We start from the raw sequence: 53,772 nt of genomic DNA, 5'->3' as shown, positions 1-53,772 counted from the left end.
CGAAGCTCGTATTGCTGTTCTTGGCTCAGTCGAACCGCGTTAGTCTTAAGTTCATTTTCCATGACTATATTATACCACAAATCAATTCAAAACGCGATGTTTATTTGGTATATCAATATCTATAGCAGACGGATGGCTATAGTGAACATGTATCGCTTTTGTGAGCGAAACCCCAGCGAAGAGGAAATTAGACAATATATTAATTCGTTTTTCAGGTTGAGCACGACAGACAATGCACGCATCAACAGCATACTTTCTGTGTCTACTGATATAGAGGCGTGGCTTTCCATATTTTACAATTATGAAACCAATGAGGAGCGAACATATAGTCAAAAAAAACTACGCTCGCAAGATGAAATAGTCGCCCTCTCAGCATTGATCGACCGATATCGCGAATCTTATCGAGGGAATATAGGACTGGAAGTAATAAATTATCTTGCAAAGCAATTCGATGGTGAACGATATCTTGACTACAGGGGAGAACTCAGCAGAATTTTTGAGATGGACCCTACATATTTTAATGAACATAATCAAAATCTATTGATTTCTTATTCATTGCCAATTTTACAAACTGCTCCAGAAGGCGCAAAAGACTTCTTTGCAAAAGAAGCGATGAACATTCTTCCCAATCGGTTAATGGAAATTCATCGGATGTTAAAGGATAATGAAACAATGCTCATCATTGCTGAATTGGCTTTAACAAGGCTTACCAAGTCTATAAGACCAAAATAGATATAATCCATCAAGAATTGTGGATATACAAGGAGGAGACCCGCATGGGTAAAAATGATAATCAGCCGTCGACGGGCGAGAGATTGGCAACGGTGACAGAAGAACTTGAAAAATCTGAGCGACTTATTGTTGGCAGTATCCAAACATGGGTAAAAGAATCACAGCTAGCTAGCGAAAAATATGCTAATGCAGTAGAAAAACTCATACAGAGAATTTACTCTGAGAGTCAGTCTACTTCCGAGAAAATGGACAAGCTGATAGCAGATATAGTTCTGGCAAATCATACTGCCGAAAAATTGAGGAATGATGCACAAAATACAGCAGCCATATTATCAGCTTCCTGTACAACGGTGTCAAATTTTGTTGAGGTTGTTAAGGACGTCCAGTCTCAAAATCGGAATTCGATTAGACAGCAAGACGAAAACATCAAATTGCTGTTGCAGTTGGTCAAAGATAATCATAAAGCAATAATAAATGGTGTGACAACTATTACCTCGGATATAGATAATATAGGTTTACAGCAAAATGAAATCGCTGAAAAACAGGACAAAGCTTGGAATACAATTGTTGTCGATTTTCCGAAAGTTTATCATGCGGATATGAGGAAATTAAAAACTAAATATGCAGTCATGCTGGTATTAGTGGTAGTTAATTTGTTCATATCTATTTTAGTTGCTTTCATGTATATCAAAGGAGTCTTATTATGAGTCACGGACAAGGTAAAATTACAATAAATTTGGAAAGAATAGCCGAAGAAGCAGAACGCCAAAGATTACTTGCAGAAGAGAGAGCTCGTCAAAAAAAAGAGCGAGAAGAAAAACGAACAGAAGAAAGAAAGAAAGCTCAAATGGAATCAGCTCTGCGAAAGAAAGAGCTAGAGATTTATCTGAGACTAGTAAAATCGAAATCAGAAGAGATTATTACTTTCACGGAAGTCAATCAAGAGAATATTGAAAAAAAAGATGTTCAATTGAAAAAAGCCTTTATTGATGTTTATTCAGAATACCAAATATGTTGCAAATCCCTTGGTGAAAGCCCGGATAAGTACTCTTGTTCGGCAGAATCTATAGCAATTATAAAAGAAATAGCGCAAGAACAATACAGACGTATTGCTGGGAATGATTTTCTTAATACGGTCGTGGAAAATGCAGTTGCTGAGACATTCCAAGAATTGGGCTACGAAGCGTTTGCGACCAAAAATATCGTCAAGAAATCCGGGAAAAAATCAAAAAGCACCTTAATTGATTATGGGGATACGACAGCAATAAATGTCGTGCAAAAAAGTGATGGCAGTATTATAATGAGCATCGTTGGGAAAGGAGAAGATAATACCATTCCAACCAAAACTGAGGCCATGGACATTACGTCTAAGTCTAAGACTTTTTGTGGAATGGAAGGAAAAATAATTGAACGGCTTGCTGAAAAAGGCGTTATTGTAACTGAATATACTGCCACCCCCCCATCAGTAGAAAATGTTGCTAAAGTCAATTTACAGGAATATCGGAGAACAAAAGAGAACTATGATAAAGCGGGTACGAAAAAAAAGGCGATCACTCAAGGAAAAACAAATGGCTAAGACAAAAACTTGCCCGCAATGCGGACTACAAAATCTGGCTAATATCTTCACCTGCAAAGGATGCGGATATGATTTGACAGGCGTGTCAATTGACAAACCGGCCCCTTCTGAGTTTCCATCTGTCCCGACCGAACCAAAAATCTCTGAAACCCAAATCAGGATTTGTGAGGAATGTCAACACAAGAATCCCGCTAATCTCCTTAAATGCGAAGCCTGCGGTGAATCTTTGGAGGATGTGCCGATAACATCTATTGATAATATACCTGATAACTTTGAAGAAGATCCCCTCACGACGGAGTATTCTTTGATTTCTTTGGAAGATGGCGAAATACTGGAATTAGATTTAGCAAATCCTGTCGTTATAGGACGAGCAAACGTATGGGGTGGATATTTAGTCCGGAAAAATAAAGACGGCGTATCCAGGAAACATTGTAAATTCAGTCTGCAAAACGGGCAGCTGGTTGTTACTGACTTAAAAAGCAAAAATGGAACCATTGTCAATGGAAAGTCAATTCCTTCAGAAAAAGCGTATCCATTGCAAATCGGTTCCATTGTGATGATGGGAGGCGAGAGAAAACCCTCAAGAAGTCTGATCGTTAAGGTGGCGCTTGGTAAAGAAGGGGAAAAGAAAAAATCTAAATCATGAACCTGTGGTGATGATTATGACAAAACCAGAAGTCGCAAGACATATTTATATTGGCAATATTCTTTATCCAGTCCACAGTTTAGGTCCGGGAACCCGGATTGGCATATGGTTAACCGGATGCCATAGAAATTGCCATGGGTGTATTAGTCCGGAATTTAAAATTCAGCATCCAACAGAAAGAATCAATACAGAAGATTTACTGAAAACAATGAAGCGTGTCTTTAAGAACATAAATGTGGATGGCATTACTATTTCCGGAGGAGAACCGTTCCTGCAGCCTGGAGCTTTAGCAATTCTTGTCGAAGGGCTTCATAGATTATTTAGTCACAGATCCTCCAAAATTGATATATTAGTTTATACCGGATTTACTTTGCAGGAATTAAAAAATATGCGAAAGGAAAGTGTTCACTCTATTTTGTCTAATATTTCAGTTTTGATAGATGGACAATACCTTGAAAAAGAGAACAACAATAGTCCACTACGTGGATCTGACAATCAAATTATACATTATCTTGATCCGAAATGCAAAAAAAAATATAATGAATATATGAAAGAAGGAAATTCTCTGCAAGTGTTTTCTGAAGGCAACCATATCATTACAGTAGGAATTAAAGGAGACTGACATGGAAGAATTTATCTCAAAATGGCATAAGGAATTAAATATTTTTTGTCGATTAAATCCACAAATCGTTTTGGAGGGAAATGTTCTTGACTTGTATCAGTATCCAGAAATTTCAGAGAATCAGGAGTTGCCTGGTGGAAGTATAGTAAGGCTCTCTGAGTATCTACATTATTATTTGACAGATTTGGGTTATAAAGCCATTGCCTTTTTTGATGGTCTATCAGGTCTATCAAATGAAATGAATGCCGAAAGTCTATCTGCATTCATAAAAGTTGCAGGCATACAAAATTTTGGTAACAATTCCCGGCCATTGGATTTAATTGATCTCTCTGCTCGTGCAGTGACTGCCTTGGCTCAAGCGGAAGTTCCAACTGCGCTAATTTTAAATTTTGCTTCTCGATATATCATTTCTCCGGATAATTTGAGTCAAGAGGACATAGATATCTTTACGAATTTGACCATGGCCAGCCTTTCAGCCATGGATGTTGTCACAATGGGAAATGTGCTGAAAAATGTGATAATAGTGATTGCAAACAAAGTAAACGATCTACCAGCGTGGTTCTACTTAGAAAATCCTGGAAGTAAAACAATCAGAATTGACACGCCGCAAAAAGAGGAGCGAGAGCAATTTATAAAAGGAGAAAATTTCAGAAGCTTTTTTCAGGTAGACATATACAAAGAACAAATCGCTACTTACGAAAACTTACCTAGAGAATTAATAAAAATTCAAGATCGCTTTGTTGCGTTGACTGAAGGAATGAGCTTTACGGAACTGAATGATATTCGGAAACTTGCAAAATCAAGAAAAACAGAAATTTCGAAACTCTGTCAAGTCATTGATCTTTATAAATTTGGAATTCAAGAAAATCCATGGGCCAAGCTCAATTACGATAAGCTGATGCATGCGGAAAAAATGTTTCAAAACCGGATCAAAGGACAAAATTTAGCGATCAACCGAACTCTTGACATTATAAAAAGGGCTGTTGTCGGGTTAGCAGGTCTTCAGTCCTCTTCTCTTTCCAAACCTAAAGGCGTTTTGTTTCTCGCAGGTCCAACCGGGACTGGCAAAACGGAACTGGCAAAAACATTATCAGAATTTATTTTCGGAGATGAGCGTTCCTGCATTCGATTCGATATGAGTGAATACTCACAATCTCATTCTGACCAGAAACTCATGGGTGCACCGCCAGGTTACATAGGCTATGAGGCTGGTGGACAACTGACTAATGCAGTCAAGAAGAATCCTTTTTCGGTTCTTCTTTTCGATGAAATAGAAAAAGCAGATCCATCTATTCTGGACAAATTTCTACAGATCCTCGAAGATGGCCGTATGACCGACGGTCAGGGGAATACGATATATTTTTCTGAAACAATTATTATATTTACGAGTAATTTAGGAATATTTATTCCTGATGAAAGGGGAAACCGCATCGCTAATGTAACTTCAAGCATGCCATATGAGGAAATCCAAGTAAAGGTTCGAACTGCGATCGAGAATTATTTTAAATTGCAATTGGGCAGGCCGGAACTTTTGAACAGAATTGGCGAAAATATAATTGTATATGATTATATTAGAGAATCAGTAGCTTTGGATATTATGAAGGCACAGTTGACAAAAATATCCGTAAACCTCTTCGCTGAAAAAAACATACGGCTGGATTTTTCCAAAGAAGCGGTTAAAACGTTGTTTGAAAGAGTAAAATTAAATTTGGAGAACGGTGGACGAGGAATAGGCAATGTTGTAGAGAGCATGGTTATAAATCCATTGTCACGGTATATTTTTGATCAAGGGGTATCAGGGGGAGTCAGCATTACGATAGAGGAGATTGAAACTGTTCAGGATAAGCACTCGCTTATAGCAACAAAGTCGAAATTTTAGCACATATCTTACGCTCACTTAGCTAGGCCAGAGTTGGCCCAAAAACTTTTTCAGCCACAACCGAAAAACTTCTGGATTTTCAGAACTTTTTCAGTTACAACCGAAAAACTTCTTGCTTTTTCCAACTTTTTCAGTTATACTTGAAAAAGAGGTGAGCATATGAAAAATCGTCCCGTCTATCTCAAAAAACTTTCCCCCTTTGTGAACAAGCACATGATCAAAGTCGTCACAGGCATTAGACGTTCAGGCAAATCCATGCTGCTTGACCTTTTCAGGGCGCATTTGCTGGAAAGCGGCGTAAAAGAAGGTCAGATCATAAAACACAACTTTGAGGAATTCCGCTATGACGGCATGGACCACAAGACCCTGTACGCCCTGATTGAGGAGCAGACTGCGGAAAAAGGAGAAAAATATTATCTCCTGCTCGATGAAATTCAGCGGATCCCCGATTGGGAAATCACCGTTAACGCCCTTTTCCTGAGTCCGGACCTGGATATTTACCTGACCGGTTCCAACGCGAAACTGCTGTCCTCAGAAATCTCGACATACCTGACAGGACGTTACGTCGAAATCAAAATGCTTCCCCTCTCCTTCAAGGAATATCTCGATTTTATCGACTTCGCCGCCGGCGGCGATACCGCGCGCGCTTTTGCCGATTATCTGGAATATGGCGGTTTCCCGGGCAGGATTGACATTGTAGAGACGCCTCGCGCCAATATGGATTTCCTTTCCGGCGTCTACAACACGATCCTCATGAAGGACGTCATCACTCGCAACATCATCAAAGACCCGCCTTTGCTGGAAAACCTGATGAAATATCTCGCGGACAACATCGGCAATCCCGTTTCGGCAAAAAAAATCAGCGATTACCTCTCGAGCGCCGGACAGAAGACGTCCAGCGAGACTGTCGAAAACTATTTGCACCACCTTGAAGAGGCCTTTATCATTTACAAGGCGTCCCGCTATGACCTCAAGGGCAAGCTGCTTTTGAAGACCCAGGCCAAGTATTACCTGACGGATTCGGGGATCCGGACGCTGCTCTTGTCGGACGGCAGCCGCGATTACGGCAGACTTTTGGAAAATGTTGTGTATTTCGAGTTGCTGCGTCGCGGATATCGGGTCAATGTCGGAAAGTCCGACGACCTTGAGATTGATTTTGTGGCAAAGAATCTCGATGAATTGATTTATTGCCAGGTGGTCGCGTCCGTCATGGACCCCGCAACACTGGAGCGGGAAGTGAGACCGCTGGAAAAACTGAATGACAACCACGAAAAAGTGGTCCTGACCATGGACCGCCTGCCCTTCAAAGATTATCGCGGGATCAAAATCCGGAATATCTTGGATTTCCTGTTGGAAGAACAGGCCTGACCGAAGAAAAAATACACGCCGCCTCCTTTTGGACCCGCGCGTGTTTTTTATTGCCAAAAAGCCACAAACATGCTAAAATATTCCTATACACAATTTTCGCGCAAAAACCCTTTTGAAGCGGAGGTATCACGATGAAACGATCCGGATTGATCACGAAAACGGCAATCGGTCTCATTCTGCTGTCCATGCTCATGACAGGTTGCTCCACAGGCATAGGCGTCGGCGTGGGCATCCCCATTTTCCCCCATGTAGGCGTCGGCGTAGGCGTGGGAGGCTCGAAGGAGCTCAAGAAGGACAAGGCTGAGGAAAAGGGCAAAGTCAAGGAAGAAGCGAACGAAAAAGACAAAAAAGGCAAAAAATAATTTTTTCCCCTATTGACTATTTGCCGTTTATTGAGTATATAAAGTATTGGCGGTCAAAATTTCAGCGGCCGTAGTTTTTACAATCGAAAACCAAACGTAAGGGGGCAACATTTTATGAAAAGCTACGATACAAACAAAATCAGGAACATTTCTCTTGTCGGACACAGGGGGAGCGGCAAAACCACCTTGATCGAAGCGATGCTGAAAATCTCCAAAGTCATTGACAAAATGGGCACGGTCGAAGACGGGACGACACAGTCGGACTTTGACAAAGAGGAAGTCAAACGGCTGTTTTCGATCAACACGTCGATCATTCCCATCGAGTATGAAGACTGCAAATACAATTTCTTTGATACCCCCGGGTATTTCGACTTTATCGGCGAAGTATACTCGTCCCTGCGCGTGGCGGGAAGCGCGGTCATGGTCCTTGACGCGACTTCGGGCATAGAAGTGGGCGCGGAAAAGGCCTGGCGCATTCTTGAGGAAAAGAAACTGCCGCGGATCATCTTCATCAACAAAATGGACAAGGGCTTCGTCAATTACGACAAGCTGCTGAAGGAATTGAAAGATAAATTCGGCAAGAAAATCGCCCCCTTCTGCATCCCCTTGGGAGAAAAAGAAGAATTCAAGGGCTTTGTGGACGTCGTCGGGCTCAAGAGCCGGATCTACAACGGCAAAGACTGTCTGGACGGCCCCATTCCCGAAAGCGTCGACATCGAAGAAGTGCGCAACCTCTTGATTGAGGCCGTGGCCGAGACCGACGAGCAGTTGATGGAAAAATACTTCGGCGGAGAGGAATTCACCCTCGAGGAAATCAAGACCGGTCTCCACAAAGGAGCCGTTTCCGGCGACGTCGTACCGGTTATTGTGGGCTCGGCCACCCAGGAGATCGGGATTCATACGCTGCTCAAAATGATCTATGACTATATGCCCGTACCGACGGAAGTCAACGAGGGCGAATGGAAGGGAATTGATCCCAACACCAAGGCGGAGATCACGAGAAAGACCAGCCGCGACGAACCCTTCTCGGCCATTGTGTTCAAGACCTTTGTCGATCCCTTTATCGGCAAAGTATCCCTGTTCCGGGTACTTTCGGGTTCCATCAAAAAAGACACGGAAATCCTGAATTCCACCAAGGGCAAGAAGGAAAGGATCTCGACGACGGTCTTTATGCGCGGGAACAAGCAGGAAGAGGCGCCGGAAATTATCGCGGGCGACATCGGCGCTACGACAAAGCTCCAGGCGACCCAGACCGGAGACACGCTCTGTGACAAGGACAAGCCGATCCTCTATCCGGCCATTGATTTCCCCGAAGCCACCTTCTACTCGGGCGTAAAACCGGCGGAAAAAAACGACGACGAAAAACTGAGCACGAGCTTGCAGCGGATGCTCGAGGAGGATCCGACGTTTGTCGTCACGAGAAACTACGAAACCAAGCAGCTTTTGATCGGCGGACAGGGCGAAAAGCATCTTTACATCATCCTTTCCAAGATCAAGAATAAATTCGGCGTTCACGCCGAGCTCATCGACCAGATCGTGTCCTACCGCGAGACGATCCGGAAGAAGGTCGAACAGCAGGGCCGCCACAAGAAGCAGTCCGGCGGCGCGGGTCAGTTCGGCGACGTCTATATCCGCTTTGAGCCCAATCCCGACGAAGAATTCACCTTTGTGGACGATATTCACGGCGGCGTTGTGCCCAAATCCTTTATCCCCGCGGTGGAAAAGGGCCTGATCGAGGCCAAGACCACGGGCGTCCTGGCGGGTTATCCGATGATCAACTTCAAGGCGACGCTCTATTTCGGTTCCTACCACGCTGTGGACTCCAACGAGCTTTCCTTCAAGCTGGCGGCCATCCTCGCCTTCAAGCAGGGGATCCCCCAGGCTTCGCCGGTTCTGCTGGAGCCGGTCTGCAAGATGGAAATCGTGATTCCCGAGTCCTTTTTGGGCGACGTCATGGGCGACATGAACAAACGCCGCGGCCGGATTCTGAGCATGGATCACAACCACTACGGCGAGCAGATCCTTCATGTGGAAGTTCCTCAGAGCGAAATCCTCAAATACGCGCTGGATCTGAGGGCCATGACCCAGGGACGGGGCTCCTTCACCTATCACTTTGAACGCTATGAGGAAGCGCCCGAAATGATCGCGAAGAAGGTCATCGAGGCCCGGGCGGCGGAAAAAGAAGCGGCAAAATAATTTGTACCGAAACTGAACAGCAGGGCGGGAGAAAATCCCGTCCTTTTGTTTTTTGTTGAAAAGGACCGCCGACCTGTTGTATAATATGAAAGGAAATTTGAACCGAAAGGAAGAATCAATGATCAGACTGATCGTAAGCGATATGGACGGGACGCTTCTCGATGGCGAGGGCAAGATCCCGGAGGAATTCTGGGACCTGGTCCCGGAACTGAGAAAAAAGAACATCTTGTTCGCGGTGGCCTCGGGCAGGCAGTATTATACGCTCTTGGAGCAATTCGCGCCGATCCGCGACGACATCATCTTTATCGCGGAAAACGGGACTTACGTCGTCTGGCGCGGCGAGGAACTCTTCGCGAATCCGCTGCCTCTTTCCGACGCCCGGGACATCCTGCGACATGTGGCGGATCTGCCGGGGACCCAGGCCGTTCTCTGCGGGAAAAAATCCGCTTATATTCAAAAGGGCGGGATCCTCTTCGAGGAAGAGGTCCGGAAATACTATTTTCGTCTGCGGGCCGTGGAGGACCTCTGCGCCGTGGAGGACGAGATCTGCAAAATCGCCCTCTGCAATTTTGACGGCAGTGAAAAGAACATTTACCCGGCAGTCCGGCATTGGGCCGACCGTTACAAGATCGTCGTCTCGGGCAAGGTCTGGCTCGACGTCGAAAAGCTGGATGCCAGCAAGGGGACCGGCGTCGCCATGATTCAGAAAAAGCTGGGGATCGGGCCGGACGAGTCCATGGTCTTCGGGGATTTTCTCAATGATCTCGAGATGATGCCCCTTTGCAAATACAGCTTCGCCATGGAAAACGCCCATCCGGATCTCAAAAAAGCCGCTGCCTTTCTGGCGCCCGGCAATACGGAAAAAGGCGTTATCACCGTGATCCGGCAATATATTTGAAAACAATATCGTTGAAAAAATAAACCCCATATAGAGGAGAAACGATGCGAGAACTGGAAAACCAAGTCGAATACCGGATGGAGTATTATCCCAACGGGATCGTCAAGCGGAAAATGGGCGTCCTGAACGGGAAATTCCACGGGGAGCACGTGCTCTATTTCACCAGCGGACGCAAGGCCAGCGCGCTTCATTTCAATGAAGGCAAACTCGAGGGCGAGGCCACGGAATACAATGAAGCCGGCGTTTTGCTGAAGCGCTTTACCTACGCGAACGACCAGTTGAACGGTCCGGGCGAGATCTATTATTCCGACGGGACGCTGGAGGAGACGGTTTTCTTCAAGGACGGCAAGTCCGAAGGGAAGAACATCCGCTATTTCCCCAACGGCAGGATCGAGCGGGAAGCGGTCATGCGGGCGGGCATCCCCAACGGCCGCTGTTTCGAGTATTACCTGAGCGGTAAATTGAAGACCAAGTGTCTCTACAAAAATGGAAAGCTGAGCGGCCACGAGTACGGCTACTACCCCAACGAGATCCTTAAAATGAGCGCGAGTTATACGGCCGGCATTCTGAACGGCCGGGCCTATATCTATTTTCCCGACGGGAAGCTCGAAAAAAGTCTGATGTACAAGGACGGCAAGCTGAACGGCCGCTGCATTCTCTACGCCCCCAACGGCAAACTCGTCAACGTCTCGCTCTATGAGGACAACAAGCTCTCGGGCAAGAGCATTCTCTACGACAAACTGGGCCGGCGGGAAGTCATCGTGAATTACGTGGCCAACGAAATGACCGGCGAGTGCCGGATTCTCCACGCCACAGGCGAAATCAAGCAACGGGCCTGGCTAACGAAGGGCGTCCCCGACGGCATTGAGATAAAATACTACAAGAGCGGCTCCGTCCGCAAATATTCCATGTTTCGCGCGGGGGTTCGCCACGGCTTCGTGATGAATTATCAGCGGAACGGAAATCTCACAAGCCTCTGTACCTACCGACAGGGAGTGCCCTGCGGCTTTTTTCTGGAATTCGACCGGAACGGCAGCGTGTACAAGCGCTACAAGATCCTGGGCGACAAGAAGACCGTGCTGACCGAACGCCTGCCCGACGAGGTTCTCCTCGATATCTTTCTCTTTATCGCGGAAAAGACGCCCTACGAGCGCCGGGCCTTCCGCAGGGCCCGTATGGATACGGGAAACGCCACGGTTTTCCTCCGGATGATGAAACGTCAGAATCCGGAAAAATACCGGCGCGACATGTCCCTCTACGCCCTTCCGGCCCTGCGGGAAATCGGATTTTGATCGGAGATAAAGAGCCCCGCTGTCATATTGGGGACATCAAAAGCGGCTATAGTTAGAGTTACGAAACGGATCGGAGGTAAGAGAAAAATGGAAAATACGGCTGAAAGCAAACTCAGCGTCAAAGAACGAATTTTGGGATACGGCAGGCTGGTCAGGGCCGTCCGGGACGAGATCGGGAAGAAGGTCATCGGGCAGCAGGACATGATCGCAAAGATCCTGATCGGAATCTTTACGGGCAGTCATATTCTGCTGGAGGGACTGCCGGGACTGGCCAAATCCCTGACGGTCAGCACCATTGCCCGCACCCTGGGTCTCAAATTTGCGAGAATCCAATTTACGCCGGATCTGCTGCCTTCGGACATCATCGGAACCGAGATTTACAACGAAAAAAACGGGGAATTTTACACGAAAAAAGGCCCCGTGTTCGCCAACATCATCCTGGCCGACGAAATCAACCGCGCCCCTGCCAAGGTGCAGTCGGCTCTCCTTGAGGCCATGCAGGAAAAGCAGATCACGATCGCAAGCGAGACGTTTATTCTGGACCGGCCTTTTGTGGTCCTGGCGACCCAGAACCCCATCGAGCAGGACGGGACCTACCCGCTGCCCGAAGCCCAGCAGGACAGATTCTTGATGAAAGTCAGGGTCGAATATCCTGATAAGGCAGAAGAAAAGACGATCCTGCGCTTGCTGACGGGCGCCGGCGGATACGAGGATATGCCGATAGACGCGATCCTCGACAAGAATGAAATCAAGGCCATCGGCGACCTTATCCGGGAGATCCATCTCGATGAAAAATTGATGGATTATATCGTCGATATCGTTTTCCGGACCCGGGAAAAGAACAATTACATCCTCTGCGGCGCTTCGCCCAGAGCCTCCATCGCCATCGCGCTGGCGGGAAAAGGAAACGCCTTTCTTGAAGGGCGTGATTTCGTGACGCCCACGGATTTGAAGACCATCCTCTTTGACGTGCTGCGGCACCGGATTATTCCCACCTACGAGGCCGAAGCCGAGGGAAAGACTGTCGACGACATCATCACCGACATTCTGGAAACCGTAAAATTGCCGTAAAGGGTGGTTTCAATGAAGCGTGAAGAACTGCTGAAAAAGATTAAAAAAATAGAAATCGCCTCGTCTATTTTGGCCCGCGAGATCTTCTCGGGCAGGTACCGCTCCTATTTCAAGGGAAACGGCATGGAATTTTCCGATATCCGGCTCTATGCCCCCGGCGACGACGTGAAAAAAATCGACTGGAAGGTCTCGGCCCGCCAGCGGAAGACCTATGTCAAAGAATTTACGGAAGAAAGGGAAATCTGCATCTATATCCTCGTGGATATTTCGGGTTCCGAATATTTTCCCGAAAAGCTCGACTTGATTTATCAACTTGTGGGAAGTCTCGCCCTTTCCGCCCATAAAAACGGCGACAAAGTGGGCCTGATTTTATTCACCACGAAGATTGAAAAGCATATTCCCCCCAAAAAAGGTCGGAATCACGCGATGATCCTTTTGGACGCCTTGCTTAACGCCGAGCCCGCCGAGCGCGGGACCAGCATACGGACGGCCCTGGAGTTTTTGAACGGCGTCATGAAAAAACGCGGGATTGTCTTTCTGATTTCGGATTTTCTCGATACGGGCTACGAAAAAATGCTGGCGATTCTCGATTCCAAGCATGACCTGATTCCCATCGCGGTGGGCGACAAGAAATATGACAAACTGCCCTCGGGGACCATATTCACGCTGCGGGACGCCGAGAGCGGCGAACGCGTCGTCATGGAGAACAAAGCCGGCGATATTTCCCTGACCCGCCCCATGGGCAGGCGGATTTTGAAAATCGATACCGATGACAACTATATTGTGACGCTTTCCAATTATTTCGGCAAGCGACGGAGGATCAAACGATGAAGCGAATTTTGCCCTGTGGTTTGATGCTTTTTCTATTGTTGGCGATGACGGGACCGGCCGCCGAACGGGAGATCCTGGTGGGGGATCCGGTCCGCCTGCGGATGACGGGCGTCTCCCGGGAGGAGATCGCCCGGGCCTTTGACGGGGCGCCCGCGGCAAATGACGTCCGCCTTGAGGATATCCGGGATGACGCCAAAGACCCGCCGGGAAACGTCGTCACGTTCCGGAGCTTTCTGCCGGGAGAATTGAATTTGCGTCCGGGAAATCTTGATCTCACGATCCATGTGGCCAGCGCCCTGACCGAAGCCGACCGCGCCCGGAACGGGGAAATTTACCTCAATCAGGCCGACGGCGACGAGCGGAAACTGGACTGGGGGAAGCCTCCATACCGGCTGATCGCGGGTATCGCGCTCTTTCTTGCGGGGCTTTTTTTGCTGACGCCCAAGGGTCGGCGGCGGACCCGACCGGCGCGGAATCCTTTCCTGAGCTTTGAGCGGGATATGGCCGACCTTCCCGCCGACCAGTGGGAATACCGGGTCAGCGTGCTCCTGCGGGAACTCATTGATTATCGCTACGGCACGCGATTTTTGACCGGCGACTACGAAAAGACCGGCGTCATCGATGCAGACGACGTCAACTATATCAAAGACCTCGACGACTACAAGTTCTCGCGGAAGGAAGAAAAGGCCGATACGTACCAAAAACGCGTCTGCGCCCGGGCAATGGATATCTACGGGCGGCTTCGCGACCTGGCAGAGAAGGAAAAGCAAAAGGGGGCGGTAAGCGATGTTTAAACTGGCCGCGCCCTGGTTTCTGGCCTTTATCCCCCTTCTGGCCTGGCTGTTTTTCCGCAGGCAAAAAGAACCCGCGATCCGGGTCCCCAGCGTGGCCCTGGTCCGGCAATACAAGCTCAAAAGCAAAAAAACCCTGATCGGCAAATGGCTGATCTTTCTGTCGTCGATCACGGCGGCCTTCGCGCTGGCCCGACCGCAGTTGTGGCTCGAGGACAGGAGCGTCACGAAAAACGGGATTTCCATCGCCCTCGTGCTCGATCTCTCCCAGTCCATGTTGAAGGACGATTTCCGGCCCAGCCGACTCGAGACCGCCAAGGCGGTCCTCGGCCGATTTGTCGAAAAACGCCCCGATGACCTGATCTCCCTCGTGGTCTTCGGCGGCGACGCCTATACGAAGGTTCCCCTGACCTTTGACCACAATGTCATTACCGAGATCGTGCGTAAACTGACGGTCAATGACATCACAAGCAACACGTCGACGGCTATCGGCATGGGCCTGGGCGTCTCCCTGAACCGGATCAAGGAAGCGAAGACCCGGGAAAAAATCGCGATTTTGCTGACGGACGGCGAGAACAACTCGGGGGAAATGAGCCCCGAGGGGGCGGCAAAACTGGCCAAAGAGCTGGGCGTCAAGGTCTACACCGTGGGCATCGGGGCCCGGGAATTCGTCGTCCGTTCTTTTTTCGGGAGCCAGCGCGTCAAGAACACGGAACTGGATGAGACCTTGCTCGAATATATCGCGAAAGAGACCGGGGGTCAATACTTCAGAGCCGGAGACGAGAAAGAATTCGAGCGGATTTTTGATACGATCAACGAACTGGAAAAAACGGAAGTGGAAGGACGCAGTTATTACGAGCGGCAGGAGCTGTACGAGAATTTTCTCACGGGCGCGTTGATTCTGCTTTTGCTCGGGATATCGCTCCGCTACCTGATTTTTGTGCGGATTCCCTGAGGAGGATTCGATGGAATTTGGAAATATGCGATACGCGCCGTTTTTGCTGATTCCCCTGCTGATCCTGGCCATTATGCTGGCCGGATTCGGGAAAAAGCGAAGACTGCTGCGGCAATTGACGATAACGGGAACGCCGGGGCTGGAGCTCCTGCGGATCGTCCTGATGACGGCGGGGGCCTTCGCCCTCGTCCTTGCGCTGCTCTCCCCGCAACGTTTGCTCGACGAGGAAAAGCAGGACGTGAAGGGCGCCGATATTTACGCGCTGATCGACGTGTCCCGCTCCATGATGACCGAAGACGTCTATCCCAATCGATTGGAGGGAGCAAAGCGCCTGCTGACGGTATTGCTGAAAAACCTCAAGGGAGACCGGATAGGCTTTATCCCCTTCTCGGACAGCGCCTACATCCAGATGCCGCTGACTGACGATTATGCCATCGGAAAAAATTACATCGACGCCATCGACGGCAACCTGATTTCGGGGGGCGGCACCGAGCTCTATCAGGGGCTGCAAATCGCGGACAACTCCTTTACGGAGACCGGCAGCGACAACAAGACCGTGTTAATTCTCTCCGACGGCGGGGATTTCGACGAAAAGACGCTGCGCTTCGCGAAGGAGCGCGGAATAAGAATTTACGCGGCCGGCATCGGAACGGCCCAGGGCGGCGTTGTCCCCGATTATGAGGGAGGCAAAAAACAGGGCTTTATCAAGGACGAGACGGGCTCCGCCGTGGTGAGTCGGCTCAACACCTCGTTTTTAAGGCAACTGGCCGAGGAAAACGGCGGCGCCTACTACGAGGTCAACAATCTGCAAGACGATTTTCCACGCTTTTTCACGGATATTCGAAGCCTCGACCGGAGCGCCGTCCGGGAGGAGCGCGTCAGACGCTATGAGAAGTATTTTCAGGTTCCGCTGCTGCTGGGGCTGCTTTTGATTACCGCGGCCTTTTTCCTGCGGGGGAGGACGAAAGATGAGACGTAAACTTTTGGCGCTGTTTCTTGTGATCGCCGGCGTCGCCCTCTTTTTTACGGGCTGGCGGCGGGAGCGGACATGGTTCCCCGAGACGCTGGCCGATGTCCTGCAAAAAACGGGGAAAACGGAAAAAGCCCTGGCGGCCTATCGGAAACTCCTTGAGACCGATCCCGGCAACGGGCGGATCCGGAGCAATCTTGTGAAGACGCTCTACGGGGCGGAAAAATACGCGGAAGTTCTCCAAGAGGAGTCGACGGTGTATTTTATCCGGGGCAATGCCCGGGTCAAGTTGGCGGAGACGCCGGCAGATCCGGCGGGGCAGGCGGAAAACGGGGAAAAAGGGCCGATGGAAGGATATACGGCAGCCCTCGAAGAATACAAAAACGCCATGCTGCGTTCCGGCGATATCCATATCAAAAAAAATTACGAGATGGTTCTCGAAAAGATAAAAAATCAGCAGGATCAACAAAAACAGCAAGATCAGCAGGATAAACAGGATAAGCAGGATCAACAGGATCAGCAAGACCAACAGAATCAGGATCAACAAGACAAGCAGAATCAGGATCAGCAAGATCAGCAGAATCAAGATCAGCAGCAAAATCAAGATCAACAGAATCAAGACCAGCAGCAACAAAATCAAGATCAGCAGCAAAATCAAGACCAACAAGATCAACAAAATCAACAGAATCAACAAAATCAGGATCAACAGCAAAATCAAGATCAACAGAATCAAGATCAGCAAGATAAGCAGAATCAAGATCAGCAAAACCAGCAAAACCAACAGCAGCAGCGGAATCAACAAAATCAAGACCAAAAAAATCAGCAAGAAGATCAAGCTAACGATCAAGATCAACAGCAGGACAGCCAAAAGGCGCAGGGACAGAGCGAAATCCAATACGCCGAAGACGTCCCCGACGAGCGCAAAGAAGAAATCCGGGCCGTCCTGAAAAAACTGGAGGGCAACGAAAAGCAGTCCTTCAAAAACAACGAGCGGGTAATGCCGGTCGGAAATACCCGCGGCAAGAACAGGTGGTAGCGTGAAGATCAAAAAAATTCTATGGATAATACTGTTTCTCCTGGGCGCGACGGCGGCCCTGGGCGAGATCCGGCTCGAAAGCGATACGCTGAATCCCGTCCTCAACGAAACCTTCCGGATTGCCGTGACCTTTGTGAACGAAGAGAAAGAGGACTACACGATAGCCGGTCTCGACAAAAACTTCCGGATCGTTTCCCGGGGTTCCAACTCCAATTTCACCATTATCAACGGCCGGCAGCAGAGCCAGGTGGCCGATATTTATGAGCTCCTGCCGCTGAAAGAGGGGGAAGTGAAGCTCAAAGCGGCCGGGAAAAAGGCCGCGTCCAACGAGCTGACGCTCAAGGTCGGCAAAGGGCGGGCCGCCGTTGCCGCAGGCGAGGAAATCGAATTTTTGACGAATCTCAAACAGGATGAGACCTTCTATTTCGGCGAAAAGATCCCCTATGTGGAAAAACTCCTGTTTTCGAGGCAACTCATGGGCCTGAACGTCGTGGCCGATTCTGATTTCGGAGAGCTTTCCTCGAAAAATGTCCCCGCCGTCCAGGCCGGCGGCGGTCCCCGGACAAAGCAGATCCGGACGCTGAAGGGGACCATGGCCGCAGAGGCGACGATCTATCAGTGGATTCTCGAGGCCAATTCCTCGGGGGACAAAAAAATGCACTCCAGTTCCCTGTCCGTGGAAACGGAGGAAAACATGCGGATCCGCAGAAACATTTTCCCCGAAAAAGACATTACGCTCCATATTCTGCCGCTGCCCCAGGGGAAACCGGCGGACTTTCAGAACGTCGTGGGGACCCCTGAAATCAACTGGAGCTGGAATCGGGACAGCGTTTCCTACGGCGATTCCCTTGTGCTTACGGTAAAAATCTCGGGGGCGGTCAATCTGGACGGCCTTGAGGAAATCGCGGCAAATTCGCTGCCCGCGACGGAATTCAACGTGTTCGAGAGCGTGAAATCCGCCGATGAGACCATAGAAAACGAAGGTTATTACGCCGAAAAGACCTTTGAAATCGCCGTAATCCCGAGAAATACCGGGGAAGTGACGATCCCGGACATGCGGATTTCCTATTTCAGCCCCAAAAGCAAGAAATATGAATATTTGGAGATTCCGGCGAAGAAAGTCTCGGTGACGCCCGGAAGCGGGCAAGTACAGCCTTCCGCGCCAACACAGCGCGTCGCGCCGCCTCAAGGGGCTTCGCCCGCGGTCACGACGACCCCGGCGACAAACGGACCGGTTGAGCTTGCCGCGAGCGAAAAAATCACGGTTTCGACGCTTCCGCCCGAGGGAGAATCGGGCCGCTTTTCGCATCCCTACGGAAAAATATTTTTATTTGTTTGTATCCCGGAGACTTTTGTGCTATTATATTTAGTAATGAAAAGGAAAAAGAAGGCCGGAAGGGGATCGGGACCTTCGTTGCAGGCGCTCAAAAGCGCGGGGGACGACGAAGGCTTCTATGAGGAATACTGCCGGCTTCTGCGGGAGCGTTACGGCTATACGCCCAAGGCCCATTTGGGGGAGCGGCTCGCCAAAAGCGGCGCGTCCGACGCCCTTGTGGAGCTTGACCGGGAGATCGCCGATTGCCGGGTTCAGGGGAAGGCTCTGGAGCGGAAGAAAATCATCCGGCGTTTGAAAAAAGAATTCAATTGACGACTTTTATGGACATACAGGGGGAGTAAAATGGTGAAACTGGTGATGACGCAGGCTTTTCCGCCCGAAGGGATGGTCCTTCTGGAGGGAAAGGCGGAAGTCTTTATCGCCGACGATCCCGATCCCGCCAACTATATGGCGGAGCTGAAAAAAGCTCAAGGGATCATTATCCGGCTCGGAAAAATGACCGGGGAAATTCTCGCGCAAACGCCTGATTTACGGGTAATTGCCCAAAACGGCGTCGGTTATGACAATATCGACGTCGCGGCGGCGACGGCCCGCGGCGTGCCCGTGGTCTATACGCCCGGGGCCAACGCCCGCTCAGTGGCCGAACACACCATGGGGATGATCCTTGCCCTCGATAAAAAAATGCTGGCCGGGCATTTGGGAACGCTGGCGGGAAAATTTATGGAAAGCCGGATCAGCGGCAATTCCTTTGAGCTCTACGGAAAAACCATCGGCGTTATCGGCCTGGGCAATATCGGAAAAATCGTGGCGGAACTGGCCGCGGGCTTCGGCATGAAGATCCTGGGCTATGATCCCTTCCTCCCGCCGGAAGCGTTTACGAAGCGCGGCTGGACCCGCTGCGCGGATCTGCCGGATCTTTTGCGGGCGGCCGATGTGGTTACGGTCCATACGCCCTTGAACGAGAGTACGAAAAATCTGATTGCCCTGCGGGAACTGAGTCTCATGAAGCCCGAGGCAATTCTTGTAAATTGCGCCAGAGGCGGCGTCGTAAGCGAAGCCGATCTCGCGGCGGCGCTGGAAAAAGATCTCATTGCGGGCGCGGCCCTCGATGTTTTTGAAATGGAACCGCCCGACGGGACGGCGCCGCTTTTGCGTGCGAAAAATCTTTTGGTGACGCCTCATTCGGCGGCCCAGACGAAGGAAGCGGCCCTCAACATGATGCGCATGTGCGTGGACGGATGCCTCGCGGTACTCCGGGGGGAGCGCTGGCCCTGCGTGGTCGACCCGGGGGTCTGGAATCATCCGAGGTGGCAATAACAACATTTTTATATCAATCAGGGGGGTAAAAAATGAAAAAAATCGCTTGCACCTACGCGATGCGGGACGAGGGGATGGATATCCTCAGGGAAAAAGCCGAAATTTTTATCGGAAACGACAGGGATCCGGCCAATTTTGCCGACAAGATCCAAGACGCCCAGGGGGTCCTGCTCTTTCGGGGCTTTATGAACGCCAATGCCTTTGACAAATTGCAACATCTGGATTTTGTGGCGACCATGAGCGTGGGCTATGACCACATCGATGTGGAATCGGCCACAAAGTACGGCATACTGGTATTGGCAAGCTTCGGGGCCAACGCCCGCTCCGTGGCGGAGCACACCATGGGACTGCTGCTGGCGCTGGACAGGAAGATCGTCAGCGGCCACTACGAGACCCTCGCGGGAGTCGGCTGGCAGGAACGCAATCCCGACCAGTCCTTTGAGCTGTCGGGGCGGACCATGGGCATTATCGGTCTGGGCAATATCGGAAAGACCGTCGCCAAGCTGGCCCGGGCCTTTGACATGAACGTCATCGGCTATGACCCCTTCCTTTCAAAGGAAGCGACGGAACAGGCGGGAATCGTCTATTGCGCCGGATATGACGACGTGCTGAAAAACGCCGACGTCGTGTCGGTCCATGTGCCGAGATCCCCCGAGACAATCAACCTCATCGGCAAACGGGAACTGGGACTCATGAAAAAGAGCGCCTTCATCCTCAATACGGCCCGGGGCAGGATCATCAACGAAGACGATCTCGCAGACGCCCTGGACAGCGGCATCATTGCCGGAGCGGCCATCGACGTATTCGCGACGGAGCCCGTTCCGCCCGACGCCAGGATCCTCAAGGCGAAAAATCTCGTCTGCACGCCGCATATTGCGGCCATGACAAAAGAAGCGATCCGGAACATGACCGTTATGTGCGCGAAGGGTTGTCTCGCGGTGCTGGACGGCGAGAGATGGCCCGCCGTGGCAAACCCGGAAGTTTATGAACAGCCCAAATGGCGCAAACGATTGGCGGAACGGGGAGGATCCAGATGAAGAAAATGATCGTATCGCGGCATATACGCGGGGAAGGTCTCGCGATATTGAAAGATAACGTCGACATGATCCTGGTGGAGGACAAGCAGCCCGAAACGTTCAAAAAGGACTGGGCCGATACCAACGGCATCATCCTCTGGGGCGGCAAATGCGACCGGAAGGACATAGAAACGGCGCCCTGTCTCGAGGTCATCGCGACTATCGGCGTGGGCTTTGAAAAGGTGGATGTGGAAGCGGCCACCGAACGCGGAATCCCCGTTGCCATCAGCGCCGGGGCCAACGCCATTTCCGTGGCGGAGCTGGCCATGGGACTCATTCTTTCGCTGATCCGGCGGACCCCCGAAGGCGACGCCGAGACCCGGGCCGGAAACGCGGTCTGGTTCGGAAAATACATCGAGTCTTCCTTCGAGGTCTACGGCAAGACACTGGGGCTCATCGGCCTCGGCAACATCGGGAAAAAGCTCGGGAAAATCGCCGAAGGCTTCGAGATGAAGGTCATCGGCTATGACCCCTTCGTAAAAAAAGAAGAAATTGAGGCCCTCGGTTGGGAATATTGCGCCGATTATACGGATGTTCTGAAAAAGGCCGACGTCGTCTCGATCCACGTGCCCCTTTCCCCGGCGACCCGGGATCTTATCACGATGAAGGACCTGAAGCTCATGAAGCCCACGGCCATCATCGTCAATACGGCGAGGGGAGGGATCATCAACGAAGACGACCTCGCGGACGCGTTAAACGACGGAATTATCGCGGGCGCCGCCCTCGACGTCTTTGTAAACGAGCCGCCCGCTCCCGACCGGAAGATCCTTCACGCGAAAAATCTTGTGGCCGCGCCTCACAACGGCGCGCAGACGACTCAGGCCATGGTGAAAATGGCGCAGATGTGTGCGACGGCCGTCCTTGCCATTCTGGGCGGGGAAAAATGGCCTTATGTGGCGAATCCCGAAGTCTACAACCATCCAAAATGGGCCGGTAAAGGGGGAAAATCATGAAACCCAAAGTATTGCTGACGTATCCCTTGGCGGGCGGGGCCACGGAGCTGCTGCGGGAGGAAACGGATTTATTCATCGTCCATGACGGCGATCTCTCCAAATACCCCGACGCCCTCAGGGAAGCCGAAGGCATCGTGCTTCTGTTGGGGAAGATCACCCGCGGAATCATTGAGATGGCGCCGAAACTCCGGGTCATCTCCAACGTAGGCGTCGGCTATGACCATATTGACGCGGCGGCGGCGACGGAACACGGCGTGAAGGTGGCCGTAAGCGTCGGGGCCAACGCCCGGGCCGTGGCCGAGCAGACTTTCGCGCTTCTGCTCGCGGTAAACCGGAACATCGTCAACTTCCACAACGAGACCGTAGCCGGGAAATTCACCTACCAGAAGGATTTCGCGCGCTCCTTTGAGCTCAAGGGAAAGACCATGGCCATCATCGGCCTGGGGCATATCGGCCGGGAGGTCGCGGAAATCGCCGCGGGGTTCGGCATGCGCGTTCTGGGCTACGATCCCTTCTTCCCCCGGGAAGAAGCCGAAAAAAAGGGCTGGACCTGGTACGCCGACTATCACGAAATGCTTCCGCTAGCCGACGTTTTGAGCCTGCACGTGCCGCTGGCGCCGGAAACCAGAGGCATGATTACCTTTGAGGATTTGAAGACCATGAAAAAAAGCGCAATTCTGATCAATTGCGCCCGGGGCGGCATCGTCCCCGAAAAAGACCTCGCGCGGGCCCTCAATGAAGGCGTCATCGGAGGCGCGGGCGTCGACGTCTATGAAGACGAACCGCCGAAACCCGACGCCGCCATCCTCCACGCGAAAAATATCGTCTGCACGCCGCACAGCGCCGCCGTAACAAACGAAGCCATGGTCAATATGACGACCATGGCCGCCAAAGCCTGCATCGCCATAGTAAAAGGCGAAGACTGGCCTTTTGTTGTGAATTAAATTACCTCACGCAATCAAATGAGATCAATTCGATATCCCTGGTAAGATACCCGTCTTTGACGGGTTCTTCTTTGGCGTAATCGGTCGAGAGATATTTCTTGCTGTCGTCGGCGAAGGTGGTGACCGCGTGTTTTACGCCGTGCTCCAGCTGGATCTTCAGCGCCGCGAGGAAATTTCCGCCCGAGGAGATCCCGACGCCGAGGCCGAATTTCTTCGCCAGCAGCTGCGCCATGATAATGGCGTCCCCGTCCTCCACGACGACGATATCGTCCAGTTTTTCCATCTTGAGGATCGGCGGGATGAAGTCGTCCGATATGCCTTGAATCCGGTGTCCGCCGGATTTTTTTTCGCCTGTGGCCGAGATCAGGGAATTGGCCGGTTCCATGGGGTAGACCTTGCAGCCGGTTTTGTCCTTGAGGTATTCCCCGATGCCCATGAGCGTCCCGCCTGTTCCGTAACCGGCTGTAAATCCGTCGGCAGCTACGCCGAAGGCCGCCATTTGCCGCTCGATTTCGGGACCCGTGGAGATGTAGTGGGCCACGCGGTTGCCGTCATTTTCAAACTGCTTCGGCAGAAATGTGCAGGCGCATTCCCCCGCCGCCTGGCAGCGCGCGATGCTGCCCTGAAAGCCGCCTTCCTCCCGGGACACGAGAATGACGTTTCCGCCCAAGCTCGAGATCAGGCGGATCCGTTCGACGCTCATCCAGTCGGGCATATAGATGTTGACCTTGTGCCCGAGGAAGCTCCCGATAGCGGTAAATGCGATTCCGGTGTTGCCGCTGGTCGCTTCGCAGATCTCGTCGCCGGGCTGGATTTTCCCGCTTTCATAAGCGTCTTTGAGGATATGGTAGGCCATCCTGTCCTTGATGCTGCCCGAGTAATTGTAGTATTCCACCTTGGCGTAAATCTCCATCGGGACGCCTTTGTAGCGGAAGTGGATTCTCACCATGGGCGTGTTGCCGATCAGGTTCCCCAAAGCCTTCAATTTGTTCCGGATTTCTTCGTTCATTGTTCCCCCCTCTGTAAAAAAATGATGTTCTGATTGTATTAGTGTATCACCAAATTCATCCATTGTCAAGCAGCTTAACTATCTTGACTGATCCGCTCAAGAACCCGCCAATACTGAGCGTCACAATCAGAAATGGCAAAAAAAGAACTTTACCCTTGCCTTTTTGTCAAAATCTGTGTATACTAATACCAGATTACAGAAACGAGAAAATTCCCAATGAAAACCAACCAGGGGGAAACCATGCAGGATATGGAAAAGAAATGCAAAGTTGCCGTGGTGCAGGCATCCACGGTCCCATTTGACAAAAACGGCGCCCTCGAAAAGACGCTTGCCCTGATCGACAAAGCCGCCGGGCAACACCCGGACTTGATCGTCTTCCCCGAGGCCTTCATTCCCGCCTATCCCCGGGGCTTTTCCTTCGGATATGTCGTCGGAAGCCGTACCATGGAGGGGCGCGAGGATTGGAAAATCTACTACGACAACGCGGTGATCGTTCCCTCCGCCGATACGGAAGCCATCGGCGCGGCCGCGAAAAGGGCCGGGGCTTATGTGGCCTTGGGCGTCACGGAACGGGATTCGCTCAATTGCACGCTCTATTGCACCTTGCTCTATTTCGGACCCGACGGCCGCCTTTTGGGAAAACACAGGAAATTGAAGCCCACCGGTTCCGAACGATTGATCTGGGGCGAGGGAACCGGGGACATTCTGACAACAATCCCCACAAAGTTCGGCGTCATCGGCGGGCTTATCTGCTGGGAAAACTATATGCCCCTTGCCCGGGTTGCCCTGTATCAGCAAGGCGTGGCCATCTACCTGGCGCCCACGGCGGACAACCGCGAGGAATGGCAGGCGACATTGCGCCACATAGCCCTGGAAGGGCGTTGTTTCGTAATTGGTTGTAACCAATATGAGACAAAAAGCATGATTCCACAAATATTCAAAAACCAGGAGGAGTTGGCCAAAGTCAAAGAAGACTTTTGCCCGGGCGGTTCCTGCGTCGTGGACCCCTTTGGAAAATATCTCGTGGAACCGATCTGGAATCGCGAAGAAATAGCCTTCGCGGAACTGAGCATGGATTTGGTTCCCCTGTCCCGGATGGACTTCGATCCCACGGGTCACTACGCCCGACCCGACGTCCTGGAATTGATCGTGCATAAGCATAATAAATAAATATGTTTCGGAGGTTATTTTTTTGAAACGCAACACAATGTTTTTGCTCTGGGTCGGCGCGGCCATCTCGGTTTCGGAGATTTTTACGGGCGGGCTCCTTGCCCCCCTGGGCGTGGTAAAGGGGAGCGCCGCCATTCTGGTCGGTCACCTGATCGGAACAGGCCTTCTCGCGCTGGGCGCTTACGTAGCCTGGGTCAGAGGCGTCAATTCCATGGAAAATGTCTCTTTTGCCTTCGGTGAAACGGGCGGCCGGATCGTGGCCGCCATCAATCTGCTGCAACTCCTGGGTTGGATCGTCATCTTGATCGTGCAGTCGGGAAGCGCCATCACCAGCGTATTTCCCGGGATTCCCTTCAAGGTTGTCACCTTCACGCTTTCGCTGCTGCAGATCATTTGGGCCATGTCCTTCGGTACTCCGGCAAGCCGGATCAATGATCTGGCCGTAGTTTTGCTGGCGCTGCTCTGTCTGCTGTTTTTCGGAGAAGCCTTCGCGGGCCGCCCGGCGGTCGCTCCGGCTTTTCCGGCTTCCGCCATGAATCTCGTTCTCGGGATTGAGCTTTCGATCGCCATGCCGGTCTCCTGGCTTCCGCTGGTCGGAGATTATTCCTCAAAAGCGGAGGACGGGGCCACGGCCTTTATCATGCCTTTTCTGGGCTATTTCGCCGGCAGCTGTTTCATGTATTTTCTGGGCTTTACGATCGCCCTCACGGGCGGGCGGGACATCTTCTCCTTTATCGCGGCCAGCCGCTTTCGTTATGTGGCCTGCTGCGTCGTGCTCCTTTCGACGATCACGACGAATTTTGTGGCCCTGTATTCGGCTGCCGTCTCCTCGACCCGCCTGATCTGCCTGTCGCGGTTCAGCCGGAATATCCTTCTTGTGGGGATAACGACGCTGCTGCTGGCGGTTCTCTTTCCGGTGGAGCGCTTCGCCGCCATATTGGAGCATTTTCTCGTCTCCATCGATACGGTGTTCGTCCCGATCTTCACCTTGGTCTTCCTGGACTTTTTCCGGCAAAAGAAGGCCCCTTCGGGGAAACTCAACGTCCGTTTTGTTGTGATATCCCTGATCGGTATGCTGGGAAACCTGTTTTTCGCGAAATACGTTCCCTTCATCCCGACGGTTTCCACCATAATCTTTGTAGCGCTGGTGTACTTGATCTCATGAAAAAAGTCCTGTTTATCTTCAATCCCTTTTCGGGCCGCCGCAAGGTTCAGGAAAATCTTCCGGAACTGTTGCGGGTCTTTTCCGAAGCCGCCTGGGACGTGCGGGTCTACCCGACGAAGGCCCCCCTTGACGGCAGGGATTTTGTGCTGCGCTGCGGCGGCGAATACGAGTGCATCGTCTGCGCCGGCGGCGACGGGACGCTCAATGAGATTTCCGGGGCCATGGTGGAGGCAAACCTGCCTCTTCCGCTGGGCTATATTCCCGCGGGTTCCACAAACGATTTCGGCCGCAGCGTCGATCTCCCCGCCGACATGCCCGCTTGCGCCCGGATCATCACCTCGGGCCGTGAAAGGCGCGTCGACACCGGGACCATCAACGGCCGACATTTTATTTATGTGGCGGCCTTCGGCCCCTTTACGGGGGTCACCTATACGACGCCGCAAAAGCTGAAAAATCTTCTCGGCCACGGGGCCTACGTACTCTGGGGCGTGCGCGACATTTTATCCCTGCGCTCCGTTCCCCTGCGGGCGGCCTGGGCTGAAGACGGCGGCGAAAAATCGGCGTCGGGGGAATTTTTGTTCGGCATGGTCTCCAATTCCCTTTCGGTAGGCGGTTTTCGCGGCATTACCGGAAAGGACGTGGATTTGGGCGACGGGCGCTTTGAGGCGACGCTGATCCGGAAACCCCGGGGCTTCGGAGATTGGAAGGACATCCTGTCCTTCGCCTTCGGGCGGGAGGTCGCCAGCCCCCAGCTCCTCAGATTCAAGACCGACAGGATCAGTCTCCGCTTTGAGTCGCCGGTTTCCTTTACCATAGACGGCGAGCGGGGCGGTAATTTTGAAAGCGCCGATATCCGGAACAAAGCGGGGACGCTCAGGCTCCTGGCCCGCCCCTGAATTGATTGAAAACGGAACAAAGCGACGCCATTTTGACCATACGGTCAAAAAAATAAAAAAAATATTGACTGATCAGTCAATATTTTGTTATAATAGGGCTTGCTAAACGCTGTGCGACAAAAATCTTGCGGGAGGCGGCGATGGAAAACAAGAGGGATTTGCTCGTCGAAGCCCTGAAAAACCTGATTCCCCAAAAGGGATACATGAATACGACCATAGATGATATCACGAAAACGGCCAATATCGCAAAGGGCAGCTTTTATACCTATTTCAGGAACAAAGACGAGGTGTTGGACGAAATCATCGCGGAGAAACTGGACCGTATCCGGCGGCGGCACGAGGAGATTCTGAACGCCCCCGGCTCCCTTGAGGACATCATCGGGCGGGTTTTGGACGCGCGGATCAAGAACAGCGGGGAGGAGATCAAAACGGAGATCGCCATGATGAATGTTCTCCAGAACATGGACGTCCTGTCGGTCAACACGCGGAAACTCCTCGTCAGACGGGATGAACTCAACATGAAATTTTTGCAGGATCTCATCGTCAAATTCAGCGACGCGGTCCGGATCGCCCTGCAGGACGTCGTCAAATACGCGCGGGTCATCGAGACGCTGATCGCCCAGCTCAAAATGCAAGACGTCTACATTACGAGAAAGGACGGCTTCAGCTTCGAACGGGATGTGGCCGTCATTAGTGAAAGAATCCGGAGCGCCGACATCGCTGGGCGCATGGATTTTTGCAAAAATGTAATTTTGAAAATTCTGCGGTAAATCAAGTCGCAAAAGACATTGACAAGACACAGCCGCGTGATATAATCACGAAACGCATTCCGAGGGGGATCTATGAAAAAAATAGTGGCGGCCCTGATTCTGGTCGCGACGGGGCTCATGGCCCGCGAACTGACATTGGAACAAGCGGTTGCCCTTGCGGTGGATAACAGCAAGGACATCAAGATTTCGGAGCTCAGCAAGGAAATCGCCCGACTCCGGGTATCGACGGCCTTCAAGACGGCTCTCCCTGTGGCCATGTATACGGGCGCCTTTACGACGAGCGAATACAACCGGCAGATCACGGAAAAAAGAGGCGTCACGGTGACCGACGAGCGAAACAGCTGGTCCCAGGCAATCCGGATCACCCAGCCTCTCTACCGGGGCGGGGCCATCAAATCGGGGATCCAGGGCGCCAAGGCCTATGAGAAGATCGCCGATCTGCAGTATTTGCAGACCAAGGTCAATGTCCGGATCGCGACCATAGAAAACTACGCGGCCATCGTCCGCAACGAGCGCAACCTCTACGGTCTCGAAAGCGCCTTGAAGGAGCTCAAAGCCCGCTACAGCGTGCAATCGGAACAGCTCAACCTCAATATGCTCACGAAGGCGGATCTGCTCAAAACGGAAAACGCCATTCTCGAAATCGAATCCCAGATCATCGGGGCCCAAAACAATATTTCGGTGCAGACCGAGATGCTCCGGATGAAAACGGGCCTCCCCAAGGGAACGTCCATCAAAGTCGTGCAATTCAAAGTCCCCAAATACCTGAGTCGGGGCATAGACCTGGAGTCGGACTTGAAGGTGGCCCGGACGGAGAGTATCGCGGCGCTTTTGGCCAAATACGCCGTCGAGTATTCCGACGCCGAGCGCAGGTACGCCATGTCGGAAATGCTCCCCAAGGTCAACGCCTTCGCGAGTTACGGGGCGGAACGGACGCGCTTCCGGCATTCTTACGACGACGCCAGCTGGCAGGCCGGCGTGGAAGTGACCTGGAACGTCTTTGATTTCGGCAAGGCCAAAGACAGCTACAACATCGCGAAACTGGAACTGGAACAGGAAAAACTCAGCGCGAAGCAGACCGATGACACGATCGATACCGGCGTCACCTCGGCTTATCTGGAGCTTCTGCGGCTGGAAAAACTGCGGGACAGCAAGGAAAGAGCCGTAGCGGCGGCCCGGGAAAATTATGAAATTGACCTGGAGCGCTACAACGCGGGCGTCATCTCCACGGCGGACTATCTGCAATCGGAGGAGGCGTACCGGAACGCCCAGGTGGATCACAACCAGACTATCGTAGACTATATGTGCGCTTATGAGCGATATCGCTCCCTGATCATCTGAGCGGGGAAGAACGGAGGAAGCATTTTATGAAAAAACTGATGGTATTGCTTGCGCTGGGGGCGCTCCTGCTTTCCTCCTGCATCAAGCGGGAAGAAGTCAAGGCGGCCGACGGAACCCAGACCGCCGCCAACAAGGCGGAAGCGCCGAAATCAGTGGAGCGGATAAAATATGTCAAGACGGGGGTCGTGGCGAAGCGGAAAATGAACCTCGTCTTTACGTCCGACGCCGTTCTGGAACCCCGGGGCAAGATTGATTTCAAGACCGAGCAGGGGGGAACCGTCGAGACGATTTACAAGAAAAACGGCGATCCGGTCAAAAAAGGCGAAGTGGTCATGGAACTGTCGGATCCCGCCACCGAAGGGGCCTACAAGACCGCCGAGACCGCCTGGAACATCGCCTCGGCCAATTTTGAGAAGTTCCAGACCTTATACCAGAAAAAATTGATCTCCTATTTGGAATACGCCCCCTATGAGACCGCTTATTCCTCCACCAGGGGAAATTACGAGACCGCCAGAAACAATTACGAGAAACTTCTCGGCAAAGCGCCCATTGACGGGATCGTCGGCAATCTCTTCGTCAAAGAGGGCAACAAGATTGAAAAGGAAAAAGTGCTCTTTACGGTAGTCGACGAAAGTCAAATGGAGGCATATGTGGGATTTCCCGCCGAATGGCTTTCGGAAATCGAGGTCGGCGAGGCCATCAGCCTCAAGATCAGCGCCCTCAATGAGGAAATCAGCGGAAAGATCCTCGAGATCAACCCCATCGCCGATTCGACCACGAAAAAATTTCGGGTCAAGATCGCCGTGGACAACCCCAAGGGCCGGATCAAGGACGGCATGTACGCCATCGTCACGGTGTCCGTAGGTTCCAAGGAGACGCTCTCCATCGAGGATTCGGGCGTATTCGTGCGGGATCTGATCAGCTATGTCTATCTCGTGCAGGACGGCGCCGTACACCGCTATCAGGTCGTGACGGGGACGACGAATCTGCCGTATACGGAAATTAACTATGAAGGGATCAAAGAAGGGGACCGCATCGTAATCGACGGGATTTACGGCCTCGAAGAGGGCGACAAAATAGAGGAGGCGGGGAAATGACATTAGCCGGCGTTTCCATCAAACGGCCAGTGGCGACGACCATGGTCATGGTCGCCATGATGTTTATCGGGATCATGGCCATGTTTTCCATGAAGTCGGAATTGCTCCCCAATATGAACATCCCCGTCGTGACGGTATCGACCCGTTGGACCGGCGCCGTGCCCGAAGACGTGGAGTCCCAGATCACAAAGCAGATCGAGGAGATTCTTCCCAACGTGGAGAGCATCGAAAAGATCACCTCCACCTCATCCTTCGGCCAGTCGCGGATTATCGTGAACTTCCAGTACGGCGTGGACGCCGGCATGAAGATGACCGAGATCCAGAGAGAAATATCCAAACTCACGAACCGCTTCCCCGATTCGGCCAACGAGCCCTTTATCCGGAAGATCGACGCCGGTACCGGCAATCTGACCATGGTCATCATCTTTTCCGCCAAGGACAAGATTGAGCTCCGGAGCTTTCTCGAGCAGTATTTCCAGCCGAAGCTGGAGCGCATCGCCGGGATCGGCGAGGTGAATATCTTCGGCTCGGGCGCGAAACAGGTGCAAATCCAGGTGGACAGCGACAAACTGGCCGCCTACAATCTGACGCCCATGGAGCTCTACAGCCTGATCAGCGCTTCTTCCCTCAACGTGGCTCTGGGCACCGTCAGCACAGGCGACAAGCAGTACGCCATGCGCTTTATGGGGGAAATGGATTATATCGACAATCTAGAGAACATGATCATCCACGCCAACGGCAACACCTTGCGACTGCGGGAAGTGGCCGACGTGGTCCTGACGACGGAGGATCTTTCCAATATGGGTCATCTGAACGACAAGGACTCCATCGTCTTGATCGTCACAAAAGCCGCCGACGGCAGCACCATTGACCTCAACAAAGGCGTGCTCAAGGCCTTTGAGAGCCTGAAACCCATTTTGCCGGCCGGTACGGAATACAAGATCACGCTGGATACGTCCATCGACATCAACAAATCCATCGAGGGCGTTACGCGAAACGCTGTGCAGGGCTTGATTTTAGCCACCGTGATCCTCTTTCTCTTTTTGAAAAATCTCCGGGCGACGATGATTTCCTCGGCGGCGCTGCCGGTGGCCATCACGTTCACCTTCGCCTTTTTGTATATGGCGGGATCGACGCTCAACATGGTTTCCCTGATGGGCCTTTCCATCGGCGTCGGCATGCTGACCGACAATTCCGTCGTCGTCATGGACAATATCTACCGGCATATGACGGAGCTCAAGTCGCCGGTCATGGAAGCGGCGGATAACGGCACGACGGAAGTGGCCATGTCCGTAATCGCCTCGGCTTTGACGACGATGATCGTATTTATTCCGGTACTCTTTATCAAGGGCATCACCCGGGAGTTGTTCCGAGATCTTTCCTACGCGATCATCTTTTCCAATATCGCGGCCCTGATCGTGTCCCTGACGCTGATCCCCATGCTCTCGAGCCGGATTTTGAGCGAGCGCATGAACGTGACGAAGGAGGGCTTCATCTTTACCTTCGTGAAAAAATCCTATATGCGTCTGATCCGCTTCGCGATCCGGCACAGGATCCTCGTTGTCGGCATCGCGCTTATCGCCTTTGTGGGGACCATGTTGGGCCCCCGGAAAATGCTCAAGGTCAGATTCTTCCCGCAGCAGGACCAGGGGAGATATTCCATAACGGCCGACCTCGGAAACGGCATCGACCTCGACAAGGCCGACCGGCTCCGGCGGCAGGTGACCGAGATTATCCGGAATGAGGAGCATACGCAGCAATATTTTTCCATGACGCAGAACACGACCTTTTCGGTCAACGTGGACGTCGGGAAAAAAGACACCCGCGATGTGCCCGTCTTCGATATCGTACAGAAAGTCCGGAAAGAAGTGGAGAAAATCCCGGGCATGAAGATCAATATGCGGGAAGACTACGCCATGGGCGGTCAGCGCCGGAGCGTGGAATTCCAGATTCTGGGATCCAACCTCACAGAGCTCAGGCAGCTGGGCGACGAGATTTTGGCCGAGGTCATCAAGGAACCGGGGCTCGTGGACGTAAAATCCTCGCTGGATCCGGGCAATACCGAAGCGCGGATCGTACTGAACCGCGAGAAAATCAGAAGTTACGGCATCAATCCCGCCACTGTGGGCGAGACCTTAAGTTATTATATCCTCGGCGGCAACCGGGACAAGACCGTTACGATCAAGACTGGAATCGAAGAAATCGACGTTCTCGTGCGACTGCCCAAGGCTAAACGCAACGACATCAACCAGATCAAAAATCTCAATATCCGCATCAGCCCCACGGAATTCGTGAAGCTTTCCGATATTGCCGACGTGGTCATCGCCGAGGGTACGTCCCAGATCCAGAAGACCGACCGGGTCTACAGCGTCTCCATCGCGGCAAATGACGGCGGCATCGGCAATCAGGCCATGCAGGAACGCTTCCTGGCCGCATTCCGGAAAGTCAACCCGCCTTCGACGATCACGTACAAATGGGGCGGCGACGCCGAAAACATGAATAAATCCATGTCCCAACTCTTTTTCGCCCTGGGCGTGTCGCTGTTTTTGATCTACGCGCTCCTGGCCTCCCAGTTTGAGAGCTTCATGCTGCCGATCGTTGTCATCGGCTCCATTCCGCTGGCCGTCGTGGGCGTCGTCTACGGGCTGATCCTCATGAAGCTCCCCATAGACGTGATGGCCCTGATCGGCGTCATTATGCTGGCGGGCGTCGTGGTCAACAACGCCATCGTGCTGGTGGATTTTATCAAAATGATGCGCGAACGGGGCTTGAGCAGGACCGAGGCGGTTCTGGAATCCTGTCGGACGAGACTGCGGCCCATTGTCATGACGACGGCGACGACGATCCTCGGCACCCTGCCCCTTTCCCTGGGCATCGGCGAAGGCTCGGAAATCTATCAGGGCATGGGCGTGACCGTCATGTTCGGCCTGACGTTCTCGACGCTTCTGACCCTTGTCGTGATCCCGATCCTCTATACGCTGGCGGAAGACATCAATCTGAAGATTTCGGGCGTCTTGAAAGCCATCTACGGCGTGACGTTCGGGCGGTTCCGGAAAGCTTAGGGTTTCCGGCAATCGAAGGAGGCGGCAATGAATTTTCGGCACAAAGATTACAAACTGGTTTTGATTTATATCAACGAGTCCCAGAAACGCTGGCTTGAGGAATTGCTGGACGCGGAAAAATATGTGATGTACAGCGTCCAGACGGGCCTTGAGGCGGCCTGGAGCGAACATGAGAAGCACATGAACAACAAAATCTGGCCCGGGAAGGAGTGCATCTTCCGGATTCTCGTCCGGGAGACGAAGCTTGAGGCCTTGCTGGGGAAATTGCGGGGTTTCCGCCTGACCCTGCCGCAGGGCGTCATTATGGCTGCGGGCGTTGTGGCTTTGGAAGGCCTCATTGTTGATTTTATCAATGAAGACATCGAATACGATCCCGCCCAGGTGGCGGAGTGGAAGGACAAACACAGAAGATAGGGGGAAACTATGGCAAGGCAACCTTTGACAGAAAAAGTGGCGGATGACATCATCCAGTTGATCCGACAGAGCAAAATGCGGCCGGGCGAACGGCTGGCCAACGAATATGAACTGGCGCAGAAACTGAACGTCGGCAGGGGAAGCCTGCGGGAGGCCATCAAGATCCTGATCTCCCGCAATATCCTGTTTGTGAAGCAGGGTTCGGGCACCTTCGTGTCGGCTGGTCAGGGCATCCCCACGGACCCCCTCGGTCTGACTTTTGTGGAGAACCGGGTCAAAATGGCCACGGATCTCATCGAGATCCGCCTGATGGTGGAGCCTGAGATCGCGGCCATGGCGGCGGCCAACGCCGGTCCCGTGGACAGCGAAAAGATCTACCGGGCCGCCGAGCTCGTCGAGCATCTGATCGGCGAAGGCGAAGAATACAGTCAGGCCGACGTGGATTTTCACCGGAAGGTCGCCGAAGCCAGCGGCAACATGGTGATCACCAGTCTGATTCCGATCATCCACACCGAAGAGGCTTTGGCGGAGGTCAACCAGTCGCCGGGTTTCGTGGAAAACGTCCGGAAATACCACAAGATCATCGCCGACTCCATCGCCTTCGGCGAGATCAAAGACGCCAAATACGCGATGTTTATGCACCTCAATCTCCTGCGGGAGGCGTTGCTGGATCGCTTTATCGGGGAAAGAGAGCAGAGAGTCCCGAATTTATAGACTTTTCACAAAGTATACGCGAAGAGTAAGCGCGCCGACCGCTGAAAAGGCGGGGCGGCGGGCAAAATGTGAACGACCGCTGACAGAGGGACAGCCCCTCTGTTTTTGTTTTTGGCGCTTCCCGGAACTTTCTACGGTCACAAAAGTTGTCCTACCGCAAAGAAGCGACAATAATCCCGTTTAAGTACATTTTTTGACACAAATGTTCCAAAAATTAACGATATTTAAAAATTTTATAAAATCTATTGACAAAATCATCGGACTTCTATATAATAAAAGAAAAAAATCAGTCGAAATCATCCGATGAATTTACAGATATCAAAAAACGATTGACATAAAAAAACACAAAGGAGATCCCGGAATTTTACAACAACAAATTGACAAGTCCTGACGGGATCAGAAGGAGGAAACAATCACATACGTCGTGCGAATCGAAAGGGAAAGGATAAAATATTTCGTGGGGATGAATGACTTTACCTTTTAACCAAAGCGGTCTGACGAATACTGAGGGAAGCTATGGGAGGCGCGATAAAAAATGAAGAAAAATAAGATTTTGACGATTGGCATTTTGTTCGGATTGCTGGTTTTCCTGAACGGATTCTCGAAAATCGGAACGAAAATAGATTTTGCCGTGAAAAATCCGCTGAAGGCCGTAAGTGCGGCGGCCCAAGCGGCGACGGCCGCGGAGGCCGGGGAGGAAACGCCCTTGGGCGCTTACGCCGGTCTGATCCGCCACCTGCAGGACGCGACGGATTTTCCGGAGGATGCGTCGGAAGATAAAGCAACGATCCTGACGGGACACAGCCATGTGGGCGTCTATGTGCCCGACGAAGCGGAAGGCGAATACGCTCTGAACCATGACCACAGTCTCAAAGCGGGCGACAAGCTCGCGAGGCTCCAGGGCTGGGTGTATTCCGGGATCGGTGAGGTGGCGGGAAACGGATTCGTCGCGACCGACCGGCTCGTAAAAGAATTAACGATCAAATAAAGTGCTATTTTATTCAGAGGGAGGTAATGAAATGAAAAAGATTCTTGTTGTGGATGACGAATGGAAAATCCGGAAACTGATCAAAGATTATCTGACCCGTGAAGAATACAGCGTAGACGAAGCCGAAGACGGTGAAAAAGGTTTGGAATTGTTTTATCAGAAAAAGTATGATCTCGTGATTCTGGACATCATGTTGCCCAAGGTGGACGGTTGGAGCGTCTGCAGAAAGATCAGGGATGAATCCACGATTCCGGTCATCATGCTTTCCGCCCGGACCGACGAGAGCGACCAGCTCTTCGGATTTGAGCTCAAGGCCGACGATTATATCGTCAAGCCTTTCAACCCGAAACTGCTCGTGGCCAAGGTCAAGGCGCTCCTGCGCAGGGACGGCAAGGTGGACAACGACATCAACGTGGATGTGGGAGATATCAAACTTTGCAGCTCCAAGCGCGAAGTAAGGCTCAAGGACAAGGTTCTGGAACTGACGCCGAAGGAATACGACCTCTTGTATTTCTTTATCGAAAACGACGGCATCGCCCTTTCCAGAGAAAAAATCCTGAACTCTGTATGGGGATGGGAATACTACGGGGACCTCCGGACGGTGGATACCCATATCAAGCGACTCCGGCGCAAGATCGGCGACGAATATGTGCAGACGGTCCGGGGCTTCGGATATAAATTTGAGGGCAGAAACGGCGCCGCAATCGGCGCGGCGGAGGCCGCTCAGTAACGACACACAGCTAACTCCTTTTATCAATTGTCATACAGCCTAAGCAGGAACCTTCGCGGTTTTACCGCCCGCGGGGGTTTTTGCTTTTTCGGGCGAAAAAAATTCAAAAAAACCCTTGACACGGCGCAAAAAATGTATTATTATGTTGTTGTACGATTAGCACTCTTATTAAATGAGTGCTAACAAAACGGGCAAAACCATTTTGAAATCATAGAAGGAGGAACACATGAAAATCAAACCCATTGGAGAACGCGTATTGATCAAACCCATCAAAGAGGAGGAAAAGACAGCCAGCGGACTGATCCTGCCGGGCGCGTCCGATAAGGAGAAACCGAACCTGGGCGTTGTCATCGCCGTGGGGAAAGGGGAAAAAATCGAAGGCATCAAAGCGGACCAGACCATCGTGTACAACAAGTATTCGGGCACGGAAATCAAAGACGGGGAAGAGAAATACATCATTCTGAACGGTGAGGACGTCCTCGCGGTTGTGGAGTAAAAAATCATAAAAAAACTATCGGAGGTAAATGAAATGGCAAAAATTCTGAAATTCGATGAAGAAGCGAGAAAGAAATTGGAAACGGGGGTCAACGCTCTGGCGGACGCCATCAAGATCACACTGGGTCCCAAGGGACGCAATGTCGTCCTCGAAAAGAGCTTCGGCTCCCCGATGATCGTCAATGACGGCGTAACGATCGCCAAGGAAATCGAACTGGAAGATCCCTTTGAGAATATGGGCGCCCAGATGGTCAAGGAAGTGGCCACAAAGGCCAACGACGTGGCCGGCGACGGGACGACCACAGCTACATTGCTGGCCCAGGCCATCGTAAAGGAAGGCCTCAAAGTCGTAAGCGCGGGATCGAACCCCATGTTCGTCAAGAGAGGCATTGAAAAAGCGGCAAAATTGGCCGTGGAGGAACTGAAAAAGAAAGCGAAGAAAATCAAGTCCAACAACGAGATCGCCCAGGTGGCCTCAGTTTCCGCCGGCGACGAGGAGATCGGAAAGCTGATCGCCCAGGCTATGGAAAAAGTCGGCGAAACCGGCGTCATCACCATCGAGGAAGCGAAATCCCTCGAGACGACCATGGAAGTCGTGGAAGGCATGGAGTTTGACAAAGGCTACGTGTCCCCCTATATGGTGACCGATCCCGAAAGAATGGCCGCTGAGCTGGACAATCCCTTTATCCTGATTACCGACAAGAAAATCTCCAACATGAAGGACATCCTGCCGATCCTCGAGCAGACCGTACAGCAGTCGAAACCGGTTCTGATCATCGCCGACGACATCGAAGGGGAAGCGCTGACGACTTTGGTCATCAATAAACTCCGCGGTACGCTGAACGTCGTTGCCGTAAAGGCCCCCGCCTTCGGCGACAGAAGAAAGGCCATGCTTGAAGACATCGCGATCCTCACGGGCGGAGAGGTTATTTCCGACGAAAAGGGTCTGAAATTGGAAGAAACCACGCTGGAGCAGTTGGGAAGAGCCAAGAAGGTCAAGAGCACAAAGGACAACACCGTGATCGTAGACGGCGCCGGCAAGGCGGAAGCCATCAAAGCCCGGACGGCCCAGATCAAAAAAGAGATCGAAATCACCACTTCGGACTATGATAAAGAGAAGCTTCAGGAACGGCTGGCGAAGCTTTCCGGCGGCGTAGCCCTCGTGAAAGTAGGCGCGGCCACCGAGACGGAGCTCAAAGACAAGAAACTCCGGATCGAGGACGCCCTGAACGCGACCCGGGCGGCCGTGGAGGAGGGGATCGTCCCCGGCGGCGGCATCATCATGCTGCAGATCTTGAAAGACATCGAAAACTTCAAGCTTGAGGGCGAAGAAGGCATCGGCGTCGAGATCGTGAAAAAGGCCCTGCTGGCCCCGATCAAGCAGATCGCCGAGAATGCCGGCGTCGACGGCGCGGTCGTAGTGGAACGGATCAAGGGCATGAAGGAAGGCGTCGGCTTCAACGCCGCCACCGAAGAGTATGTGGATATGGTCAAGGCAGGAATCATCGATCCCGCCAAGGTCACGAGAGCGGCCATCCAGAATGCGGCTTCCGTGGCGTCCATGATCCTCACGACAGAGGTTCTCGTCGCCACAAAGAAAGAGGAGAAACCCGATTTGGGCGGACACGGCGGCGGCATGATGCCCGGTATGATGTAAAGAGAAACAAAAACGAACCCGGAAAAGATATTTTCCGGGTTTTTTTTGGAAAATGTCCCGGAATATGATATAATAGGGTTAACCCAAACGTTAAAAACGAGGTGAAATCCATGGAAAACGACAGCGCAAAATTCTATGAATTGTGGTTGAATTCCGGCGTTTTAAATGACGACGAAATAAAGGAATTGCAGGCGATCAAAGACAAGCCTGAGGAAATCGAGGATCGCTTCTATACGGATTTATCCTTCGGAACGGGCGGCATGCGCGGAATCCGCGGCATGGGCCGCAACCGGATCAATGTCTACACGATCAGGCGGGCGACCCAGGGTCTCGCCGACTACATCATCAAAATGACCGGCGAAACCGGCAAAAAAAAAGGCGTCGCCATTTCCTACGACTGCCGGATCGGAAGCGCCGACCTCGCCGAAAACGCGGCCCGGGTCCTGGCCGCCAACGGCGTCAAGGCCTGGCTGTTTCCGACGCTCCACACGACGCCGGAGCTGTCCTTCGCGACCCGGGAGACAAAATCCCAGGCGGGGATCATGATCACGGCTTCCCACAATCCCCGGGAATATAACGGCTACAAGGTCTACTGGGCCGACGGGGCCCAATTGGTGGATCCCGAAGCCACCGGGGTCGTCGACGCCGTCAACGCCCTCGACATTTTCAAAGACGTGAAAATCATCTCCAAAGAAGAAGCCCTTCAAAAAGGCCTGCTGGTTTATCTGGATTCCCAAATCGACGACCGCTATATCGAGGAAGTGGAAAAAGCGGCCATTCACCGGGATATCCCCGGCAAGGAAACGTTTAAAATCGTCTATTCGCCGCTTCACGGGACGGCCCGGGTTCCCGTACAACGGGTGCTGAAGGAAATGGGCTTCGCCTCCGTTTGGACCGTACCCGAGCAGGAAATGCCCGACGGGAATTTCCCCACGGCCGCCTACGCCAACCCCGAGGACAAAAACGTCTTCAAGCTCTCCACGGCCCTGGCCGACAAAGTGGGCGCGGACCTCTGTCTCGCCAACGACCCCGACGGGGATCGTGTGGGCATCGCGATCCGGGACGACAAAGGCGCCTGGTTTTATCCCACGGGCAACCAGATCGGGATTCTCCTGATCGATTATGTGCTGGAAAACAAAAAAGACATCCCCGAAAACGGGGCTCTCGTCACGACCATCGTCTCGACCCCCATGGTGGACGCCCTGGCCGAAGCCTACGGGCTCAAAGTCTTCCGGACGCTGACCGGCTTCAAATACATCGGCGAAAAGATCCGGGAATTCGAGGAAAAGAAATATGACGCGAGCTATGTTTTCGGCTTTGAGGAATCCATAGGCTATCTGATCAACACCCACGTCAGGGACAAGGACAGCGTCGTTTCGTCCATGCTGATCGCCGAGATGGCCGCCTGGTACGCGAGCAAGGGGATTACGCTCTACGACAGGCTCACGGCCGTCTACGAAAAATACGGCTGGTACAGGGAAAAGACCATTTCGGTCACCAAGGAAGGCAAAAGCGGCCTTGAGGATATTGCCAAAATCATGGATCAGCTGCGGGCAAAGCCCCACGAGGTCATTGCGGGCCAAAAAGTAGTGGTTTTGAGGGATTTCGAACTGCAAAGGGAAAAAACCGCCCAAGGGACAAAACCCATCAGCGGTCTTCCCCGCTCCAATGTGATCCAGTTTGTGCTGGCCGACGGGACGACGATTACGGCCAGGCCCTCGGGCACGGAGCCCAAGATCAAATATTATCTCTGCGTGATCGGAAAGACCGCCGCCGAAGCCGACGAAAAGCTGGCGAAAACGGAAAAAGACTTTCTCGCTTATGTGGATCAGCTGGGATAGCGGAAACGTGGAACCTGTCGACGCCCTCTACATCCATGTTCCCTTTTGCGTAAAAAAATGCGGCTACTGCGATTTTGTCTCGCGGCCGCTCCATACCTGCGGCCCCGAAGCCACGGCGCGTTTTGCGGAACGCATCGTCAAAGAAAGTGCCCTCTATCCGGGAAACCGCTACGATACGATCTATTTCGGAGGGGGAACGCCCTCGCTTTTGACGCCGGACGAAGTCGCGACCATTCTCGACGCCACAGACATCGCCTCCGGGGCCGAAATCACCCTTGAGGTCAATCCCGGGACCGTGGATCTTCAAAAATTAGTCGCTTTCCGGCAAGCGGGAATCACGCGCCTGAGTTTGGGCATACAATCTCTGGACGACAACTTATTACGTATGCTCGGACGGATCCACAGCGCCGCCGAAGCGCTCCAAGCCTATGAAACGGCTCGAGAGGCGGGCTTTGAAAACGTCAGTCTCGATATGATGTTCGCGCTGCCGGGCCAGACCCTTGCCGGTCTGGAAGCGGACCTGAAGGCCTTTTTCAAACTCTCGCCGGAGCATCTGTCCCTCTACGCCCTCAGCTGGGAGCAAGGTACGCCCTTTTGGGAAAAACGCCGACGGGGGGAGCTGATTCCCTGCGAAAACGAAACGGAAGCCTTGATGTTCGAGATGATCATGGATTACGCCGACGGCTGCGGTTACCGGCATTACGAGATTTCCAATTTTGCCCGGGAGGGCTTCTTTTCCCGGCACAATCTCAAATACTGGCGCAACCGGCCCTATGTGGGCTTGGGCCCCGCGGCGGCCGGCTATGTCGGAGAGATTCGCTACAAGAATATACGGGAATTTGCGGGCTGGAGCGCGATTGTCGAAAGCGGCCGACGCCCCCGGGACGAGGCGGAAATCGTGCGCGTCACGGATCCCCTGGAGCTTGAACAATACCGGGCCATGCTCAATCTGCGGCTGCTGATCGAAGGCTATGAACCGCTTCTGCCGGAATTCCGGGAGCGCTGTCGGGATCTGAGCGCGAGGGGCCTGCTATCGGAAAAACAAGGTCGTTATACTTTGACAAAGCGCGGCCTTATGATTGCCAGCGATGTGACGGAGGAATTTTTATGAGAAAAGACAGCATTCGGGAGATCGCCGAGGATATCGCGAAATACTCGCCCAAGCCCCGGGAGGTCCGCCTCGTGGCCGTCAGCAAGTACGTGGGGCCCGAGACCATGGCAGAGGCCGTCGCCGAGGGGATCACGATTTTCGGGGAAAACAGGGCCCAGTCCTTCCGGGACAAGAAGGCCTGGTTTGACGAAAAGGGCATAAAAGACGTTTCCTGGCATTTCATCGGGAATTTGCAAAAAAACAAGGTCAGGTATATCGTGGCCGACGCGGCGCTGATTCACTCGGTCAACCGGCTCGATATCGCCGCGGAGATCGACAGGCAGGCGGCCGGGATCGGGCGCGTCGTCGACGTGCTCCTGGAGGTCAACGTCTCGGGCGAGCAGAGCAAAGAGGGATATTCGCCGGAAATCCTGAAAAAAGAGCTCGATCGGTTGACAAAACTGAAAAATATCCATATAATAGGGTTGATGACCATGGCGCCACTGACCGAACATGAGGCGACGATCCGGAAATGCTTCGGCGGCTTGCGGGAATTGGAGGCGGAGCTCAACGAATCGACTTTTCACGGACAGCTGCGGGAGCTGTCCATGGGCATGACCAACGATTATAAAATTGCGCTCTCCGAAGGGGCGACGCTCATCCGGATCGGCAGCAAACTATTTCTTTGAGGAGGTAACATGGGAATATTGGAAAGAATGCGCAACATGACGGGTACGCCCAAAGATGACCCCGAGAGCTACATTTTTGACGGGAATGACGAAGGGGAAGGCGTCGCGGGTCCCTCTGACGTCGGAGATCTCTTAAACGCCGGAAGTGAGGTGGATAGCATGAAGCAGGACGAAAGTCCCAGAAACGAATATATTTTTCCGGTGATCCGGACGCCCGAGGCCTTTGAGGACGCGAAAAAAATCGCCGACGACATCAAGGCCAACAAGTACGTCGTGATCAACGTGGAAAAACTCGATCAGGAAACGGCCCGGGAAGTACTCGATTTCGTGGCGGGCGCCATGTGCATCAAAGGGGCCAAACACAAGAAAATCAATCAGAACGCTTTTCTGGTGGTGCCCGGCAACACCAACGTCGAATCCGATGGCGAAGACAGCGACATTCTGGACGCGTAAGGGGGCGGGCGTGGAAAAGCAAATCACGGCGCTGGCGCTTTTTTCGGGGGGGCTGGACAGCTCTCTGGCCATAAAACTCATGCAGGCGCAAAACGTACGGGTGATCGCCCTCAACTTTGTGTCTCATTTTTTCGGACATACCGAGAAGATTGCCAAAATGGCCGAGCGGCTCGGCGTTCCCCTGGAGTTCGTGGAATTCCGGAAACGACATCTGGAGATGCTGAAAAATCCGGTTTACGGCTACGGGAAAAATATGAACCCCTGCATCGACTGCCATTCGCTGATGTTCCGGGTCGCGGGGGAACTGTTCCCCAAATTTGACGCGCAATTCGTGATCTCGGGCGAGGTCCTGGGGCAGCGGCCCATGTCGCAAAACCTCAAGGCCCTGGCCAAGGTGGAAAAGCTTTCGGGTATGGGGGACCTGATCGTAAGGCCCCTGTGCGGAAAACTGCTGCCGCCGCCGCGACCGGTCCTGGAGGGCTGGATCGACGGGGAGAAATTGCTCGACATCCACGGCCGTACCCGCACACGGCAGATGGAACTGATCAAATCCTTCGGGATCGAGGAATATCCGACGCCCGGCGGGGGCTGCCTTTTGACGGATCCCTCCTATTCCAACCGCCTGCGGGCGCTTCAGGCCGACGGCTTCCTTGGGGACGGATACGATTATCTGTTTCCGCTCCTGAAGAAAACGCGCTTTTTCCGTCTGGATTGCGGAAAATACCTCTTTGTGGGCCGGGATGACGCAACGAATCAAGTGCTGGCGCAATTTGAGCATAACGGCAACCTTCAGATCATCCCCACGGAGACCCCCGGACCGAGGATCATGGCCGTGGGCGAGCTTTCCCCCGACGATGAGGCTTTCGCTCTGCGGCTGTTTTCGCGTTATTCCAAAGTCAAGGGACGGGAAAAGGCCGTGGCGGAGCTCCGGCGGGAGCAAAATGAAGCGCCTCCAAGGGTCGAAACGGTGTCCGTGGATCCCTTTGATACGACACAACTGGAGACGCGGATCAGGGCCACTCAGATTCTGTAATAGGCGTTATATGAAGAATTCAGACATTGCGCAAGCCGCAATGTCTCTTTTATTGCGGGACAAAAAAAGAATTTTTGTCTCTTGACAGTTGAATGTTTATATGGTAAACTTTATTGTGGAACGATCCGGATACATTGTATACAAAATTTTTCTGTGCAATTTTACGAACACTTGGCCGGATGACGAACAATTTATACGGGAATCAGATAGTCTCAAAGACCATGACGTCAGGGAATGGCGTATGGCATTGATATACTAATTTCTCAAGGAGGAACAGAGTTATGAAAAATATGTACAGATTTATTCTGGGCTTGGTAGGCATGCTGGCTTTGACGACAATGCTGAGCGCGGCGCCCATCAAATTGGTATACGCCGAAGTGAACCCGCTGGATACCATTGTCGGCAAGACCGATTTGAAGTTCAAGGAAACTGTGGAAAGCCTGTCCAAGGGCGAAGTCATCATTGACATTCAGCCCAGCGCCGTGCTGGGTTCCGAAGAAGTCGTTCTCGACACGATGATGGGTGGCGGCGGCACCATCGACATGAGCCGGATTTCCGCTTTCGCGTTGACGAGCTACGGCGGCGCCAAATCGAAATTGCTGTCGGTTCCCTATACCTTCGCGAACCGCGCGCATTTCTGGAAATTCGCGGATTCCCCGCTGGCCGCCGAATTCCTGATGGAGCCCAAGGCCAACGGCACCAACGTAAGAGGTCTGTTCTACGGAGAAGAGGGCTTCCGCCATTTCTTCACGAAGAAACCCGTTAAAGGCGTCGGCGATCTCAAAGGCATGAAACTCCGGGTATCCAATGACCCGATCATGACCGGTATGGTAAAAGGCCTCGGCGCGAGCCCCACGGTTATCGCCTTCGCGGAACTGTATAACGCGCTGCAGACCGGCGTTGTAGACGGCGCCGAACAGCCCATCGCCAATTACAAAGCCAATTCCTATCAGGAAGTTGCCGGAAACCTGATCCTTGACGGCCATACGCTGGGCGCGATCCAGGTAGTCATCACCGACGAAGCCTGGAACAAACTGAGCAAGGAACAGCAGGATATCCTCGTGGAAGCCGGAAAAGTTGCCTCCGCTTTCAATCGGCAGATTTCCGAAGACGCCGAGAACGTCGTTCTCGAAGAATTGAAGAAAATCGGCTGCAACGTCGTTGAAGTTACGGACATCAAACCCTGGCAGGAAGCCTGCAAGGACATCATCGCCGAATCCACAAAGGACAACAAGGAACTGTACCAGAAGATTCTTGACCTGGCAAAATAAGCATACGGTAATCACCGACAGAGTTTTTCCCACAATATCATGACTCTGTGATCGTTGAAAAATACGGAAGGGATGACACAGTGGCGTAGAAAAAGGGCTGCTGTGTCATTTTTCCGATAAGGAGGGCAAATGCCGCCTGGCGCAGACAAAGCAGTAATAGAAAAGATTGAAACGGAAAAGAAAGACCTTGTGACGAAGTTTTTTGACGCGCTGTACGCCATCGCGCTGTTTATCTGCAAATTGCTTCTGATCGCGGATATCCTGATTACCAGCATGGCCGTGGCGGGCCGCTATGTGCCTTTTATTCCCGATCCGGCCTGGAGCGAGGAAGTGGTCCTGAGCTGCATGTCCTATATGGCCGTGCTTTCGGGCGCGCTGGCCATCCGGCGGCGGGCCCATATCCGCATGAACGCCTTTGATATTTATATTCCCGAAAAATTGATCCGGGCCTCGGATCTCGTGTCTGATTTCGCGGTGACGGTGCTGGCCCTGATCATGATCACCGTGGGCTGGAAATATGCCGTCAGCATCGGCAGATTCGGCAAATACATCAGCATCCCGTCGCTCTCGAAGTTCTGGATGTATTTCCCGATCCCCCTGGCCGGGATCGCCATGCTGGTCTTCCTCGTGGAATCTTTTTACAACCGCTTCAAAAAATTGACCAAATCCGGGATTATCGCCTTCTTTGCCTTTATCGCGGTCTGTCTCTTTATGACCTTCGTGAAGCCCGTTTCCCTCGAGGCGGTGCTGGCCGTCCCGCAAAAGTTCATCAGCAAGGAAACGCTGCCGATCTGGTTCCTTTTGGGAAGTTTCTTCCTGATGATCGTGCTGCGCTTCCCGATCGCCTACGCGGTCGCCCTTTCGGCCATCCTCTGCCTGCAGGTGCAGGGCATGGAATTCCGGATCGTGGGTCAGCAGATGGTCAAGGGGATCAGTTCCTTCAGCCTCATGGCCGTGCCGTTTTTTATTACGATGGGCATGCTGATGGGCTCGGGGGGAATTTCCAACAAACTCATCGCCCTGGCCGACGCCTGCGTCGGCTGGATGCGGGGGGGACTCGCCATGGTCAATATCGTGGCCTCCTACTTCTTCGGCGGGATCTCGGGCTCGGCCTCGGCCGATACGGCTTCCATCGGGGCCATCATGATCCCCATGATGGTGGATCAGGGCTATGACGCCGATTTTTCCACGGCCGTGACGATCACGTCCTCCTGCGAGGGCCTGCTCGTGCCGCCGAGCCACAATATGGTCATCTACGCGACGACCGCCGGCGGCGTTTCCGTCGGGAGTCTGTTCCTCGCGGGCTATCTGCCGGGGGCCGTGCTGGCCGTGAGCCTCATGGTGGGATCTTATATTATTTCCGTGCGGCGGAATTATCCCAAGGGAGCGCCCTTCAGCGTGAAGCGCCTGCTCAAAGAAACGGCTTCCTCGCTTTGGGCCCTGGCCGCGGTCCTCATCGTGGTCGTGGGCGTCGTAGGCGGCGTCTTTACCGCCACGGAATCGGCCGCCATTGCCGTTATCTACAGCCTGATCGTCGCGATCTTCATTTACCGGGAATTGGACTGGAAAGGGGTTTGGCGCGTATTGGAGGATTGTATCAACACGCTTTCCATTGTGCTGATCCTGATCGCCACATCGAGCGTCTTCGGTTACTGCCTGACGCTCCTGAAGGTGCCGTCCCTGGCCGCAAGCGCCATTACCGGCTTCAGCAGCAATCCCATTGTAATCGCGATCCTGCTCAACATGATCCTGTTGATTCTCGGCTGCATCATGGACATGGCGCCGATCATCCTGATCACGACGCCGATCCTGCTTCCGATCGCCACGTCCATCGGCATCGATCCGATCCAGTTCGGGATCATGATGGTGCTGAATTGCGGGATCGGGCTTCTGACGCCGCCGGTGGGGGCCGTGCTCTTTATCGGTTCCGCCGTCAGCAAGCTCACCATCGAGAAAGTCGTCAAGGCGACGCTGCCTTTCTACATCTGCATGATCGTGACGCTGATCATGGTCACCTTCATACCGGCCATCAGCATGTGGATCCCATCATTATTCGCGAAATAAGAAAGGAATAGAAAAACGCGAAACAGGGGCGTAAGCCCCTGTTTCGCGTTTTCACAGATCCCGCCTCACGCGAAATCCGTAAACATCGGCGCGCCTGAGGTCGAAAGGGGATAGAGCGCCCCCCGTACGCGCCGGAGGAAGCTGACGGGCACCCGCCGGAATTTCCTTGCCTTGCAGTCGAAGGCCTGCAGCTTCATATAACCCGTAAAGGCGGGACCGCTCTCGGTCGTGATCGAGTAGTACAGCGTAAACGCCGTCCTTTCGCCTTCGAAACCGTCAATATTGACCGAAATGATTTCGCCCGCGAGAATCTCCTTGTCGCTTTCCATATAGAAGGCTTTCTGGATCATGCCCACGCCGCCGCCGATATCGGTCTCCGTATAGCCCAATTTGTCCAGAAAAAGCCGCCAGGCTTCCCGGAACAGATACAGTACCCGGTCTGTGCCCACATGTCCGATAAAATTCAGATCTTCTTCCTGAATCAGACGACTGTAGATAAACATGTTATTCACCTCTCCCATAGGTTTTTTGATCAGAATTCGTATTTGAGCTTGAGGGTTCCGGACAGTCCTTCCCTCGCGCCGCCGCGGTATCCCTGTACGCCGATGTCCACTGAGAAGGGATCCGTGGGATTCCATACGAGACCCAATTCCCCGATGCCGGTCTCTCCCCGCAGGGAAGAGGACTCAATGGCGTAGCCGTTTGTCGTTGCCGTCGCTTCGCCGTCCCACGTGCGGTCATAAATGAGGGCCGCGTAGGAAGCCATGCTGGTATTGTAATTGTGGATCACTTTCATGCCCAATTGAAAGCGGTGGGAATCAATGGCCCCGAAGTCGATGGGGTCTCCCGTGGAAAGCCGCAAAGAATCGCTGTTGACATGGGTGTAGAAATATTTTGAGCTGACGTCCAGTTTGTTGTTGCCTTCCCGGTAAATGTGGCCGATCCCGAAATGCGCGCCGTAGTAAGCCGTGGCCGCCGCGAATCTGGCGAAGGCGCCCGTGGCGTCCTCAAGGCCGCTGTTGTAATGATTGCGCAGTCTGCCGCCCCGCAGGGAACCGTTGACGTAGAAATGCCGGTTGTCCTTCTCGACGAAATCCACGCGGCCGAGGAGACCGCCGCCAACATAGTCGGCGTTGCCGTCGCCCCTGACGGCGCCGTATCCGGGGAAGTCGCTGCTTGTCTTGTATTTGCCGTTCCCGTGCTCGATGAAGACGCCGCCCTGGACGAGATGACGATTGTTCGTCTCAAAGCCTTTGGAAATGCCCGCGATGCCCGTATAACTCTTGAGATCGAAGTGCAGGCCGCTCTGATAGTGGAGATCCGCTCCGCCGAAATCGGCGAATACCCGGTAGTTGACTTCCTGTTCCTCGGGCAGGGCCGCGCCGATGAGATCGCCGCCCTGGTGGACGAGGGCCAGACCGGAGACATAACCTTCGGTCAGGGTCTTTGTCCTGGGATCCACCTTGGCTTTGGCGGGCGCGGGGGCGGTAGCGCCTCTTCCGCTGTCGTCGGGCTTGTCCTCAGGCGTTTCCCGCTCCACAGGCGGATCTTCAGGATCGGGATCCTTGGGATCGGGAGTCCCGGGATCATCGTCGTCCGCAAGGGGCAGCACCGCCAGCAGTTGGCCGTTTCTTGTGAGGATATCAAATTCGTATTGGAGCGTTACGCCCTGCATGCCGGTCGCTTTGCCCTTTTCGTTGACAGGCGCGCCGACCCGGGAGTCCGCGTCGATCAGGACGATCTCATCTCCGCCCTTGAGGGGGGAATTGGCGCCGTTAATGCCGACGTTGACGGTACTGTCGGTGATGTCCGCTTCGCCCGCCACACTGAGCATGGTCCCGATCTGGGCCGGCGTCTCGCCGCCGGGCACATAAAAGTTCAGGGTTCCGCCCCGGGCATAGAGATCCCCGCCGATCTCGCCGCCGCGATAGACGTTCATGAGTCCGCCCGGATTGACGGTGACGTCCTTCCCCGCCGCTCCGTAGAGATTGAATGTCGCGGCGTCCCGCACGGTGACGTCGCTTGCGGAGAGGACCGAATGCTCGGGTAGGGTCAGGCTGCCTTCCTCGACGTCCGTCGCGCCGGAATAGGAATTGTAGCCCCGGAGCGTCAGGTTTCTCGCGCCTTTTTTCGTCAATGTGCCCGAACCGCTGATTTCGTCGTTAAAGGCGACGTCTTTGATGTTCGTGTTGAACGTCAGGTTGCCGTTGTTTGTCACGTCGCCGGAAATGGAGCCGTCGGCGTTCTGGCTTCCTACGGACAGCTTTGCGCCCGGGTTGATCTTGAAGCCCGTCGTGGCGTTGACGTTGTGCCCGGTAAAGGTCGTCTCCGATTTGATCTCGATGGTGTTGGCCGTCACGTCATGGGGACCTACGGTTACCTGGGCGGCGGTATCGAAGACGACGTCGTCGCCGTTCAGGAAAGTGTTGACCGGAATCCCGTCCACGTTGCCGGCCCAGTATTCGCCGGAAGTATCCCACATGCCGCTGCCGGTCTTGGATTTCCACGTGACTTTGGTGTTTTTCGTAGCGTCGGCCGCCTGCAGGACGAGCTGGCCTTCCGAACCTTCGAGATAATTGGAGTCCGCCGCCTTCCAGATTCTCGTGGCAAAGAGCATGTCGCCCTTGGTTGTGCTTCTCTTGTTGTCGGTCAGTTTGCCTTCAAGATAGAATTTTTCCGGATTCGTCAGATACTCGGCGTCGTCGGCCTGGGCCAGGATGTAATAGCCCTCGTCGCCCTTGAAATTCCAGATGTAAATGGATCCCGCGCCGATGAGGCCCTTGGGGCTTCCCGTGATCCGAAGGGATACGTCGGGGCTGCCCGCGTCGATGTCATGCAAGTCGAAGCCCAGGACGCTGCCCTTGGTCAATGTCAGATAATTTCCGGCGTTGAGCGTCCATCGCGAAGGAAAGGAGAGCACGGCGTCGTCTTTTATTGTAACATCTTCGAACAAAGTGACCTCTTTTCTGTCAATATCCACAAGGACGTCGCCGTAGAAGTTGGCGTTCGGTTGTACGTTGTCAAAGTCCCAGCTGGCCAGATAGCCTACGAGGATGCCTTCATCCGGGTTCCGTTGATTGCTGGTGATGCCGATGGCGTCCCGGGACAGAACGAGAATGACCGGCTGCCCCTGCGAGAGGTCTACAGGCATGACGTTGCCTTTGTAAAGCCCGATGTTGCCGTTTGTGATGATGGTGCCGCCGGTAATGACGATATTGCCGGGAATCTCGGCGTCGTTGGGATTCGTGGAGCCGATGGCGATGTAACCTTCGCTGCCGATGGCCACAATGGTGCCTCCGGTAATCGTGATGTTGCCCGGCTCTCCGGTGCTGCCGCCGATGGCCGAAGGTCTGTAGTCGCCTGCGGCCACCGTGGTGGTCAACTCGCCGCCGTAGGCGATGACGACGCCGCCGTTGATGGTGATCTCATTGTTGTCGCCCCGCATACCGGCGCCGATGCCCGTTCCTTTAGCGCCGCCCTGCGCCGTGATGTGTCCGCCGTTGATGACGATCTCGCCGGAATCCCCGCGATATCCGCCGCCGATACCGGCGCCGTTGATCTGGGAACCGGTCACGATGGTTCCGCCGTTGATGGTAATGACGCCGCCGCTGCCGCCCGCGTTGACATCGGGATCGTTGTGGTCCGTGTAGAGCTCGCCCGATCCGCCGCCGATGCCTGCGGCCCCTTCGCTGCCGCTGGTCTGCGAGCTGCCGCCGACGGCCGTGACCTTGCCGCCGTTAATCGTAATGGTTCCGCCTGATCCGCCCGAAGAATCCGAGTCGGGATCCCCGTTCCATCCGCCGCCGCCGATGCCCGCGCCGGGATTGGTAAAGTCCGTTTCCCCGTCGTAGTAACCCTTGGCCGTGATGGTTCCGCCGTTGATGGTAATGTTGCCGCCGCTCTCGCCGTTGCCGGTCGTTCCGCCGCTGCCGCCGATACCCGCGCCGCTGCCGTGAGTCGCGCCCGCGTTTGCCGCGAGCAGCGAACCGTCTTCAGAACCGTCGCCGCTGATGCTGGTGATCGTCAGGGTCGAGCCGTCGGGGGCGCGCAGGCCCGCGGCCGTCCCGCTGGACAGAAGTTCGTTTTCCCCGGAAAGAACCAGGGTTACGTCGGCCCCCGATACATCGAGGGCGCTCAGGTTTTCTTTTCCGCTCATGTCCACTTTGACGCTGTCCAGATTGATCGTGGCTTTCACGCCGCTTTGTACAACGATTCTGTTCTCGCTGGTGTTTCCTGTGATGATGTATTCACCGTTGCCAGTAATCGTAAACACGCCGTTGGCGTAGGACCAGCCGTCCCCTTCCGCCACGGACGTATTTCCCACATTGATAATGTTTGAAGCCCCCAAAGGTAATGCTCCCATTATCAGCAGCATGAACAGAAAAACTGTTGTTCGAAAAACACTGTTTCTTGTTCTTTGCATAAACTGATTCACCTCATTTTTAGGACTGAAGTCCCGAATTTACCCATAAATTACGTATTGCCACTGCTGTGGTCGCCCAATGATTTTACCGATTTGCCATAGTATATTGTAACGCCCTTTCGGGCAGTGCGGGCATTTCAAGCAGGTTGTATACAAAAAGGATCGCGAAAAAACAAATTTTCCCGGAGTTCAAATTTCCAATAAAATACAAAAACTCCCATTCACCCTGACCCTTTGCGTCATAACCATCAAAAAATAAACTCCCATTTTACCCGGACCCATGCCTTGATTCACGTCAAGGCTCAATAAAAAACAAAATTCCCGAATTTTCCCATCGTTTTTTTAAGGTGGCGCATTCAAGTGTGGCAGTTACAGCGGGGGTTGTAATCCATGGAGGACATCGGATTGCTTGCGGCAGTTCTTTGTGTGGGAGCCATCCCGGATGCGGCGCCACCTTTGCCTGTATCATAGCATTTTTTTCAGGTCTTGTCTATAGTTTTAAACCTGAAATTTGTGGGGTTTTATGATGTTAAATTTCACTAAAATGAGACATAATTTCACAGAAAAGGCGCGTCCTGCGGGGTTTTCAAAATATGGCCGCAACAAGCTGAAATTTGTCCTTTCAGGCGCGATGAAACAGAAAAATCACGTCAGGGTTTAAGGCGAAAAGGTTGGCCTTCGGCATGTGTTCCCAAAAAGTCGGGAATGACATAAAAAATTCAATCGCGTTTTTTTCATCACGCGGCGATCGTAGAGGGCGATTCAAAAATCAACCTTGTTTTTCAATGAATAATATGCTATACTGAAGGCAGAAAGAAAAACTACGCGGTACCGGAGGGCTGTCATGAAGAAAACGAAGATTTATCTGGATACGTCGGAAATCAGTTACCTGGATCAGCAGGATGTTCCTGACCAAATGCGGCAAACACGATAATCAAAGAGAAAATATTGACGCAGAGCAGGTTCACGGATTGTCATCACATCGCAACGGCGATTACAGCTGGTTGTGACATCATTCTTTCTTGGAATTTCAGCCACTTGGTAAGAATCAAAACGAAAGATGGAATCTGGCAATTCATGTTGGATTATTATCCGGGAAGAACGATAGACATTTATGCCCCTTTCGTTATTTTGAAGGAGATGAGAGAAAATGAAATCCTTTGAGAGTTTTTCTGTAGGTGATATCAGAAAGTTCAGAAACAAGGAATCCAAAAAACTGCTGAAGATGACAAATACAGAGATACTGGCCTATTATCACGATAGAGCGGAAAAAGTATTGAAAGAAATGCAGGAATACAGGGAAGAAAAGGCCCGCGCCGAGACCGCGGAACAGGCAAAAGAGGCATAGAACGCGATTTTACAGGCGGAATTTCGGTTCCGCCTTTTTTATTTCGAAAATTTTCAGGTTATCCCCGTAGAGACGCAATGCCTTGCGTCTCTGGAAAACGGATGCGCCCCCATATACGATCCAATTATGATAAATGCCTGTTTTCGACGTAGGGTCGATGGCAATCGACCCGTCACGTCATTGGATCAGGGCAGGCACAGGGGCCTGCCCCTACGGCAAAACGACGTTCCGTCGACTCAAAAATCAACCTTGTTTTTCAATGAATAATATGCTATACTGAAGGTACAAAGAAATATCTAGGTACTGGGGGATGGAAACATGATCAAGTCGTTTTCCGACAAGCATACAGAACGCTTGTTCAAACTGGGAAGAAGCAAAAAGTATTCGAAAGAACTCTGCGAACAAGCATTGCGAAAGCTCTTTATGTTGGACAAGGCAGTCAGTGAAGAAATTCTCAGGAAAATTCCGGGCAATCATTATGAAAAATTGCAGGGCCGTCGCAAAGGGGAGAGCAGCATCAAAATCAATGATCAATGGCGTCTGGCTTTCAGGTGGTTTAACGGAAACGCGTATGAAGTAGAGATTGTGGATTATCATTGATTATGGGGGGAAAAATGGAGAAGGATCGACAAATGATCAATGTTGATTTCCCGACGCCGGGGGAAATATTGCGAAAAGAGTTCATGGAGCCCCTCGGTCTCTCGGTCAACAAACTTGCCAATGAAACGGCTGTATCTTGGGCGAGAATTCATCGCATCCTGGACGGAAAAACAAAAATGACGGCAGATATGTCCGCCCGTCTTTCAGAATATTTTGGCCTTAATCGTGAATTTTGGACAGATTTGCAGGAACTGTATGATGCCAGGGTCACGGAACGCATGAACGCGGTAAAAAGTGAGGCCATCCATTTTGCTATGGCGACGCAGAGAAAGTAGGATTTGCGCGCCGAGGCCGCGGAACAGGCAAAAGAGGCGTAGAACGCGATTTTACAGGCGGAATTTCGGTTCCGCCTTTTTTATTTCGAAAATTTTCAGGTTATCCCCGTAGAGACGCAATGCCTTGCGTCTCTTGCAACGGACACGCCCCCATATACAGGCGTCGGCCCAATCATATACAAAAATAATTTAAAATTTATTGCAACCCGCGTTGTTTCATTTTTTGCACCTCTTGTCCGCCTCATCGTGTCAAAAATTTCTTTTTG

Annotated in this window: 47 protein-coding genes; 44 read left to right on the top strand and 3 right to left on the bottom strand. The window is 52.8% G+C overall.

The annotated features are described in order from the left end of the window. From LBQ97_07095 to LBQ97_06990, 22 genes are all read left to right on the top strand, one after another. The coding region (locus LBQ97_07095) for a hypothetical protein (GenBank protein ID MDR1832478.1) at positions 1 to 732 on the top strand (732 nt) is incomplete at its 5' end. A 44-nt stretch (positions 733 to 776) separates the two neighbouring features. After that, the gene (locus LBQ97_07090) at positions 777 to 1,439 is read left to right on the top strand and encodes a hypothetical protein (protein MDR1832477.1); all 663 of its coding nucleotides are present in this window, start codon (positions 777 to 779) and stop codon (positions 1,437 to 1,439) included. Beyond that, positions 1,436 to 2,308 carry a hypothetical protein gene (locus LBQ97_07085; protein ID MDR1832476.1) on the top strand — a complete coding sequence of 291 codons (873 nt, stop codon included), beginning with the start codon at positions 1,436 to 1,438 and terminating at the stop codon, positions 2,306 to 2,308. The genes LBQ97_07090 and LBQ97_07085 overlap by 4 nt, the downstream gene beginning before the upstream one ends. Next, positions 2,301 to 2,954, top strand: a complete 654-nt coding sequence (locus tag LBQ97_07080) for an FHA domain-containing protein (GenBank protein MDR1832475.1) — start codon at positions 2,301 to 2,303, stop codon at positions 2,952 to 2,954. The genes LBQ97_07085 and LBQ97_07080 overlap by 8 nt, the downstream gene beginning before the upstream one ends. A gap of 10 nt (positions 2,955 to 2,964) precedes the next feature. Next, a complete protein-coding gene (locus LBQ97_07075; GenBank protein MDR1832474.1) occupies positions 2,965 to 3,576 on the top strand; it encodes a radical SAM protein in 612 nt (203 codons plus the stop codon). A gap of 1 nt (position 3,577) precedes the next feature. Beyond that, on the top strand, positions 3,578 to 5,455 hold the full coding sequence (locus tag LBQ97_07070) for an AAA family ATPase (GenBank protein ID MDR1832473.1): 1,878 nt from the start codon (positions 3,578 to 3,580) through the stop codon (positions 5,453 to 5,455). 159 nt (positions 5,456 to 5,614) lie between these two features. Further along, positions 5,615 to 6,823 (top strand): ATP-binding protein, encoded by a 1,209-nt coding sequence (locus tag LBQ97_07065; protein MDR1832472.1) that lies wholly within the window; start codon positions 5,615 to 5,617, stop codon positions 6,821 to 6,823. A gap of 131 nt (positions 6,824 to 6,954) precedes the next feature. Then, complete coding sequence (locus LBQ97_07060) at positions 6,955 to 7,185, top strand: hypothetical protein (protein MDR1832471.1); 231 nt, start codon at positions 6,955 to 6,957, stop codon at positions 7,183 to 7,185. A gap of 114 nt (positions 7,186 to 7,299) precedes the next feature. Beyond that, positions 7,300 to 9,381, top strand: coding sequence for an elongation factor G (gene fusA, locus LBQ97_07055; protein ID MDR1832470.1), 2,082 nt, complete (start codon positions 7,300 to 7,302; stop codon positions 9,379 to 9,381). A gap of 118 nt (positions 9,382 to 9,499) precedes the next feature. Further along, the gene (locus LBQ97_07050) at positions 9,500 to 10,279 is read left to right on the top strand and encodes a Cof-type HAD-IIB family hydrolase (protein MDR1832469.1); all 780 of its coding nucleotides are present in this window, start codon (positions 9,500 to 9,502) and stop codon (positions 10,277 to 10,279) included. Between the two features lie 44 nt (positions 10,280 to 10,323). After that, entirely contained in the window at positions 10,324 to 11,571 is a 1,248-nt protein-coding gene (locus LBQ97_07045) for a hypothetical protein (GenBank protein ID MDR1832468.1), read from the top strand. Between the two features lie 87 nt (positions 11,572 to 11,658). After that, positions 11,659 to 12,642 carry a MoxR family ATPase gene (locus LBQ97_07040; GenBank protein ID MDR1832467.1) on the top strand — a complete coding sequence of 328 codons (984 nt, stop codon included), beginning with the start codon at positions 11,659 to 11,661 and terminating at the stop codon, positions 12,640 to 12,642. Positions 12,643 to 12,654: 12 nt separating this feature from the next. Beyond that, entirely contained in the window at positions 12,655 to 13,473 is an 819-nt protein-coding gene (locus LBQ97_07035; protein MDR1832466.1) for a DUF58 domain-containing protein, read from the top strand. Continuing rightward, a complete protein-coding gene (locus LBQ97_07030; protein ID MDR1832465.1) occupies positions 13,470 to 14,267 on the top strand; it encodes a hypothetical protein in 798 nt (265 codons plus the stop codon). Before LBQ97_07035 ends, LBQ97_07030 begins: the two co-directional genes overlap by 4 nt. Beyond that, on the top strand, positions 14,260 to 15,219 hold the full coding sequence (locus tag LBQ97_07025) for a VWA domain-containing protein (GenBank protein MDR1832464.1): 960 nt from the start codon (positions 14,260 to 14,262) through the stop codon (positions 15,217 to 15,219). The genes LBQ97_07030 and LBQ97_07025 overlap by 8 nt, the downstream gene beginning before the upstream one ends. A gap of 10 nt (positions 15,220 to 15,229) precedes the next feature. After that, positions 15,230 to 16,198: a VWA domain-containing protein gene (locus tag LBQ97_07020; GenBank protein MDR1832463.1), complete on the top strand. Its 969-nt coding sequence runs from the start codon at positions 15,230 to 15,232 to the stop codon at positions 16,196 to 16,198. A 190-nt stretch (positions 16,199 to 16,388) separates the two neighbouring features. Continuing rightward, positions 16,389 to 17,225 (top strand): hypothetical protein, encoded by an 837-nt coding sequence (locus LBQ97_07015; protein ID MDR1832462.1) that lies wholly within the window; start codon positions 16,389 to 16,391, stop codon positions 17,223 to 17,225. A 1-nt stretch (position 17,226) separates the two neighbouring features. Next, on the top strand, positions 17,227 to 18,873 hold the full coding sequence (locus LBQ97_07010; GenBank protein ID MDR1832461.1) for a BatD family protein: 1,647 nt from the start codon (positions 17,227 to 17,229) through the stop codon (positions 18,871 to 18,873). Between the two features lie 30 nt (positions 18,874 to 18,903). Then, on the top strand, positions 18,904 to 19,878 hold the full coding sequence (locus LBQ97_07005) for a hydroxyacid dehydrogenase (protein MDR1832460.1): 975 nt from the start codon (positions 18,904 to 18,906) through the stop codon (positions 19,876 to 19,878). 32 nt (positions 19,879 to 19,910) lie between these two features. Next, complete coding sequence (locus LBQ97_07000; GenBank protein ID MDR1832459.1) at positions 19,911 to 20,915, top strand: hydroxyacid dehydrogenase; 1,005 nt, start codon at positions 19,911 to 19,913, stop codon at positions 20,913 to 20,915. Beyond that, complete coding sequence (locus LBQ97_06995; protein ID MDR1832458.1) at positions 20,912 to 21,907, top strand: hydroxyacid dehydrogenase; 996 nt, start codon at positions 20,912 to 20,914, stop codon at positions 21,905 to 21,907. Before LBQ97_07000 ends, LBQ97_06995 begins: the two co-directional genes overlap by 4 nt. After that, positions 21,904 to 22,851: a hydroxyacid dehydrogenase gene (locus tag LBQ97_06990; GenBank protein ID MDR1832457.1), complete on the top strand. Its 948-nt coding sequence runs from the start codon at positions 21,904 to 21,906 to the stop codon at positions 22,849 to 22,851. The genes LBQ97_06995 and LBQ97_06990 overlap by 4 nt, the downstream gene beginning before the upstream one ends. Position 22,852: 1 nt before the next feature. Here LBQ97_06990 and LBQ97_06985 read toward each other — a convergent pair whose 3' ends face one another. Further along, complete coding sequence (locus tag LBQ97_06985) at positions 22,853 to 23,860, bottom strand: cysteine synthase family protein (protein ID MDR1832456.1); 1,008 nt, start codon at positions 23,858 to 23,860, stop codon at positions 22,853 to 22,855. Between the two features lie 216 nt (positions 23,861 to 24,076). On the opposite strand from LBQ97_06985, the gene LBQ97_06980 reads away from it, so the two are divergent. From LBQ97_06980 to LBQ97_06885, 20 genes are all read left to right on the top strand, one after another. Beyond that, a complete protein-coding gene (locus LBQ97_06980) occupies positions 24,077 to 25,030 on the top strand; it encodes a carbon-nitrogen hydrolase family protein (protein MDR1832455.1) in 954 nt (317 codons plus the stop codon). A 22-nt stretch (positions 25,031 to 25,052) separates the two neighbouring features. Then, positions 25,053 to 26,195: a hypothetical protein gene (locus tag LBQ97_06975; protein MDR1832454.1), complete on the top strand. Its 1,143-nt coding sequence runs from the start codon at positions 25,053 to 25,055 to the stop codon at positions 26,193 to 26,195. Beyond that, positions 26,192 to 27,091 carry a YegS/Rv2252/BmrU family lipid kinase gene (locus LBQ97_06970; protein ID MDR1832453.1) on the top strand — a complete coding sequence of 300 codons (900 nt, stop codon included), beginning with the start codon at positions 26,192 to 26,194 and terminating at the stop codon, positions 27,089 to 27,091. Before LBQ97_06975 ends, LBQ97_06970 begins: the two co-directional genes overlap by 4 nt. Before the next feature lie 140 nt (positions 27,092 to 27,231). Then, positions 27,232 to 27,861 carry a TetR/AcrR family transcriptional regulator gene (locus LBQ97_06965; protein ID MDR1832452.1) on the top strand — a complete coding sequence of 210 codons (630 nt, stop codon included), beginning with the start codon at positions 27,232 to 27,234 and terminating at the stop codon, positions 27,859 to 27,861. Positions 27,862 to 27,933: 72 nt separating this feature from the next. Then, the gene (locus tag LBQ97_06960) at positions 27,934 to 29,202 is read left to right on the top strand and encodes a TolC family protein (GenBank protein ID MDR1832451.1); all 1,269 of its coding nucleotides are present in this window, start codon (positions 27,934 to 27,936) and stop codon (positions 29,200 to 29,202) included. 26 nt (positions 29,203 to 29,228) lie between these two features. Next, positions 29,229 to 30,299 (top strand): efflux RND transporter periplasmic adaptor subunit, encoded by a 1,071-nt coding sequence (locus LBQ97_06955; protein ID MDR1832450.1) that lies wholly within the window; start codon positions 29,229 to 29,231, stop codon positions 30,297 to 30,299. Further along, positions 30,296 to 33,361: an efflux RND transporter permease subunit gene (locus LBQ97_06950; protein ID MDR1832449.1), complete on the top strand. Its 3,066-nt coding sequence runs from the start codon at positions 30,296 to 30,298 to the stop codon at positions 33,359 to 33,361. Before LBQ97_06955 ends, LBQ97_06950 begins: the two co-directional genes overlap by 4 nt. Before the next feature lie 27 nt (positions 33,362 to 33,388). Then, on the top strand, positions 33,389 to 33,775 hold the full coding sequence (locus LBQ97_06945) for a hypothetical protein (protein ID MDR1832448.1): 387 nt from the start codon (positions 33,389 to 33,391) through the stop codon (positions 33,773 to 33,775). Positions 33,776 to 33,784: 9 nt separating this feature from the next. Beyond that, the gene (locus tag LBQ97_06940; protein ID MDR1832447.1) at positions 33,785 to 34,489 is read left to right on the top strand and encodes a GntR family transcriptional regulator; all 705 of its coding nucleotides are present in this window, start codon (positions 33,785 to 33,787) and stop codon (positions 34,487 to 34,489) included. Positions 34,490 to 35,024: 535 nt separating this feature from the next. Continuing rightward, on the top strand, positions 35,025 to 35,477 hold the full coding sequence (locus LBQ97_06935) for a hypothetical protein (GenBank protein MDR1832446.1): 453 nt from the start codon (positions 35,025 to 35,027) through the stop codon (positions 35,475 to 35,477). 31 nt (positions 35,478 to 35,508) lie between these two features. Then, the gene (locus LBQ97_06930) at positions 35,509 to 36,207 is read left to right on the top strand and encodes a response regulator transcription factor (protein ID MDR1832445.1); all 699 of its coding nucleotides are present in this window, start codon (positions 35,509 to 35,511) and stop codon (positions 36,205 to 36,207) included. Between the two features lie 226 nt (positions 36,208 to 36,433). After that, positions 36,434 to 36,703, top strand: coding sequence for a co-chaperone GroES (locus tag LBQ97_06925; GenBank protein MDR1832444.1), 270 nt, complete (start codon positions 36,434 to 36,436; stop codon positions 36,701 to 36,703). A gap of 33 nt (positions 36,704 to 36,736) precedes the next feature. Then, positions 36,737 to 38,359 carry a chaperonin GroEL gene (groL, locus tag LBQ97_06920; GenBank protein ID MDR1832443.1) on the top strand — a complete coding sequence of 541 codons (1,623 nt, stop codon included), beginning with the start codon at positions 36,737 to 36,739 and terminating at the stop codon, positions 38,357 to 38,359. A 110-nt stretch (positions 38,360 to 38,469) separates the two neighbouring features. Further along, positions 38,470 to 40,200 carry a phospho-sugar mutase gene (locus LBQ97_06915; protein ID MDR1832442.1) on the top strand — a complete coding sequence of 577 codons (1,731 nt, stop codon included), beginning with the start codon at positions 38,470 to 38,472 and terminating at the stop codon, positions 40,198 to 40,200. Next, entirely contained in the window at positions 40,181 to 41,311 is a 1,131-nt protein-coding gene (gene hemW, locus LBQ97_06910; GenBank protein MDR1832441.1) for a radical SAM family heme chaperone HemW, read from the top strand. The genes LBQ97_06915 and hemW overlap by 20 nt, the downstream gene beginning before the upstream one ends. Then, positions 41,308 to 41,979 (top strand): YggS family pyridoxal phosphate-dependent enzyme, encoded by a 672-nt coding sequence (locus tag LBQ97_06905; protein ID MDR1832440.1) that lies wholly within the window; start codon positions 41,308 to 41,310, stop codon positions 41,977 to 41,979. The genes hemW and LBQ97_06905 overlap by 4 nt, the downstream gene beginning before the upstream one ends. A 9-nt stretch (positions 41,980 to 41,988) precedes the next feature. After that, a complete protein-coding gene (locus tag LBQ97_06900; GenBank protein MDR1832439.1) occupies positions 41,989 to 42,432 on the top strand; it encodes a cell division protein SepF in 444 nt (147 codons plus the stop codon). Positions 42,433 to 42,442: 10 nt separating this feature from the next. Further along, positions 42,443 to 43,465 carry a tRNA (5-methylaminomethyl-2-thiouridylate)-methyltransferase gene (locus LBQ97_06895; GenBank protein ID MDR1832438.1) on the top strand — a complete coding sequence of 341 codons (1,023 nt, stop codon included), beginning with the start codon at positions 42,443 to 42,445 and terminating at the stop codon, positions 43,463 to 43,465. 281 nt (positions 43,466 to 43,746) lie between these two features. Continuing rightward, the gene (locus LBQ97_06890; GenBank protein MDR1832437.1) at positions 43,747 to 44,736 is read left to right on the top strand and encodes a TRAP transporter substrate-binding protein; all 990 of its coding nucleotides are present in this window, start codon (positions 43,747 to 43,749) and stop codon (positions 44,734 to 44,736) included. 129 nt (positions 44,737 to 44,865) lie between these two features. After that, complete coding sequence (locus LBQ97_06885; GenBank protein ID MDR1832436.1) at positions 44,866 to 46,800, top strand: TRAP transporter large permease subunit; 1,935 nt, start codon at positions 44,866 to 44,868, stop codon at positions 46,798 to 46,800. Between the two features lie 65 nt (positions 46,801 to 46,865). On the opposite strand, the gene LBQ97_06880 is transcribed toward LBQ97_06885, so the two are convergent. Continuing rightward, positions 46,866 to 47,303, bottom strand: a complete 438-nt coding sequence (locus LBQ97_06880) for a hypothetical protein (GenBank protein ID MDR1832435.1) — start codon at positions 47,301 to 47,303, stop codon at positions 46,866 to 46,868. 29 nt (positions 47,304 to 47,332) lie between these two features. Then, positions 47,333 to 51,163, bottom strand: coding sequence for a hypothetical protein (locus tag LBQ97_06875; GenBank protein ID MDR1832434.1), 3,831 nt, complete (start codon positions 51,161 to 51,163; stop codon positions 47,333 to 47,335). Positions 51,164 to 52,889: 1,726 nt separating this feature from the next. On the opposite strand from LBQ97_06875, the gene LBQ97_06870 reads away from it, so the two are divergent. Then, on the top strand, positions 52,890 to 53,171 hold the full coding sequence (locus LBQ97_06870; protein MDR1832433.1) for a type II toxin-antitoxin system RelE/ParE family toxin: 282 nt from the start codon (positions 52,890 to 52,892) through the stop codon (positions 53,169 to 53,171). Positions 53,172 to 53,185: 14 nt separating this feature from the next. Beyond that, positions 53,186 to 53,506, top strand: coding sequence for a HigA family addiction module antidote protein (locus LBQ97_06865; protein MDR1832432.1), 321 nt, complete (start codon positions 53,186 to 53,188; stop codon positions 53,504 to 53,506). Positions 53,507 to 53,772 lie beyond the last annotated feature (266 nt).

Source organism: Fusobacteriaceae bacterium (assembly GCA_031272775.1).
In the GTDB taxonomy this organism is placed as follows: Bacteria; Fusobacteriota; Fusobacteriia; order Fusobacteriales; family Fusobacteriaceae; genus JAISST01.
This window is presented reverse-complemented; position numbering and strand designations above follow the sequence as displayed.

Excerpts from the sequence above, each read along its gene's own strand:
- LBQ97_07090 (MDR1832477.1), top strand. The coding sequence starts at position 777 with ATGGGTAAAAATGATAATCAGCCGTCGACGGGCGAGAGATTGGCAACG.
- LBQ97_07085 (MDR1832476.1), top strand. The coding sequence starts at position 1,436 with ATGAGTCACGGACAAGGTAAAATTACAATAAATTTGGAAAGAATAGCC.
- LBQ97_07080 (MDR1832475.1), top strand. The coding sequence starts at position 2,301 with ATGGCTAAGACAAAAACTTGCCCGCAATGCGGACTACAAAATCTGGCT.
- LBQ97_07075 (MDR1832474.1), top strand. The coding sequence starts at position 2,965 with ATGATTATGACAAAACCAGAAGTCGCAAGACATATTTATATTGGCAAT.
- LBQ97_07070 (MDR1832473.1), top strand. The coding sequence starts at position 3,578 with ATGGAAGAATTTATCTCAAAATGGCATAAGGAATTAAATATTTTTTGT.
- LBQ97_07065 (MDR1832472.1), top strand. The coding sequence starts at position 5,615 with ATGAAAAATCGTCCCGTCTATCTCAAAAAACTTTCCCCCTTTGTGAAC.
- LBQ97_07060 (MDR1832471.1), top strand. The coding sequence starts at position 6,955 with ATGAAACGATCCGGATTGATCACGAAAACGGCAATCGGTCTCATTCTG.
- fusA (MDR1832470.1), top strand. The coding sequence starts at position 7,300 with ATGAAAAGCTACGATACAAACAAAATCAGGAACATTTCTCTTGTCGGA.
- LBQ97_07050 (MDR1832469.1), top strand. The coding sequence starts at position 9,500 with ATGATCAGACTGATCGTAAGCGATATGGACGGGACGCTTCTCGATGGC.
- LBQ97_07045 (MDR1832468.1), top strand. The coding sequence starts at position 10,324 with ATGCGAGAACTGGAAAACCAAGTCGAATACCGGATGGAGTATTATCCC.
- LBQ97_07040 (MDR1832467.1), top strand. The coding sequence starts at position 11,659 with ATGGAAAATACGGCTGAAAGCAAACTCAGCGTCAAAGAACGAATTTTG.
- LBQ97_07035 (MDR1832466.1), top strand. The coding sequence starts at position 12,655 with ATGAAGCGTGAAGAACTGCTGAAAAAGATTAAAAAAATAGAAATCGCC.
- LBQ97_07030 (MDR1832465.1), top strand. The coding sequence starts at position 13,470 with ATGAAGCGAATTTTGCCCTGTGGTTTGATGCTTTTTCTATTGTTGGCG.
- LBQ97_07025 (MDR1832464.1), top strand. The coding sequence starts at position 14,260 with ATGTTTAAACTGGCCGCGCCCTGGTTTCTGGCCTTTATCCCCCTTCTG.
- LBQ97_07020 (MDR1832463.1), top strand. The coding sequence starts at position 15,230 with ATGGAATTTGGAAATATGCGATACGCGCCGTTTTTGCTGATTCCCCTG.
- LBQ97_07005 (MDR1832460.1), top strand. The coding sequence starts at position 18,904 with ATGGTGAAACTGGTGATGACGCAGGCTTTTCCGCCCGAAGGGATGGTC.
- LBQ97_07000 (MDR1832459.1), top strand. The coding sequence starts at position 19,911 with ATGAAAAAAATCGCTTGCACCTACGCGATGCGGGACGAGGGGATGGAT.
- LBQ97_06995 (MDR1832458.1), top strand. The coding sequence starts at position 20,912 with ATGAAGAAAATGATCGTATCGCGGCATATACGCGGGGAAGGTCTCGCG.
- LBQ97_06990 (MDR1832457.1), top strand. The coding sequence starts at position 21,904 with ATGAAACCCAAAGTATTGCTGACGTATCCCTTGGCGGGCGGGGCCACG.
- LBQ97_06985 (MDR1832456.1), bottom strand. The coding sequence starts at position 23,860 with ATGAACGAAGAAATCCGGAACAAATTGAAGGCTTTGGGGAACCTGATC.
- LBQ97_06980 (MDR1832455.1), top strand. The coding sequence starts at position 24,077 with ATGAAAACCAACCAGGGGGAAACCATGCAGGATATGGAAAAGAAATGC.
- LBQ97_06970 (MDR1832453.1), top strand. The coding sequence starts at position 26,192 with ATGAAAAAAGTCCTGTTTATCTTCAATCCCTTTTCGGGCCGCCGCAAG.
- LBQ97_06965 (MDR1832452.1), top strand. The coding sequence starts at position 27,232 with ATGGAAAACAAGAGGGATTTGCTCGTCGAAGCCCTGAAAAACCTGATT.
- LBQ97_06960 (MDR1832451.1), top strand. The coding sequence starts at position 27,934 with ATGAAAAAAATAGTGGCGGCCCTGATTCTGGTCGCGACGGGGCTCATG.
- LBQ97_06955 (MDR1832450.1), top strand. The coding sequence starts at position 29,229 with ATGAAAAAACTGATGGTATTGCTTGCGCTGGGGGCGCTCCTGCTTTCC.
- LBQ97_06950 (MDR1832449.1), top strand. The coding sequence starts at position 30,296 with ATGACATTAGCCGGCGTTTCCATCAAACGGCCAGTGGCGACGACCATG.
- LBQ97_06945 (MDR1832448.1), top strand. The coding sequence starts at position 33,389 with ATGAATTTTCGGCACAAAGATTACAAACTGGTTTTGATTTATATCAAC.
- LBQ97_06940 (MDR1832447.1), top strand. The coding sequence starts at position 33,785 with ATGGCAAGGCAACCTTTGACAGAAAAAGTGGCGGATGACATCATCCAG.
- LBQ97_06935 (MDR1832446.1), top strand. The coding sequence starts at position 35,025 with ATGAAGAAAAATAAGATTTTGACGATTGGCATTTTGTTCGGATTGCTG.
- LBQ97_06930 (MDR1832445.1), top strand. The coding sequence starts at position 35,509 with ATGAAAAAGATTCTTGTTGTGGATGACGAATGGAAAATCCGGAAACTG.
- LBQ97_06925 (MDR1832444.1), top strand. The coding sequence starts at position 36,434 with ATGAAAATCAAACCCATTGGAGAACGCGTATTGATCAAACCCATCAAA.
- groL (MDR1832443.1), top strand. The coding sequence starts at position 36,737 with ATGGCAAAAATTCTGAAATTCGATGAAGAAGCGAGAAAGAAATTGGAA.
- LBQ97_06915 (MDR1832442.1), top strand. The coding sequence starts at position 38,470 with ATGGAAAACGACAGCGCAAAATTCTATGAATTGTGGTTGAATTCCGGC.
- hemW (MDR1832441.1), top strand. The coding sequence starts at position 40,181 with ATGTGGATCAGCTGGGATAGCGGAAACGTGGAACCTGTCGACGCCCTC.
- LBQ97_06905 (MDR1832440.1), top strand. The coding sequence starts at position 41,308 with ATGAGAAAAGACAGCATTCGGGAGATCGCCGAGGATATCGCGAAATAC.
- LBQ97_06900 (MDR1832439.1), top strand. The coding sequence starts at position 41,989 with ATGGGAATATTGGAAAGAATGCGCAACATGACGGGTACGCCCAAAGAT.
- LBQ97_06890 (MDR1832437.1), top strand. The coding sequence starts at position 43,747 with ATGAAAAATATGTACAGATTTATTCTGGGCTTGGTAGGCATGCTGGCT.
- LBQ97_06885 (MDR1832436.1), top strand. The coding sequence starts at position 44,866 with ATGCCGCCTGGCGCAGACAAAGCAGTAATAGAAAAGATTGAAACGGAA.
- LBQ97_06880 (MDR1832435.1), bottom strand. The coding sequence starts at position 47,303 with ATGTTTATCTACAGTCGTCTGATTCAGGAAGAAGATCTGAATTTTATC.
- LBQ97_06875 (MDR1832434.1), bottom strand. The coding sequence starts at position 51,163 with ATGGGAGCATTACCTTTGGGGGCTTCAAACATTATCAATGTGGGAAAT.
- LBQ97_06870 (MDR1832433.1), top strand. The coding sequence starts at position 52,890 with ATGATCAAGTCGTTTTCCGACAAGCATACAGAACGCTTGTTCAAACTG.
- LBQ97_06865 (MDR1832432.1), top strand. The coding sequence starts at position 53,186 with ATGGAGAAGGATCGACAAATGATCAATGTTGATTTCCCGACGCCGGGG.